The organism is Pseudomonas paraveronii (assembly GCF_963681955.1).
Taxonomy (GTDB): domain Bacteria; phylum Pseudomonadota; class Gammaproteobacteria; order Pseudomonadales; family Pseudomonadaceae; genus Aquipseudomonas; species Aquipseudomonas paraveronii.
This window is the reverse complement of record NZ_OY817130.1, coordinates 4,050,574-4,105,420: the sequence shown is the minus strand read 5'-3', so window position 1 is coordinate 4,105,420 and position 54,847 is coordinate 4,050,574. Positions and strand designations below refer to the sequence as shown.

Here is a 54,847-nt window from a genome sequence, read left to right as displayed (position 1 = left end):
CCGCTGATCATCGGCACGCTGATGAGTGCGCTGTTCAGCGGTTACATGGCGTACTACCTGGCCTGGCCATTGGCGTACTTACGTCGGGCGATGAGCGATGTGGCCCAGGGGCGCTTCGAAACCCGGGTCAAGCCCTCGATGGGCAAGCGCCGTGATGAAATCGTCGACCTGGCCGAAGACTGCGACCGCATGGCCAACCAGCTCAAGGTGCTGGTGCAAGCCCAGCAGCATCTGTTGCACGACATCTCCCATGAACTGCGCTCACCGCTGACACGCATGCAAGCGGCTATCGGCCTGTTGCGCCAGGATGCCGCGCGCCTGGAAATGCTCGAACGAATCGAGCATGAATCCGAACGCATGGACACCCTGATCGAAGCGCTGCTGACCCTGGCACGCCTGCAAGGCCGGCCCGAAAGCATCGAGCGTGAGCCCGTGGACATCACTGAGTTGCTGGCGATGATCGTCGAAGACGCGCAGTTCGAGGCCGGGATCAAAGGCTGTCGCGTGCACCTGCAGGCCTGCCCGCCGTTTATCGCGTGTGTCAGCGGCGAGTTGCTGTACCGCTGCTTCGAGAATGTGATCCGCAACGCCGTGCGCTACACCCGACCGGACACCACGGTGCGGGTTTCGGCGCATATCAGCCGCGACGCGAACCGCCTCACGGTGCGCATCACCGACCACGGGCCGGGCGTCGCCAATGACCGATTGCACAGCATCTTCCAGCCGTTCGAGCGGGGCGCGGGGGATGCCCGCGTCGGTTTCGGCCTGGGCTTGGCCATCGCCGCACGGGCGGTGCAGATGCACGGCGGCACCATCGCGGCCCGCAACGAAGCGGGCGGCGGGCTGACCGTGGAAATCAACCTGCACAGCGCACGATCTTTACACGACATTACATTGGCTTGACCGCCCTGTACGTCGCCGCTCATTAGACTGGTTGCCATTGATTGAGCGGAGGTGGCGATGTTTCAGGTGCATAAAAAGGGCTTTGTGCCCGGCAGGAAAATGGTCGACGGCCTGGTGCCTTACGACTTCTTTTGCGAAGACAGCCCGGCGATCAATCTCTTCGTGTTCACCGGCGCCGCCACGCCGGACGCCACGGTCGAGGAACAGACGCTGTGGGGCTTCACCCGACTGGAGCGGTTCGAGGCGATGACCAGCGCGCTGGTGGGCAACAAGCAGCACGCGGGTTGGTTTCAAAGCGTCAACGTGCTGACCGGGCCCAACCAGAACGGTACGCAAAGCGTGAAATTCCAGCGCGTGCTGAAAATCATCAAGCACGCCAGCGCCACGCGCAAAGCCGACTACGAGATCCTCACCGACGAAGGCGACACCTACTTCACCCGGCCAACCGTTGCGCCGGGCAGTGCGCAAACGGTCATCTATTCGGCTGAGTCATCCGCTCGGAGCGTGTGATTATTTCGGGCACCTGGCGGGCGCAAGGCTCGCCTGTGCAACCCCCATTGTGTGTTACCGCTGCCCATCCTTGGTGCGGTTTGAGCCATTGGGTAGCAAATTCCCCTGTCCTTCCCCCCGTCGTCTGCCGACACATTTTTGCCGATGTCATCTAAATCAATCACTTGGCACAACGCTTAAGGCGTTGGCACGCATCCTGCTTTTATGTATCCGTGGATAATTGGATACAAAAATTCAAAAGGTGCCGCCGATGCAATTTGCCCGCGCTTACGTTGATCGTCAGCCGCTGACCGCCGAGGAAGAGGCTTATAACTTCCTGCTGGAAGCCATTTGTCGTGGCCGCTACTGCAAGGGCGACCGGCTAATCGCCGAAGACATCGCCAGCGAGATCGGCATGAGCCGCATGCCGGTGCGCGAGGCATTTCGTCGCCTGGATGCCCAGGGCCTGGTGACCCTGCGCCCCAATCGCGGGGCCATCGTCAGTGGCCTGGATATCGATGAGCTGCATGAAGTGTTCGAGATGCGCAGCGCCCTTGAAGGTCTGGCGGTGCGTGTGGCGGTCGGCCGCATCGGTGAGCGCCAGCTTGCGGCGCTGGAGCGCTTGCTGGATGAGATGGATGACTACCGCGACGAGAGCGCCGCGTGGGTCGGCCGGCACCGCGCGTTTCATGAATACCTGTGCAGCCTCAGCGGCCGGCCGCGCTTGATGAAGCAGATTTCGGCGCTGTACTCGCTGGTCGAGGCGCCCATGCGCTTGTGGTTGCAGCACGGCGAAAAACCCCTCAGCGCACGCCAGGAACACGCGGTGATCCTCGACGCCATTCGTGCCGGTGATGCCGCGCGCGCCGAAGCCGTGGTGCGTGAACACATCGAGGGTACGGTGCCGGCGCTGATCCAATTCCTGCAAAACCAACAATAAAAAAGCTGTCGTGTTTTGACGTTGATTCCTGCCCCCGTTATTCAACGAACTGGAGTGTCTGGTCATGCATAAATGCCGCGCCTTGCTGGTGGCTGTCTCCCTCGGCCTCTGTACCCAATGGGCTTTTGCTGCGCCCCAGGTGCCGGAGCGCCTGCAGAAAGTCGATAAGCTCACGTATTGCTCGGGGATGGACTCGCCGCCCCTGGTGTCCTTCGACGAAGCCCAGAAACCGCGCGGGCTCACCGTCGACCTGGGCCTGGAAATCGCCAAGCGCCTGGGCGACAAACCGGTGCAATGGCGGGTGATCCCATTCTCCGGTTTAGTGCCGGCGTTGCTTGCCCAGCAATGCGACATGATCGTCGACCAGTTGTTCGACAAGCCCGAGCGGCGCCAAGTGATCGACATCGTCAACTACATGTACTCCAGCCAGTCGGTGGTCGTGCCCAAGGGCAACCCCAAGGGCATCAAGACCCTGGATGAGCTGTCCGGGCACAAAGTCGCGGTGCTCAACGGCTCCACCATCAAAACCCTGCTGGACGCGCAAAACGACAGCCTGACCAAGGCCGGCAAGCCCTTGATGAAACTGGTGGTCTACAACACCGACACCGACGCGTTCCAGGCCCTGCGCATCAGCCAGGTCGACGCCTACGGCACCACCGTGGAAACCGCCGGTTACTACGCGGCAATGGCCCCGGAACTGTTTCAGGAAGGTGTCCCAGCGTTCAGTCGCATCCTCACCGGCCTGGGCATACGCAAAGACGACCCGCAACTGACCGCCGCCGTGCAGCAGATCATCAGCGACATGCGCAGTGACGGCAGCTACGTGCGGTTGCTGGACAAATGGCATGTCAGCAGCGACACACTCGACTGAGGCAAACCGGCGATGAATTTCAATTGGGATGTGTTCTGGCAGTACCTGCTGCAGCCCAGTGGGGTGTACCTCACCGGGTTGTGGCTGACCTGCCTGATCAGCGTGCTGGCGATGCTGCTCGGCTGTGTGCTGGGGCTGGCGGCGGCGCTGCTGCGCTTGTCGAAGAACCCGCTGTTGCACCTGCCGGTGCGTTTTTATGTGTGGCTGATGCGCGGCACACCGTTGCTGGTGCAGATCGTATTTTTGTACACCGCGCTGGCGGCGGGCGGGATTTTCCGCTTCGAGGATATCGAGCTGTTCGGCCTGATCGTGCCCGGTAATATCCAGGCGGCAATCATTGCCCTGGGCCTCAATGAAGGCGCGTACATGGCCGAGATCATTCGCGCCGGCATCGGTGCGGTGGACAAGGGCCAATACGAAGCCGGGCGCTCCCTGGGCATGGGCTTTGCCAAATTGATGCGGCGCATCGTGTTGCCCCAGGCGTTCCGGGTGATCGTGCTGGCCCTGGGCAACGAGTTCAACGTGATGCTCAAGAACACCACCCTGGTCAGTGTGATTGGCGTACAGGAGCTGCTGCTCAGTACCCAGATGATCACCTCGGCAACCTTCCGCGTCTTTGAGCTGTACCTGGTAGTGGCCCTGTACTTCCTGACGCTGACCACCCTGTGGGGCTTTTTCCAGCGCTGGCTGGAGAAGCGCTTCAGCCAATCCGACCGGCCTGACACGCCGCCACCGGCCGCCAGCCGCATGTTCGGGCGCAGCACCCTGAGACTGCTGAGGGGACGTTAACCATGGCGCACCAAAGTGAAGAACTGATCATCGAAGCGCTGGACATCCACAAGTCGTTCGGCCACCTGCAGATTCTCAAGGGCATTTCCCTGCAAGTGCGACGCGGCGAAGTGGTAGTGCTGATCGGTGCCTCCGGTTCCGGCAAGACCACGTTCATCCGCTGCATCAACCTGTTGGAAGACATCCAGGGTGGGCGCATCCGCGTCAACGGCCGCGCCATGGGCTATCGCGAACGCTCCGACGGCAGCCTGGTGCGCGATTCGGAGCGCAACATCGCCCGGCAGCGCCGTGACATCGGCATGGTGTTCCAGCGCTTCAACCTGTTCCCCCATATGACCGCGCTGGAAAACATCATCGAAGCGCCGATCCACGTGCTCGGCACCCCGCGTGCCGAGGCGTTGGAGCAGGCGCGTGGTTTGCTCGCGCGGGTCGGCCTGGCGGACAAGGCCAGCCATTACCCGTCGATGCTCTCTGGCGGCCAGCAACAACGGGTGGCGATTGCCCGCGCGCTGGCGATGAAACCCCAGGCCATGCTGTTCGACGAACCCACCAGCGCCCTCGACCCGGAAACCGTCGGCGAAGTGCTGCAGGTGATGAAGGAACTGGCCGAGGAGGGCATGACCATGGTGGTAGTCACCCATGAAATGGGCTTTGCCCGTGAAGTGGCCGACCGCGTGGTGGTGCTCGACCAGGGCGAGCTCATCGAGCAAGGCCCACCGGAACAGATATTCAGCCACCCCAGCCACCCCCGTACCCGGGCCTTTCTCAGCCGCGTGTTATGACCCGGGAATGGAACCGGATCAAATCCGGCCAATAAATCGAAGAGCCTTTGCCATGTTGAAATTTTCTGCTCACGAGTACCCCTATCCGTCGCAACGCCAGAGTGTGTTTGCCCGGCGCGGCATGGTCGCGGCATCCCAGCCCCTGGCCGCCCAGGCGGGCATCGAAATCATGCAAAAGGGCGGCAACGCGATCGACGCGGCCATTGCCACGGCGGCGGCCTTGACGGTGGTGGAGCCCACCGGCTGTGGCCTGGGCGGCGATGCGTTTGCCTTGGTCTGGTGCAAGGGCCAGTTGCATGGCCTGAACGGTAACGGTCACGCGCCGGCCGCCTTGAGTATCGAGGCGGTCAAGGCAGCGGGGCATGACCGGATGCCGCTGTATGGCTGGACCCCGGTCACAGTGCCCGGCTGCCCCTCGGCCTGGGCGGAGCTGTCGCAACGCTTCGGCAAGCTGCCGTTTGCCGAACTGCTGCAACCGGCGATCAGCCTGGCGCGGGATGGTTTCCCGGTGTCGCCGGTGGTCGCCCATCAATGGCAGATTGCGCTGAACGAATTCACGCCCCATCGCGACGCCATACTGGACGCCTGGTTCGACACGTTCCTGATCGACGGGCGCGCCCCCCAGGCGGGGCAGGTTTTCCGCAACCTGGCCCAGGCCCGAACGCTGGAAGAGCTCGCCGCGACCCGCTGCGAAAGCCTGTATCGCGGGGCCCTGGCCGCACGCCTGGATACGTATTCCAAGGCCAGCGGCGGCTACCTGCGCGCCTGTGACCTCAAGGATTACCGCGCACAGTGGGTGGAGCCGATCCACATCAACTATCGCGGCGTCGATGTCTGGGAAATCCCGCCCAGCGGCCAGGGCCTGGTGGCACTGATGGCGCTGAAGATCCTCGAAGGTTTCAGCTTCGATCACCGCGACAGCCAGCAAACCTGGCATCGCCAATTGGAAGCGATGAAGCTCGCCTACAGCGATGGCTTGCATTACATCACCGATCCCCAGCACATGCGCATGGCAGTGGCCGACCTGCTGAGTGACGACTACAGCACCCGCCGCCGCAACCAGATCGGCGAGCAGGCACAGCCGCCCAAGCCCGGCGACCCTCACGCCAGCGGCACGGTGTACCTGGCCACGGCGGACGCCGAAGGCAATATGGTCTCGTTCATCCAGAGCAATTACCACGGCTTCGGTTCCGGCGTGGTGCTGCCCGACAGCGGCATCGCGCTGCAGAATCGCGGGCAGGAATTCAGCCTCGACCCGACCCACGCCAACTGCCTCGCACCGGGCAAGAAAACCTTCCACACCATCATCCCCGGCTTTCTTACACAAAATGGTGAGGCCCTCGGGCCGTTCGGCGTGATGGGCGGGTATATGCAGCCCCAGGGCCATGTGCAGATGGTGATGAACCTGGTGGACTTCGGCCTCAACCCTCAGGCCGCACTGGATGCGCCGCGCTGGCAATGGCTGGGCGACATGAAGGTCGGGATTGAACAGGGCGCTTCGCGCGATCTGGCCAATGGGTTGGCGCGGCGTGGCCACAAGGTGCAAATCGACAGCGACCTCACCGACTATGGGCGCGGGCAGATCATCCTGCGCGACCCGGTCAGCGGGGTGCTGTGCGCAGGGACCGAGCCGCGGGCGGACTCGCATATCGCAGTGTGGTAAAACGGGCGGCCTGCGCATCGGGAGGCTGTGGGTAGCCGTTGCGGAAAATAGTTTGACGAAGCCTGTCCCTTTTTTTCACCTCGCCTGTCATTCCAGGTAAGTGAACAAAATCGAGAGCTTCTTCCCATGTCCGCAGTCCCCTCCTTGCGCTTGCGCCCGTTGCTCAACCTGAGCCTGCTGCTGAGCCTCAGCGCCAGCCCGTTGTTCGTGCCCGTCAGCTATGCCGAAGACACCGTCAGCCGGCGCAGCTACCAGGTGCCAGCCGGTAGCCTGAGTGCGGCGCTGACGCGTTTCGCCGGGCTGTCGGGGGTCAACCTGTCGGTGGACCCGGCGCTGGTCAGTGGCCGCGGCAGCGCTGGCTTGTCCGGCGAGTACGCCGTGGAAGAAGGCTTTGCGCGCCTGCTGCAAGGCTCTGGCCTGCAACTGCAACCGATGGGGGAGCAGGCTTACATGCTGGTGCCGGTGCCCGATGGCAGCAGCCTGCAACTGGCGCCGACCTCCATCCTCGGCACCAGCAGTCTGGACGACGGCGATACCTACGCCGGTGGGCAAGTGGCGCGGCGTGGTTCGCAAGGCCTGCTGGGTTCGCGGGATTTCATGGACACGCCGTTCAGCATGACCACCTACACCCAGGAGGCGGTGAAGAACCAACAGGCGCGCACCCTCGGCGACCTGATCGCCAGCGACCCGTCGGTGCGCGCCACCAACCCGGCCGGTGGACGCTATGAGCAGTTCACCATTCGCGGGTTCAGCCTGTTCAACAGTGATGTGGCCTACAACGGCCTGTACGGCGTGTTGCCGACGTACACCATCGACATGGAAATGGCCGACCGCGTCGACGTCGTCAAAGGCCCCAGCCAATTGATCAACGGCATCTCGCCGCGCGGCAGTGTGGGCGGCGGGATCAACGTGGTGCCCAAGCGCGCCACCGACAAGGACATCACCGCGTTCACCGGCACCTGGGCTTCCGGCAGCCAGGCCGGCGGCGCGGTGGATGTGGGCCGGCGCTTTGGCGAGGACAACAAGTTCGGCCTGCGCTTCAACGGCGTGAAGCAGTCCGGCGATACCGAATGGGACCATCAGAGCGTCGATCGTGAGATGGCCGTACTGGGCCTGGATTTTCGCGGCGAGCGCCTGCGCCTTTCCACCGATATCGGCCACACCGAGCGCGACACCGATGCGCCCCAGGAACGTGTGCAGGTGGCCGCCGCTGCCCCGGTGCCCAGCGCCAACGATGTGCGCCGCAATTACGCGCAGTCGTGGAGCAAGGCCAGCACCAACGACACGTTTGGCACGGTCAATGCCGAGTTCGACCTCAGCGATAACGTGATGCTGTACGGCGGCGTAGGCGCGCGCAAAAGTAACCACGACTTCCTGCGCCACGCCGTTTCCGTCAGCAACAGCGCAGGGGATTTCAGCGTGCAGCCCCGTGACTTCACCCGCGATGAAAATGTGCGCACTGCCACGGCGGGCGTGCGCAACGGGTTCCAGACCGGGCCGGTGAGTCACGAGGTCAACCTGGCTGCCAGCTACTTCTACATGGACTTCACCAACGGCGGCGCACGGTATGCGTCGCCGTCGAGCAATCTCTACGATCCGGTGCAAACGCCGACGCCGTCCACCGCCACCCGCCAGGATGCGAAGGTGTACACCGAGAATAAATTCAGCGGCGTGGCGTTGTCCGACACCCTGGGCTTCTTCGACGACCGCCTGTTGCTGACTCTCGGCGCACGCTGGCAACGCGTGAAGGTGGATGACTGGACCAACGACGTCAAAGGCCGCACCGGCTACGACGAAGAAAAAATCTCGCCGTCCGGCGGCATCCTGTTCAAGGCTACCGACACGCTGTCGCTGTATGCCAACTACATGGAAGGCCTGAGCCAGGGCAAGGTCGCGCCGTCGACCTCGAAGAACGAAAATCAAATCTTCCCGCCGTTCATCAGCCGCCAGGTGGAAGTGGGCGCCAAATACGACGCCGGTGCTTTCGCGGTGACTGCGGCGGTGTTCCGCATCAAGCAACCGGCCTATGAAACCAACGCCACCTCGAAAGTGTTCGGCCCCAACGGCAAGCGCCAGAACGAAGGGGTGGAACTGAGCGTATTCGGCGAGCCGCTCAAGGGCGTGCGTTTGCTTGGCGGGATGATGTACATCGACAGCGAACTGACCCACACCACCAACGGCACCTACGACGGCAACCGCGCCCCGGCCACGCCCAAGTACAACGTCAACCTCGGCGCGGAATGGGACGTGCCGAGCCTCGAAGGCCTGACCTTGACCAGTCGCGGCATCCACTCCAGTTCGCAGTACCTGGACCAGTCGAACGTCAAGGAAATCGACGCCTGGAACCGCATCGACGTGGGCGCGCGGTATGCGTTCAAGGTCGATGACAAACACATCACCCTGCGCGCGAATGTGGAGAACGTCGCCGATAAACGCTATTGGAGTTCGGCGGGCGCGTCGGACGACAGTGAGCCGGGGTTGACCTTGTCGACGCCGCGTACTTACCTGTTGTCGGCGACCGTCGACTTCTGATCGGCAGATCGCCTTTGTTTGCTCTCACGCGGTTCGCAGGTGCCTGCGGCGGTGAAAATCACAAAGGCTATTTGAAAGTTTGAGCGTGATGCCCGCCGAGGGAAAACTTCGGCGCCTGGCGCTAATTAGCGAAGTGGCTAATTGCAATTAGCTAAATTCGGTCTTTTTGGCGCTGAGGCTTTAAATCAAGGTTTGTAAGGCTATTTCAAGATGACCGAAGCCTATTCTTTTCAGTTTGTTTCCCCGCTTCAGGAACTAGCGTTGGAACTTTCAGTCGATTAACCCAGTTAACTCCGACTGCGGCGTGGCGAACTAATGGCATTTTCTTTGTATATCCAGTAGTTCCAAATAGCCATACTTTCTCGCAACTAGACACCCCACTATGTCGTCCATGCCCATCGATGCCTGCCATACGCAGATACCGCACACCGACACCGTGTGCGCGTGGCTGATGCAGCACGCCGGGCTGAAAACCGTTGATCTGGAGCGCGCCCGGCGCTTGTCCACCGACGCCAGCGACCTGTTGGGGTTGCTCACGCGCCTGGGGCTGGTGTCCGAAATCGAACTGGCCCGCGCCTGGGCGGCGTTGCTCGGTGCGCCGCTGTTGCTGGCCGATGCCGCGCCGCCGCTGCTCGACCCGTTGCCCACGCTCACCGAGCGCTTTATGCGCCATTACCAAGTGGTGCCGATGGGGTGGACCCAAGGCGGGCTGCGCGTCCTCGCGGCCAACCCGGCGCAGCACTATCCCTTTCAGGCCCTGGCCTACGCCTGCGATGTGCCGATATGGCTGGCCATCGGCCCGCGCAACGAAGTCGATACGTTGATCGAGCGCTATTACGGCCAGGGCCGTTCCGCCATGGGCACCCTGATCGAGAACCTCGATGAGCAGGGCGGCGCACTGGAAGATATCGAACACCTCAAGGACATGGCCTCCGAAGCACCGGTGATTCGCCTGGTCAACCTGATCCTGCAGCGGGCGGTGGAGCAGCGTGCATCGGACATCCATATCGAACCCTTCGAAAACCAGCTCAAGGTGCGCTACCGCGTCGACGGCGTACTGCACGACGCCGAAGCGCCGCCGGCCAGTTCGTCGGCGGCGGTGATCTCGCGGGTGAAGATCATGGCGCGCCTGGACATCGCCGAACGGCGCCTGCCCCAAGACGGGCGGATCATGTTGCGCATCCAGGGCAAGGAGCTGGACTTGCGGGTGTCCACGGTGCCCACCAGTTTTGGCGAGTCGGTGGTGATGCGCCTGCTCGACCGGCAAACCGTGCAGTTCGACTTCCCCAGCCTGGGCTTCGACGGCCAGCGCCTGGCCGCCTTCCTCGACGTGCTCGAACGGCCCCACGGCATCCTGCTGGTCACCGGGCCCACCGGCTCCGGCAAGACCACCACGCTCTACACCGCGCTGGCGCGGCTCAACAGCGCCGAGCGCAAGATCATCACCGTCGAAGATCCGGTGGAATATCAGCTCGAAGGCATCAACCAGATCCAGGTCAAACCGGCCATCGGCCTGGACTTCGCCGGGGCGCTGCGCTCCATCGTGCGCCAGGACCCGGACGTGATCATGATCGGCGAAATCCGCGACCTGGAAACCTGCCGCATCGCCATCCAATCGTCGCTCACCGGCCATCTCGTGCTCTCCACCCTGCACACCAACAGCGCCGCCGCGAGCATCACGCGCCTGCTGGACATGGGCGTGGAGAGTTACCTGATCGCCTCGACCGTCACCGGCATCCTCGCGCAGCGCCTGGTGCGGCGCCTGGACCCGGCGACCCGCGTCGCCTTCGAAGCGCCGCCGGAGCTGATCGAGGAGCATGGCTTGGAGCGTTTTACCGATGAGCGCCCGATCCTGCTCTACCGGCCCGGCGCCGAAGGCGGTTACCACGGCCGCAGCGCCATCACCGAATTGCTGGTGATGAATGACGAACTGCGTGGCCTGTTGATGCGCCACGCCGACGCCGCGACGCTGGAGCAGGCCGCCCGTCGCGCGGGCCTGCGCACCTTGCATGAAGAAGGCCTGCGCCAGGCCGTGGCGGGCGTCACCTCGCTGGAAGAAGTGCTGCGCGTTACCCGTGGGGACGGCGCGTGAGTCTGTTCACCTTCCGCGCCCTGGACAGCCAGGGTGTGACCCAGCGCGGCACGCTGCAAGCCAGGGATCAAGCCGCCGCCGTCGCAATCTTGCACAAGCGCGGTTGGCTGCTGTTGCAAATCGACACGGCCGGTAGCCAGGGCCTGCGCCATGCCTTTGTGCGCGGGTCGTTGAAGGGCGCCGCGTTGGTGAGTTTCACCCAGCAGTTGGCGACGCTGTTGGGCGCCGGTCAGCCGTTGGAGCGCTCCCTGGGCCTGCTGCTCAAGCAACCCGGCCAGCCCCAGGTGCGTGCGCTGATCGAACGCATCCGCGACCAGGTCAAGGCCGGCAAACCGTTATCGGCCGCGCTGGAGGACGAGGGCGCGAGTTTCTCGCCGTTGTACCTGAGCATGGTGCGCGCCGGTGAAGCCGGTGGCGCGCTGGAAAGCACCCTGCGCCAACTCAGCGATTACCTCGAACGTAGCGAGCGGCTGCGCGGCGAGGTCATCAATGCGCTGATCTACCCGGCATTCCTGGTGGTCGGCGTGCTCGGTTCCCTGGCGTTGCTGCTGGCGTATGTGGTGCCGCAGTTCGTGCCGATCTTCCAGGACCTCGGCGTGCCGATTCCGCTGATCACCGAAGTGATTCTGGCCCTTGGCCAATTCCTCGGCGCCTACGGCCTGCTGCTGTTGGCCGGATCGAGCGTCGCGCTGGGGACCCTGGCGACACGCCTGCGCGATCCCCAGCGCCGCGAACGCTACGACCGCCGCCTGCTCGGCCTGCGCGTGCTCGGCCCGTTGTTGCAGCGGGTTGAAGCGGCGCGCCTGACCCGCACCCTGGGCACTTTGCTCAGCAATGGCGTGGCCTTGCTGCAAGCGTTGGTCATCGCGCGGCAGGTCTGCACCAACCGCGCATTGCAGGCCCAAGTGGCTGATGCGGCCGAGTCGGTGAAAGGCGGCGGCACCCTGGCCAGCGCGTTCGGCACGCAACCGCTGTTGCCCGACCTGGCCCTGCAAATGATTGACGTCGGCGAACAGGCCGGCGAACTCGACAGCATGCTGCTCAAGGTCGCCGACATCTTCGACGTCGAAGCCAAACGCGGTATCGACCGCCTGCTCGCGGCCCTGGTGCCGTCCCTGACCGTGGTCATGGCGGTGCTGGTGGCGGTGATCATGCTCGCGATCATGCTGCCGCTGATGAGCCTGACCAGCCATATATGAACCTTCAAGGAACCCGATCGATGAGAACTCAACGCCGTCAAAGCGGTTTCACCCTGCTGGAAATGCTCGCGGTGATCGTGCTGCTGGGCATTGTCGCGACCATCGTGGTGCGCCAGGTCGGCGGCAATGTGGACAAGGGCAAGTACGGCGCGGGCAAGGCGCAACTGGCCAGCCTGAGCATGAAGATCGACAGCTACGCCCTCGATGTCGGTTCACCGCCCAACAGCCTGCAGCAACTGGTGGACAAGCCCGGGAATGCGGCAAGCTGGGCCGGGCCGTATGCCAAGCCGTCGGAGCTGAAAGACCCGTTCGGCCATGCATTCGGCTATCGCTTCCCGGGCGAACACGGGGCCTTCGACCTGATCTTCTACGGCCAGGATGGCCAACCGGGCGGCGACGGCTACAGCGCCGACCTGGGCAACTGGGAATAACCCGCCCATGCCCCAACGCGGCTTTACCTTATTCGAGATGCTGGTGGTCATCCTGTTGATCAGCCTCGCTGTCGGGTTGTTGGGGCTCGGTGCGCGCCAGGCTGTGCAGGCGGCGAACGAGCGGCGCGTGGTCGGGCAGATGGTCGACGCCCTGCGCACCACGCGGGCCGGGGCGATTGTCAGCGGGCGTGCGGCCAGGACCGAATTCGATCTGCAGCGCCTGACCTTCCAGGCGCCGGGCCGCGCCCCTCACGCCTGGCCGCCGAGCCTGCAGGTCAGCTTGCACACTGCCGAACAGCTCGCTAGCGCCGTAGAGTTCTACCCCGATGGCAGTTCCACCGGCGGCAATCTGCTGCTGGCCAACGGCAGCCGGCGTTGGCGCATCGACATCGGCTGGCTGACCGGCAGCGTGCAGTCCAAGGCGCTGCGATGAAGCGTCAGGCCGGTTTTACCTTACTGGAAATGCTCGCCGCCCTGACGTTGATGGCGGTGTGCAGCACGGTGTTGCTGGTCGCCTTCGGCCAGAGCGCGCGCTCGTTGGCGCAAGTGGCCCGCAGCGATCGCCTGAGCCATGCCGCCCTCAGTGTGCTGGACCAGGAAACGACGGGGCACCTGGTCGACGGGGTCCGCCAGGGCGAGCTGGACGGCATCCATTGGCAACTGACGTGCGTGCGCCAGCAACCCCATCTGTATCGCCTCGACCTGATTGTCAGCGAGGGCTCGCACCAGGCCCGTTTCAGCACATTGAAGGTGCGCCAGTGAGGCGCCGCGAGCGGGGCTTCACCCTGCTGGAAATCCTCGTGGTGCTCAGCTTGCTCGCGGTGCTGCTGGTGCTGTTGAGCGGCGCGTTGCTCGGCGCCAATCGCGCGGTGTCCAAGGCCCAGCGCTATACCGTCAGCCTGGACGAAATGCGCGCCGCCCAGCAGTTCTTGCGCACCGCCATCAGTGAAGCATTGCCGCTGGATGTCACGGAAGACGACAGCCAGGCCGATGGGTTTTTCATGGGTACGTCCGAGCGACTGCAGTTTGTCGCGACGTTGCCCGGTGTGCTCGGCGGCGGGATTCAGCGTTTTACCCTACAACGGGGCGCAGAGGGTTTGCAGGTGGCGTTCTCGCGGTTGGAGGCGCAGACCACTGCCTCCCGCGATGAGCCGCAGGTGCTGCTGACGAACCTTGCGGCGCTGCAGTTCAGTTATCGCGGTGTATCGCCCCTGGGCCAACCCACCGGATGGATCGACCAGTGGCCGTGGCCCCGGCGCTTGCCGTCTGCGGTGCGGATTGCCGCGCGTGTCGACGGGCCGGTGCCCTGGGTCACCCAGGTGATTGCGTTGCGCTTGAACCTGTCCAGCGGAGCCACGGGCGAATGATGCGTCAACGCGGTGCGGCGCTGCTGCTGGTGCTCTGGGTGCTGGCCTTGCTCAGCGTGTTGCTGGGTGGCTTGGCCGGTTGGGTGCAGCTGGAAAGTCGTCAGGCACTGTGGCATCGCCAGCACACCCAGACGGTGCTGGCGGCTGAAGCCGGCGTCGCCCTGGCGATGGCCGATCCACGCTGGATCGCCGATGGCCGTGAAATGCCGCTGACTTTCGACGACGCGCAGTTGCACGTCAGCCTGCGCAGCGAGCGCGGCAAGCTGTACCTGATCAACGCCGAGGCGGATGACCTCACACGCCTGGCCCTGGCCTGCGGCGCCACCCCGGCGCAGGCCACGCAACTGGCCAAGGCGTTGAAGGCACGGCGCAACCAGGGCCTGGCGCCGTTTCGCGTGCTCGAAGAAGTGCGCCAATTGCCGGGCATGACCCAGGCGCTGTACAGCCAATTGTTGCCCGAGATCACTTTATGGAGCGACCTCGATCGACCCGCCCCGGCGTTCGCCAGCGCCCTGATGCGCCAGGCCCTGAACCTGCCGCAGCAGAACGCGCAGGGCGCCGATCCCGGCGAGGTGCTGGTGGTCGACAGCCGCGCACAGCGCCCCGGCGGTTATGAAGCGCGTTTGCAAGTCACGGTTTTATTGAGCCCAACGGAGGACGGCGCACAGCCCTACCGGGTGTTGCGTTGGCAAGAATGAATCGACTGGAACCCATCGCCCGGTATTGGCGTGGCAGCCTGGCGCAACAAGGTTGGCGCCTGTGGCTCGCGGAGCTGCGTGCGTGCGTGCCAGCGTGGCTGGCGCTGCACGAGCCGCCCGAGCTGCGCTATCACTGGCCGTTGCGCGAGCCGGTTGAGCTGGCGCCGGGCAACGTGCGCCAGGTGCTGGTGCTCGCGGCCGACGCCGTGCTGGTGCAAACCGTGCAGTTGCCCGCAGCCGCTGCCCGCAACCTCAGCGCTGTGGTCGGTTATGAACTGGATCGCTACACGCCGTTCGAGGCCGACCAGTTGTACTTCGTCGCACGCCAGGAGCGGCGCACGCCGACCCACCTGCAGGTGACGCTGGTGGCGATCCTGCGCGAACGCCTCGATCAGATCCTCAGCGACTGTGCCGCCCTCGGTCTGCATCCTCATCGCGTGGATGTGGGCAACCTGGGCATCGACCTGCTGCCCGCGCCTTTGCGCCCGCGTCCGCGCCCGGCAGGCAAGGGCTTGCAACGCAGCTTGCCGTGGCTGTGCGGCGCGTTGCTGATCGCGGCGATGCTGCTGTGGCTCAACGACCGCCAGCGCGTGCTCGACGCCATGCACGAAAGCGTCCAGCAGCAAAAAGCCCAGGTCGCCGAGGTGCATGCGCTGCGTCAGCAACTGCTCACCACCCGCGGCGCGGCGCAGTACCTGACCCGGCGCAAATTGGCCCAGCCACCGCTGGTGGCGCTGCTCGACGACCTCACCGCGTGCCTGCCCGCCGACACCTGGCTTGACCAGTTGGACATCAAGGGCAGCGAGATTGCTTTCTCCGGCCAAAGCGCCAAGGCCAGCGCCCTGATCACCCGGATCAAAGGCTGCCACCGCCTGGACAATGCGCAGTTTGAAGGGGTGATTCAACCCGATGTGCGCAGCGGCAAGGATCAGTTTGCCTTGCGTGCCCATCTTCGCCCGGAGGCCGCCGATGCGCCGACCCCTCACACCCCGTGAACGCCGTGGCACGGCCTTGCTGATCCTGGCCGTGGTGCTCGGCGCGGCGTACTGGCTGTTGATCGACAGCTGGTTTGCCGGGCCTTTGCGTGCCATGGGCGAACAGGCCGAGCAGTTGCGCGAACAGCAGCAACGCTATGCCGGCGTGTTGCGCCAGGGCGATGCACTGCGCGAGCAACTGGACCAGGCCCGCCAGGACCCGGCCAGCCAAACCAGCCTGCTGCCGGGGGATGACCCGGATGCGGTCGCCGCCGACCTGATGCAACGCCTCGCCGATTTGATCAACCGCCACGCCACCCTCGGTGGCGGCTGCAGCCTGAGCCAACGCAAACCGATCACCCCGGAGCAGGACGACGGCGAACCGTATCGACAGGTGCAGGTCAGCCTGACCCTCAATTGCGCCATCGAACCCTTGACCGCGATCCTGCATGAGCTGGAATACCCGCCGCCGTTTCTGTTCGTCGATGAGCTGCGCATCCGCCGTGGCAAACAGGCGCCGGCCAGTGGCGGGGCAGGGCAGTTGGTGGTGCAGTTGCTGGTGCGCGGTTACCTGCAACCGCAGGTGGCCCGATGATCGGTGTCTTGCGCCCCTTGGAATGGGGCTTGCTCGGGTTGGTCGGGGTATTGGGCCTGTTGATGGCGGTCATCCTGAGCAGCATCGGCGACGAACCGCAGTGGCTGCCCGAACCGGGCGTGCGCGAGCATTCCTCTGCGCGGGTGCAAGTCGCGCCCAGCGTGGCGTTGGACCGCCTCGCCGGCACGTGGCAAACCCCGCTGTTCAGCCCGGATCGCAGCCCCGATCGCGCGGTCGGCAACACCCAGGCCAGCAGCCTGGCCAACCTGACCCTCAGCGGCATCCTGATCACCGGCAACCTGCAAATGGTGATGCTCAAGCAAGCCGACGGCCGCCCGCTGACGGTGCGCCTGGGCCAGGTGCTGCCCAACGGCTGGCGCCTGGAACACCTCACGCCGCAATCCGCCCGTTTTACCCTGGACGGCCGCACGCAAACCTTGAGCCTGTACGCCAAGCGTTTGCCGCCGCCGTCGACCCGGCCACCGATTTTCCTGCCTCGCGAGCCCCTCCCTTGATCGATATGCGCACCTCGTTGTTTTGCCTGGCTACCGCCGTCTCCCTGGGAGGCTGTGGCTCGCTGCCCGAGCGTCTCGACGCAGACGACGCTTTACTCCACGAAGCCATGCAAGGCACCGGCGCGCAACGCCCGCCGAGTGAGGCGCCAGCGGTGGACAGCCCGCCGCCCGCAGCGAAGGCCCCGGCCCAACGCCAGTTGATACGTGGCAACCAGCAATTCGTGCGCCCACCCAGCGCCAGCCCGCGTGAGGAAGAGCAGGGCGGCGGCGATATTGTATTCAACTTCGCCGACCAGCCTATCGAAGCGGTGATCAACAGCGTGATGGGCGACCTGCTGCACGAGAACTACAGCATCGCCCAAGGGGTGAAAGGCAACGTCAGCTTTTCCACGTCTAAACCGGTGGACAAACAGCAGGCGCTGTCGATTCTCGAAACGCTGCTGTCCTGGACCGACAACGCGATGATCAAGCAGGGCAAGCGCTACGTGATCCTGCCGGCCAACCAGGCGGTGGCGGGCAAGCTGGTCCCGCAAATGAACGTGGCTCAACCGTCCAGCGGCCTGTCGGCGCGGCTGTTTCTGTTGCGTTATATCTCCGCCACCGAGATGCAGAAACTGCTCAAGCCGTTCGCCCGGGAAAACGCCTTTCTGCTGGTGGACCCGGCGCGCAACGTGTTGAGTTTGGCCGGCACTCCGGAGGAATTGGCCAACTACCAGGCCACCATCGACACCTTCGATGTGGACTGGCTCAAGGGCATGTCGGTGGGCGTCTTCGGCTTGCAACGCGCGTCGGTGGCCGAGCTGATGCCCGAGCTGCAAGCCATGTTCGGCCCGGACAGCGGCATGCCCCTGGCCGGCATGCTGCGCTTTCTGCCGATCGAGCGGACCAATTCGGTGGTGGCGATTTCTTCCCAGCCGCAGTACCTCAGCGAGGTGGGCGACTGGATTCGCACCATCGACGAAGGTGGCGGTAATGAGCCACAGATGTACGTGTACGACGTGCGCAACATGAAGGCCTCGGACCTGGCCAAATACCTGCGGCAGATCTACGGCAACGGCGCGATCAAGGACGATACGCCGGCCAAGGTCGCACCGGGGTTGCGCACCACTACGTTGTCATCGCTCAACAACAATACCGGTGGCCAGCCGAACACTGCGCCGCCGGCTGAAGAACCCGAGCAAAGCGCGGAAGCGCCCGAGCCCGCAGCGGATAAAAGCCTCGAAGCCGGCACCCGCATCACCGCGCAAAAAAGCAGTAACCAACTGCTGGTGCGCACCCGCCCCGCGCAATGGAAAGAGATCGAAGCCGCGATCAAACGCCTCGACAACCCGCCGCTGCAAGTGCAGATCGAGACGCGCATCCTCGAAGTCAAACTCACCGGTGAACTGGACCTTGGCGTGCAGTGGTACCTCGGCCGCCTGGCGGGCAATTCCTCCAGCACCACCGTCGCCAACGAGTCCGGCAGCCAGGGCGCGCTGGGCGGTGGCGGGGCAGGGCTGGGGGCGTCGGATTCGTTGTTCTATTCCTTCGTCAGCTCCAACTTGCAAGTGGCCTTGCACGCGCTGGAGACCAACGGCCGCACGCAGGTGCTGTCGGCACCGTCGCTGGTGGTGATGAACAACCAGCCGGCGCAGATCCAGGTCGGGGACAACATCCCCATCAGCCAGACCACGGTGAATACCGGCGACGCCGACACCACCCTGAGCAGCGTCGAATACGTGCAGACCGGGGTGATTCTGGATGTGGTGCCGCGCATCAACCCGGGCGGCCTGGTGTACATGGACATCCAGCAGCAGGTCAGCGATGCCGAGAGCCAGAGCGGCAGCAGTGACACGGCGGTAAATCCGCGTATCTCAACGCGCTCGGTCTCGACTCAAGTGGCGGTGCAAAGCGGGCAGACGGTGTTGCTCGGCGGGTTGATCAAGCAAGACAACTCCGAGAGCGTCAGTGCCGTGCCATACCTGGGCAAAATCCCCGGCCTGCGCTGGCTGTTCGGCAACACCAGCAAATCCAAGGACCGCACTGAGCTGATAGTGCTGATTACGCCGAGGGTGATCACCAGCAGCAGCCAGGCGCGGCAGGTGACGGATGATTATCGTCAGCAGATGCAGTTGCTGAAGCCGGCAAACTAAAGGACTGCGGTAAAAAACGTGTGCGGGCTTGCTCGCGATAGGGTGGCGTTCGGGTCTCGGTGATCGGATGTCGACTGTGCCAGCAACCGCGCGGGTTACCACCATTTCCAGCGGCCTTGTTTTTTCAGGGTGGCGATGATGGCTTCGCGCTTGTGGCGGATTTCTACCATCTTGTGGCGCAGTTCGCGGCAGCGTTTGCTGTTGAGGATTAGTAGGCCGGTCAGGGGGCTGAGGAGGGCCATGGAGTAGAGATAAATGTTGGGGCGGTAGGCGATTGCGGGAAGTGTTACCAGCAGGCAGATGAGGTATATCGCCACGTTTAGCCAGACCCAGTGGATGCGTCCGTATAACACTTCGTATTTGGCAAGGGCAAATACTGCACCAAGCCCCGTAGCGCCGAAGAAATATGTCTTGGTAGCAAAACCAATGGGGTACATCGAGAGATAGGTGAGCATTGACAGGATCGCCGTCAATCCTATTGAGGCGCATGCGACAAGAATGTCTGCTCCGATTACCGGCATGTACCGTTTGATGAATTCCCATGGTTCTTCAATAAAGATGCTTGAGTCATATTCGTTTTTTATTCCGCTCTGTTTGCTCACTGGCTGACTTCCTCATAGATGCCCACTGCCAGCGTCCTGACATTTCCGTTGGTTGCACTACTGGTGACGCTAAGCGATGCAGCCAATACGTCCTTTATGTGGGTAGCGGTTGCATGCTGCATTCTCGTAGCGCTAATACGCTTGGACGCTCTGCCGTTAGCTTTTTCCAGCTTGAGCAGTTTGGGCGTTAACCTCGGGTCTCTGATTCTCAGCAACTCATCATTCAGTTTTGCCCGCTCTTGTCGAGTCAGGCCTTTGAGCACTTGGCGAACAGATTTCCCAGTTACTCGTGTGGTTGTACTGATGGCTTTCACTGTGACCAACATCGAAGTGGCTACTCCCAATAAAGCAACTCCGTCCAGCACTAGCGTCGCGTCCTGATACCAGGACTCGCTATCCAAATAGTCATTGAACTCCGGGAAAGCGGCCTCTGATCCTGTTCGGAGGACACCAGCGATGCACTGAACTGTACCCGCCATCGCTGCGGCCTTACCAATAAACGAGATCACCGCACTCGTCCCCGCTGTAAACGGCATCAGCATGAACCCACTCGTTACTACCACCCAACTCAACAGCGCCCCCGCACACGTCACCGCCGTACTCATCGCCTCCGCCATCAACCTCGACTCTCGCGGCTCATGTTCCAACATCCGCTTGAATTCCACCGGCCCCACATACCGGGGCGCTTCACGCAGCACCACGGTAATCGGCCGCACACTGCAAATCGCCTGGAACTCACGCAGTGTCACCACGTTGAACGTTTCGTCGATGTACACCACCCCCGCGCCGATCAGCGCCGGGTCGGCGTCGAGGGCGAAGAACAACCGCCGCAGGTTGAGGCTGCCTTCGAGACGTTGGCGCGTGTTGAGATGGGCTGAGAGAAATCCATCCTTGAACAGGGAGATCGTCATTCCTTAACTCCTGGTTTGTGGGAGTCGAGAGAGTAAAGATGGCTTCGCGCGGATGAATGTCGGAAGTTTCGTTTTTTCAAGAAAGGCACTTCTCAATTCCGTCCTGACGTCTTGTGAGCGGGGTGTTGATTCAGGAACAGTGCGCCCCACGTCACTACCGACGCATAACAGGACAGGGCGCTCACATGGCCGTCGATATGTTTTTGAAACTGGGCGATATCAAGGGTGAATCACGGGACCAGGCCCATCGGGATGAGATTGATGTCACCGAGTGGGCGTGGGGGTTGTCGCAGACCGGGTCGATGCATTCCGGCACCGGTGGCGGTGCGGGCAAGGCCGACTTTGCCAACCTGAACCTGAAAAAGCCGCTGGATAAATCCAGCCCCAACCTGATGATGGCCTGCACGACCGGCAAGCATTATCCCGAAGCACGACTGGTGGTGCGCAAGGCGGGCGGTTCCAGCCCGGTGGAGTATCTGGTGATCACCCTGAAGGAAGTCATGGTGGTGTCCTACGGCACCGGTGCTGAAAGTCAGGATGAGGTGCTCTACGACAGCATCGCCTTGAACTTCGCCAGCGTCGACGTCAGCTACCAGCCGCAGAAGGCCGACGGCGCCAAGGACGGCGGGCCAGTGAAGTTCGGCTGGAATATCCGGCAGAACGTCAAAGCCTGAAGCCTCCCCTTGTGCCCGGATAGCGTGTCTTTGCGCATCCGGGCGCCAGAATTCCTGGTCGAACTCCACCGGCTGTTTTTCATTGACTGTGCCGATCAACTTACGAGACGAAATTTATGAGCGATATTTATTGGTTTTCTGTTCCCAATCTTGAGAAAAAGCGTTATCCCGAATGGCGTCGGTCCTTCGGAGTAAATGAAGAAAGACGCGTGTTCGTGCCTGCTGCTATGGCCGAAGATACCCCGACATACTTGGTTGTAGTATTGGCAATCACTGAAAATCAGCCTGTGGCGGAGTATCTCAATCACCCCTTCGTCCCCAGCGACTGGCTAAAAATAGAATTTCCAAAATATCGTGATTGGATCGAGATCATTGAAACTCGAGCTCAAGCTGGGGATGTTGTTTTACCTCGTGATCAGCAGATTACGTAAGCTATTTCTGAATAGTTGGATCTCAAGAGAAATACCATGAAGCGTTCAGACAGTCGGCCGTTCTGGATCATGACTGCGGTTATGACTTTTATTGTGGGGCTTTCCGGCTACCAAATAATTGATGGGTTAATTCGCGGTGTGATAGTGGCTTACAGTCGCGTGGGGCCTTCTACCACTTACACGCTTGTGGCACAGCCAAAGCAGTATTGGGTGACCCTTATTTGGCTGGTAATTGTTGAAATTTTTTTTATTGCACTGACCCTGGGTACTGCTTGGCTTGCCAGGGAAATAGCTAAAACCGAAAAATCCACCTAAAGCCTTTTGATGCCAGTCTTCGTCGTCATCGACGGTGGTGATTACCTTGAAAGCACCTTGCGCCGGGCCTCACCGATATTGTGTCCGGCCCGGACGAAATCCCCCCGCGAATCAAGGCCGCCATACCGGCGACAGCTGTTCATCAAGGCTCCAATGAGATTGGCCGGGCCTCAGGCAAACACCGCCGACCCAGCGTTCATGGCTGGCGTGGTCCAGCCAATAAGCATCGCCGCTCAGTACGGTGTGCCCCAACGCCGTCAACGCCAGTACCCGCCGAGGCCATTCAAGATGAGTCTCGGTTTCCGTCAACAAAGGCCGCTCGCCGTCGATCAACGGCCGCAGCAGTGCATGGAACATCATGTCCCCGAGGAACGGCAGTGGTTCGCGCTTGCCCATCAACTCGGCAAACACGCGCCCGAACGCGACCGGCCCGGCTTCGGCGATGTAGGCCAGAGACAGGCGTTCGGTCAGTGACAAGCCATCCCTCGCCCCTGGCAATTCCTGCAACTGGCGTCGCAAGGCGGGTGCCAGCAAGGGCAGGGCGGGATGCGTACCCTGGGCCAGTGCCGCCAGCTCAAGCGGAGAACTGGCGCAGTAGGCTGACCATGCTTCACGGGCCAACTGCACCGCGTCGTCATCGATCAAGCGCCGCTGCGGCCATAACCACGCCAGTACATCGGGGGCTAATTGGCCAATGCCGATAAAGCGTTCTACCCCCGGGATGCGGTCCACCTCGATCAGTTCCAGCTTGCGCGGTGCCTGGTCAAGACCGGCCAGGGCGCGGATCAGGAACAGTTGGTCATACGCATCCGCCTCGCACCACAGCACGCTGTGTTCGGCGCTGGCCAAGGTTTCCAGTTGGTTGTATTCATCGGCGACACGGCGCGCGACATCCGCTTCGCCCAGGCCAAAAGCCTGGCTGATGAATGCGCTGCGCATGGCGCGGAATTCGTCGCGTGGCAGGTCGCGAACCGGGCCCATGCACAGCGGGTCGCTGAGCATCTGGAAGCGCCCCTTGAACCCCGCCAATTGCAGGCTATGGGCAATGTCGTTGCCACAGCGCCAATGGGTGGTGCGGGCTTCGTCGCTGGCGGCGAAGTCGGGATGGCGGGCGGCGAAGTCGATGGCGTCGACATGGGCCTTGAGCTGGGGCCAACTGCTGAAACCCAGCTGTTTGGCGATCTGCCATTGAGCCTGGGACAAGGTGGCGTCGGGGTTTTCGCTTTTCAGGCGTGCCAACAGTTCCTTGGCGCGCTTGCGCTGCTGCTCAAGGTTGAGACGGCCATCAGCGGTCGAGGATACGCGGCGTTGCGACATACGAGCTCCTAGCACAAACCTTTTCCGCTTTAAGGTTGGGAGTCGTAGAAACGAGGGAGTGCTTCACTGTCTTGGGCGCAGCCCTTTCCGCGGAAGGTGGCGTAGAGAGCGCCAGGCGGCAAATATAGGCAGGGCAGGGGCTGATTGCAAGGCGCTCGCCACAGGGCCGGTCGCCATCGTATGAACTTTTGCTATGAAACGCCCGCTCGCCTGCTTCACCATTGCGCCTGACCGAACCATGAGGAGCATCGCGTCCATGAGCGCACTGATCGAAACCCGCGCCCTTGCGCGCCGGGATGAGCGTCGCCAGGTGGCCTTGCTCCAGCCCACCGACTTCAGCTTGCACCGCGGCGACCGCGTGTCGATCACCGGCGCGTCCGGTTCCGGCAAAAGCGTGTTCCTGCGGGCACTGGCGTTGCTGGACGCGCCCACATCGGGGCAGGTCCTGTGGAATAGCCGGCCGATCGCTGACACAGACATTCCCGAGTACCGCAGCCGCATCTGCTACCTGTCCCAACGCCCGGCGCTGATCGACGGCACGGTGCAAGACAACCTGCGTTTTCCCTTCAGCCTCAAGACCCTGCGTAAACGCCATTTCGAGCTGGCGACCATCACCGCGCTGCTGCAGCACGCCGGCAAGTCGCCCGACTTCCTGGCAAAAAACGCCGGTGACCTGTCGGGCGGCGAGTCTCAGGTAGTGGCGTTGATCCGCACGCTGCAGCTCAACCCCGACGTGCTGTTGCTGGACGAACCCACCGCCGCCCTCGACCCCGCGTCCTCGCACGATGTCGAAGCGCTGATCGACGCCTGGTTCGCCGACGACCCCACCCGCGCGTATGTCTGGGTGTCCCACGACCTGGAACAGGCCCAACGCATGAGTGACATCCACTTGCACATGCACGCCGGTGTGCTGAGCGGAGACACCCAGCCATGAACTACCAAAACCTGACCGCGCTGGACATGGCCATCGCCGCCTCGCTGATCCTGATCAACGGCGCGCTGTCGCTGGCGTTGCGCCTGGGCCTGGAGCGCCAGTTGCTGTGGGCCGCCGTGCGTACCGTGGTGCAACTGCTGGCGATCGGTTACCTGCTGGGCTGGGTGTTCGCGTTCGCCTATTGGTACGTGGTGCTGCCGCTGATGTGCGCGATGACCCTGATTGCCGGCCTGTCGGCGGCGGGGCGTGGGCGGCGGACGTACCGTGGGCAACGGATCGACAGCATCGTGTCGGTGTGGGCCAGTTCGTGGCTGGTCACGGCGGTGGGCTTGTTTGCGGTAATTCGCATCCACCCGTGGTACGAGCCGCAGTACGCGATCCCGATCCTCGGCATGATCCTCGGCAACACCTTGACCGGCGTGTCCCTGGGCATAGAGCGCATGACCCAGGAACTGACCTCGGGTCGCAACACCATCGAGATGATCCTGGCCCTCGGCGGCTCACGCTGGGAAGCGGCGCAGGAAGCGATCCGCCAGGCGGTGCGCGCCGGGATGATCCCGACGCTGAACCAGATGACCGTGGTCGGTATCGTCAGCCTGCCCGGCATGATGACCGGTCAGGTGCTGGCGGGGGAGAGCCCGGTGGACGCGGTGCGGTACCAGATCGTGATCATGTTTTTGATCGCCGCCTCGTCGGCGTTGGGCACGGTCGGCGCGGTGCTGCTCACCTACCGGCGCCTGTTTTCCAGGAGTCATCGGTTTTTGCGTGATCGGCTGCAAGAGCGCTGACGGCCAGGCGACGAACCGCCGATGATTGTTTCACCGGCTGAAATGCTCGATTGTAAATCCTGGTGATTCCATCGATTGAGGCAGCGGCGGAACATGCCTGGCGTCAAGACCCCCACTTTTTTGGAGCCTTTCATGTCCCAATCTGCGATCAAACTCTATGGTTTTCCCCTGTCCGGCCATTCCCATCGGGTCGAGCTGATGTTGTCGCTGTTGGGCCTGCCCAGTGAATTCATCCTGGTCGACCTCAAGCAAGGCGCACACAAGGCCGCTGAATTCGTCGACACGATCAACCCGTTCGGCCAGGTGCCGGCGATCGATGACAACGGCACCGTACTCGCCGATTCCAACGCGATTCTGGTGTACCTGGCGAGCAAGTACGGCAACGGCCAATGGCTGCCGAGCGACCCGCTGGGCCAGGCGCGTGTGCAGCGCTGGCTCTCGGCCGCGGCCGGTCAGCTCCACGCCGGACCGGCGACCGCGCGGCTGGCGGTGGTGTTTGGCGCGGATGTCGATGCCGTCGCCGCCATCAGCCGCTCCCACGCCTTGCTGCAATTGCTTGAACAGCAACTGGGCCGAAGCCGCTTCCTGGCCAGTGAGCAGCCGAGCATTGCCGACATCGCTTTCTACACCTACGTGGCCCACGCGCCGGAAGGCAATGTGTCGCTGGCCGACTACCCTCAAGTGCGCGCGTGGCTGGCCAGTATCGAAGCGTTGCCGGGGTTTGTCGGCATGCCACGCACGGCGGTGGGCCTGCAAGCACAGTAACCTTCAAGAGGGACGCCGATGGACCGATTTCATGAAATGCAGGTGTTCCTCGCGGTGGCCGAGGAGGAGGGCTTCGCCGCCGCCGCGCGCCGCCTGAAAACTTCGCCGCCCAGCGTGACCCGGGCGATTGCTGCGATGGAACAGCGCATCGGCACCCAACTGCTGGCGCGCACCACTCGCAGCCTGCACCTGACCGAAGCCGGCCAGCGCTACCTGGAAGATTGTCGACGCATCCTCGCCGAGCTGAATGAAGCCGAGGAAGCGGCGGCGGGCAGTTATTCCATCCCCTGCGGGCAACTGAGCGTGACCGCCCCGGTGCTGTTTGGCGAACTGTATGTGGCGCCGTTGCTGGGGGCGTATCTCGATCGTTTTCCCCTGGTGAACATCAACGCCTTGCTGGTCGACCGCGTGGTGAACATGACCGACGAAGGCGTCGACGTGGCCGTGCGCATCGGTCATCTGCAGGAGCCTTGGCAACAGGCGATCCAGGTCGGTGAAGTGCGGCGGGTGGTGTGCGCATCGCCTGGCTATCTCGATCAGCACGGGCGGCCGCAACGTCCCGAGCAGTTGCGTGAAGCCAAGATCGCCACGTCGTCGGCCAGCCAGTTGATCAGCGAGTGGCAATTCGTCGACGGCGACCGGCTGCTGACGGTGCCCATCGCGCCGCGCCTGGTGGTCACGGCAAACAACGCCGCGATCAACCTGGCGCGCATCGGCTGGGGCATGACGAGGGTGCTGTCCTATCAGGTGGCGGCGGCGGTGGCGGCCGGTGAGCTGGAGATTGTCCTCGACGCGTTCGAACCCGCGCCGCTGCCGATCCAGGTGGTGTTCCAGAAGGGCGTTCGCGTACCGGCGAAGGTGCAGACCTTCGTCGACTTCCTCACCCAGCGTTTCGCCCAGGACCGTGGCCTGAACCCGGCGCCGCAGCGGCCTAGCTGATGGAGCGCTATCGCGACATGCAGCTGTTTGCGGCGCTGGCCGGGCAACCGAGCCTGGCTGCGGCGGCGCGCAGTGCCCAGGTGTCGGGCGCGACGCTGGTGCGCGCGCTGGCGCGGTTGGAAGCACGCCTGCACGTGGCGTTGCTGCAGCGCAGTACGCGGGGAGTGCGCCTCACCGACGCAGGCAGCGCCTACCTGGCCGACTGCGTGCGCCTGCTGGCCGCCGTGGACGCCGCCGAAGCCTCGGCCAAAGGCGCGCATGTGCAGGCCCAGGGCAATCTGCGGGTGTTCTTGCCGTTGCTGTTCAGCCGGTACGTGATGGCGCCGATCCTGGCCGGTTATATGGACCGCCACCCCGATGTGTACCTGACGGCCCGCTACCACGACTATTACCCCAACCTGCACGAAGAGGGGTTGGACGTGGCGATCCTGGTCGGCGCGTTGCCGAACTCGTCGCTGATCGCACGGCCGGTCGGCCAGGTGCGGCAGATCCTTTGCGCCAGTCCCGATTACCTCGCGGCCCACGGCAAACCCGCGCACCCGGACGATCTCAAACAACATCGCCTGATCGCCAGCGCCGATCAGGTCCACTGGGATTTCCCCCACGCCCACCTCAAGGCCCGTACACGCCTGCGCTGCGCCACGGTGCAAGGTGCGATCAATGCGGCCGTGCATGGCGCAGGGATCATCCGTTGCCTGAGCTACCCGGTTCACGAGCACCTGATCAGCGGTCAGTTGCGCCGCGTCCTGCCCGCCCACGAGTTGGCGCCGTTGCCGGTCAACGTGGTCTACCGCGAAGGCCGCCATGCACCGATGCGCGTGCGCAGTTTTGTCGATCACTGCGTGGCGGCGCTGCGCGAGCATCCGGCGTTTCAGTTGGCGTAATGCTCGATTGCCGAACGTGGGTATTCTCTCGCTGCCTGGCGGGGCGCAGCATCTGGCTATCTGACACGAGGTGATTGCCATGCAACCGACCGAACACTCCCCCTGGCATGCCGGTGAACGGCAGATGCAAGCAAGCGCCGGTGCTGCCGAGCGCATGGACATGATTGGCGCCAAGGTGATCCGCGATCATCTGCCCGAGCAGCACCGAGGGTTTTATCCGCTGTTGCCGTACCTGATGCTCGGCGTGGTGGACGCGCACGGCATGCCCTGGGCGACGATGATCGAAGGCGCGCCGGGGTTTGCCCATTCGCCCGACCCGCACACCTTGCAGATCGACAGCCTGCCCGGTATCAGCGACCCGGCGCGGTCCGGCTTGCGTCCGGGGGCCGCCGTCGGCTTGCTCGGCATCGACCTTGATACGCGCCGCCGCAATCGCCTGAATGGGCGGGTCGGCGCGCTGGATCACGGGGGCTTTGCGGTCGATGTGGTGCAGTCCTTCGGCAACTGCCCCAAATACATCCAACTGCGACCTGTCGATGGGGTCGCCCGCAAACCCGGGCAGGTGGCCGAGCGCAGCAACCGCCTGGATGACGCCGCACACGCGATGATCCGCAACGCCGACACCTTCTTTGTCGCCAGCTACGTGGACATCGACGGCGAGCGCTCGGTGGACGTCTCCCATCGCGGCGGCAACCGCGGCTTCGTGCGCGTGGAAGGCAACGTGCTGACCATCCCCGACTTTGCCGGCAACCTGTTCTTCAACACCCTGGGCAACCTGCACGCCAACCCGGTGGCGGGGTTGTTGTTCATCGACTTTGCATCGGGGGACGTGATGCACCTGGCCGGGCGCACTTCACTGATCCTCAGCGGAGCCGAGGTGGCGCGGTTCGAGGGCGCGCAGCGGTTGTGGACGGTCACGGTGGAGCAAGTGGTGCGCCGCCCGGCGGCGTTGGCATTGAGGTGGCGGTTTGCGGAGTTTTCGCCGTACAGCCTGGCGATGGGGCGTTGGTAGGGCACTGGCTGTGCGGCCACCAATACCCTGCCCGAGCGCGCGTTGCCCGACGGTTAGGACTACCTCAAGCCGATCCACGTCATGGTCGACGACCCGCTGAATGCCGCGCAAAGTCGTAACCAGTTCCGCGAAACCGGGGTGTTTCGCAGTGTCGAAACCGGCCAGGGCAAGGCAGGGGATTATTCGGTGTTGATCCGCTTCAATAGCCAGCGCGATTTGCCACCTTTCCCGGTAATTCTGCTGAGTACGGCGACGCTGTTTTTGCTGCCCTTGTCCCAGAGTATCGACACCACCACCGAGTTTTCCCTGCAACATAATGGAAAGCGCCGATGAGCGTCTCTATTCCGCCGCCCGAATCCCGGTTCGATCAGCAAAAAACGCGCAGACCTTTCCTCTAAGAACATATGGCGAATAGTTGAAGTTAGACCGTATGTCGGATTCTCTTATAAGTTTCTTTGAATGTGTTCTGCGTCCTACATGCTCTTCCTGGATTTAAATAAAAGTTATGTGTGCAGGTTGAGGCTTCGTAAGGTATTAATTCTGCGAGGGTTAAGTGTTCCTATTCAGCGTGGGTAGCGATTTTTTATCTTACATAGAGTTATTTGTTTTCTGATTTTTGTGAAAGGATTTTCCTAAAGTTATTGGTAAATTTTCCTACATTATGAGGTATGCAAAAATTGCATTTTTTTCCAGAAAAGCTAGATTGCTATCGTCACTTGTTTATAAGTGGGCAAAGATAGTGTCTGTGTGGACTCAGGAGAATTGAGATGAAAAGTGAAGAGTTTGGAGAGCTGTTTTTTAGTTTTGATAATGAGTACGGGTTCAATCCGTATGCAGGTAACGCCGGCGCATCAGGAAGCCAAGGTGGGTGCGGCGGAAGCGGTGGATGTGGTGGCGGCGGTGGATGCAACGGCGGTAGTGGTGGGTGTGGTCACAATTCAATAACCGAGCAACAACCGACGAGTGAGTAAATTTAACCGTCACCCACTTAACGAGGTTTTCCGGCGGAGGCTAGAAAACCTCTACAGGGGAATGCATGATGAATATAACCATACCTAACTATGAGATTTTGAATTTTGAAACGGAAAGCTTAATTATCTCTGATATGGGTGTTTCAAAGGTGCACTCGCAACCGCTGCTGAAAGCACTTCGGCAGCTTAAACTGTCGAGTGTTATGACCAAGGGCGATGTGGACGAGGTGCTTTCTGAAAATGGCCTGGAGGCAAACAGTGCGTTTGAATTTTTGAAGGGGATTATTCCTTTTGGCGCTGTTGAGGAATTATATTTTGAAAAGACAGTGGTTGTGCACTCTTTGGGAAGGAAAGGCTTTTTTGAGGATGTTTTTAGGCAGGAGTTTTCTGGGGTTTTAGAGTTCAAAGAGTTTTCAGACGACGTCGTTGAGTCCGTTAGAGGGGGCAGATGTTTTGTGGTGTTGATGTGTTATGGTTATGAGTATGATTCTATAAAGAAGCTGCATTTTGATTTGGCGAAAGCTTCGCCACAAAGTGCTATTAGCGTTTGCTGGCCGATGGGTGGTTTTTTTTGTATAGGACAGCCATATATTGCAGAAATAGGAAATCCTTGCCATTTTTGCACCGTTGACAGGCTGGTCAATAATGAGTCTGTTACGCATTCTAAAAATAGCTGGGCAAGCGTTCTGGCATTTTGTAAAGGAAAGCATGTCAGTGTGCCTTTCAAGGCATTAAGTCTTTATCAAGAATTGATTGTGATCGGTGCTATAGTCAGGAAAGTTAAGTTTTTTACTGATGTTGGCATGGTGCGCAAGTATCAGGATAATATTCTGTATGCGACATACCTCCAGTTAAGTGATGGTAGGATTTTCGAGGAGTCGAACTCGCACTGGTATATGTGTGATTGTTTGGGGGCGGAAATATGAAAAAAGTCCCGCATGATTATTATCTCAGGTTTATAGACGCGTCAGTCTATGAAGAGGTACTTGAATTTCATAGTAAGGGTAATTTTACTCTCCATAAGGCATTTCAACATCACACCAGCTTGCATTTTCTGGATGAGGGGCATCTTGCACAATTAACAGGGAACGAATTGGTTCTCTATCCTGACATGGATTTGACGGTTGAACTAAAGCTCTCCGATGAACACAGGAAAGGGCTGCTATGCCGAAATGAGTCTTGTGAGCGATTTGTGCCAGGAGAGTTAGAGTTTGCAGACGTCGAAAAGTTGGTTGGTCCATTGCTATCAATGAATACGGAATCTTACAAGAGGGGCTATCCAAGTGGTGGGGCGCTTTACCCAGCCGAAATTTTTCTTTGTTCTCTTTCTAATGAATGTAGTACTTGGCCGGGTGCGGGAAAGATTCTGCATTTACTCCCAAAATCCAGAAGGTTTGAGGTGATGCAGGTTGAGACGGATATTGAAAAACTCAAAGCCGCCATACTAACGCCGCCCAATGATATTGGCAGCCCCAGTTTGGCACTGATTTACGTCGCCTATATGCCGAAAAACTTGTTCAAGTATCGGTATCGCGGCTACCGAATGGCGCTGATGGAAATTGGCTCGATCTACATGCTGGTGGAACTCCAAGCTAAATCACTGGGGCTTGCATGCCGACTCTGGTCTGCGTATACAGATTCTATGCTTTGTAAGGTACTGGGGTTAAATCCAGCCCTGTTCTTTCCTATGTGTGTTCATTTTATAGGCAAGCAGCATGAAAGTTATTAATTTAATGCAGAAGCCAGACCTGCCTGGTTCATTGCTGTTTCAGCCTGCAGGATTGCTCGCGTTACCAAACTCTGTAGAAGTATCTGATGCGCTATCGGTGAATGGGTCCGGCGTGGGTGGAGGTTCGAATTCAATCAAAACTGCCTTAGGTGAATATTTTGAACGTCGTCATTTTTATAGAGAAGTTCTTTCGAGTAAGTATGGTTTTCTCAGTGACTCATTGACGGACACAGAAGTTGATAGCTTTGCCCGTGCCTTTATTCAGACGGCATCTAAAAAAGTTTCTATTCGAGAGGTTGAGGAACATAAGTTTACTTTAAGTAAGGTTGTGAGAGCTCTAGATTTCTCTACGTGCTTGATTCCCACAGTCTGTATTTCTCTTTCTTCATATGGTCTTGATGATGATAATTTTATTTACCCACTAAGAGATACCTGTGGGTGCAGTTTCCATTGGCGCCCAAATTTTGCTTTTTTAGGCGCCGTGAAGGAGTATCTTGAGCGGCAATTCCTTGTGAGGTTTTGGTCGACGAAAAAATGTCGCTCCATAGTGTCCACTGATCGAGCGTTAGAGCTATTGTCGCGCAAAAAAATCAGGCATTTATATCATGCTCTTATTTCTGCGGGTGAGATCTCGGCATTTGATATTTCTGATGCTAGATTTCCGGGTGTTTGCATATTGGTTGTGTATGGCCAAAGCAAGGCAAATCATCATGTGAATTATTGCGCAGGAATGTCCTATTCGGCGACGGTTAGTGATGCACTTGAAAAATCAATACTGGAGCTTTGGCAAACTTATCGATTTATGGATTTGTTTAAGTCTGTCGATTCTGATGAGAAACGAGTTGAGGACTATTATTTGCGATATTTTTTAGAATGTAATTTATATAAAGCGTATCAGGAAATCATTGATGTTCAGGTTGTTGTTGACGGAGAAAGTTTGGTGTCATCTGTGGAATTTACGTTGTCCGGTTTTTTGTCTGCTTTAAATGATCAGGGTATTTTAGGTTATTTTTATGTAAGGCATTCGATGGTTAATGGTGTTGGCTGTATTTTTAGTAAATATGTTTCGCCTGATCTTTTTCTTCATATGAATAATTCACAGAATATAAATTTGAGCAATAAGTACTCCAAAAGATTTGCGGGCGCGATACTGCAGTCGCGCGTGGAGAAAATGGTACCGTTTCCCTGAGGTGAGTGATGAAATACTACCCTTTGTATAAGTCGTTTTTGTTGGCGGGACTATTTATTAAAGAACAGTTAAAGGAGCCCGTCGCGCTGTTTTGGATTGTTATATCTCCTGCGGTAACTTTCTATTTGATAAGCTATGCCAGGGTAGGTGGTGGCGAAGTGCCTAAAGGTTATCTAGATAGTACCTCGTGGTTTTATGCGTTCGTATCGTCGAGTGTTGCTCTGTTTAGCTTGGCTTTTTATATAGTGGGAAGAAGAGAGAGTGGTTTTCTAAGGTCTTTCGTATATACCTGGCGTACAAAGGCCGTCTTTCTTGTTGGGCAATTTTTTGCCTATTCTGTTATGTCGATTGTCTATTGCTCAGCTTTTTATGTGTTTACGAAAAATTACTTTGGTGTGATGGAAGTGGCTGAGTTTCTTACTGTTCTTGTAAGGTTCTACATATGCTTTCTTCTGTTTTCCATTCCGTCGCTTCTGTTGACGTTGATTCCTATAGGCTTTCAAAATGCCAACACGCTGTTCTCTATATTGTCGTTCCTGATGTTGGCACTGGGAATTGTCGGTATGAACTCGTCTCACCCGCTATTTGAAGTGATTAGGTTTTTCAATCCGATGTGGTGGGCTAACCGGATTATGTTGATCGGTGTCGCTGAATGTTCACTCCTTGTTATAATGATTTTTTGTTTTTTTATTCTTTCATTTTTGACAACTTTACGCTTTTTGCTCATTAACCCAGTTTGGAGTCGTTATTGATGAAGCGGCTTGTCGTAAAATCACTTGGTATCAAGTACGCGCGTCATGTCGTGTTTGAAAACGCGTCATTGACGATCCAGGCTGGATCGATCTCAGGCCTGTTAGGACCTAATGGTTCTGGTAAGACGACTTTTTTTGATGCGGTTTGTCGTCTGAAAAAAATAAACTCCGGTGAAATATCTAATTCGTTCTCAAGGCTGCTTTATCTATCGCAAATCATTGCTACGCCGCCGGTGCTGCGTATGTTTGATGTTTTTAAGATGATGATGCTATTTTGCTCCGATACAAAGGTCACACAAAAGCACGCGCTGGAAAAAATTGAGAAATGGAGCCCGGGGATAGCTGAGCGCTATTGTCAAATATGGAAGAAAAAATCATCCCTTTGCAGTTACGGAGAAAAACGATGGTTTTTTACATTATCCCTACTCTCCGTTAACGCAGATCTGGTGATACTCGATGAGCCCACCGCAGGTGTCGACCCTGAGTTTCGTTATCACATCTGGAAATGCCTGGAGGGGGCTGCCGCAGAAGGTGTCGCTGTTTTAGTTTCATCGCATAACGTCGATGAGATCGTTGCTCACTGCGATGACTTTTACATGCTGAGTCAGCAGCGTTTCAACCGCTTCACTGATGCGCAGGGTTTCATGAACGCTTATGGTGCATCCAGTTTGGATGAGGCATTTATTCATGCGGCGAGCCTGCCAAAAGGTTAAAGACAGGCGCTCGTTAAGCTCGGTTATTTCCTCATCGGGATAAACGCCACACTCCCCCCCGCACGCTGGTGAAACAGCCGCTCGCCATTGTCCGGCTGAGTGGTGATCACCTGATGATCCGTGCCCAGGTACGCGAGGGGCGCGGGATCGTCCTTGGAATACTGCACGATGATAATCGTGTGTTGTGGGTCGAAACGGCGGCCGCTGGTGTGTTCCAGCCAGGCCATGAACGCAGCGCTGTCGCCCTGGCGGGGGAAGTCCTGGGTTTCGGCGACGTAGTAGAACGGCTGGCCGCCGTTTTGCAGGTACATCGGCAGTTTATTGTCGACTTCCACCAGCACCATTTGCCATTGGTTCCACGGCGCGGTCTTCTCGGCTTGAGCTTGCACGTCCTCGACGAAACGCGTCACGCCGCCGTTGCCGTTGGTCCACGGGTACGCCACGCCGAGCACCAGCAGCATCAGTGCGGCGGCAATGCCAAAGCCTTTCTGCCAGCGCGGCCAACTGGCGGTTTTTTTTGCCAGCCGTTCGCTGAGCCACCACGCGCCCAACAACTGGGCGAACGGCACCAGTGGCAGCACGTAGTAACTGCGGCGGCTGCCGCTGGCGGTGAAGAACACGAATAGCAGCCCCAGGCCCCATACCAGCCAGCGCACGTTGGGCGGGGTCTGACGCCAATGTCGCACGACCAGCCACAGGCCGAGCAACCAGCACGGTGCCCAGGGCAGGGTGTAGGCGGGCAGGTAAATCAGATAGGTATAGATCGGCCCCATATGGTCGAAGGGGTCGAAGAAACGCACGACGTTTTCGCGGAATACCAGGGCCAGGCCGCTCTCGCCATAGGTCGGCGCGCCGTAGAGGTGCGATAGCACAAAGGGGATGGCATAGAACCCTGCGGCAATCAACAGCGCCAGCACCAGGCGCAGGTTGAGGTGACGTTTGTAGCGATGCTCGCTGAGCAGGTGCGGCAGCAGCACCAGGCCCGGCAGCACAAAACCGATCAAGCCCTTGAGCAGCGAGGTCGCGGCCAACAGCAGGAAAAACACCGTGTAGCGCCACAGTCGTGTGTCATCCGGCCCGCGCCAGTACCACCACACCGCCGCCAGCACGCCACACACGGTGAGCACATCCGCCGTGGCCACGCGCGCCCAGAACAGGAAATAGAACGTGGTGGCGAGCATCCAGCCGGCAATCAGCCCGGTGCCTTTGCGAAACAGGCGCTCGCCGATCAGGTACACCAGCCAGATGCTCAACCATGCGGAAATCACCGACGACAGACGCAGCGACCACGGCCCCAGCCCGCCCATCAGATTGGCGAAGCCGGTGATCAGCCAATAGGAGGGCAGGGGCTTGTCGTAATACGGCGTGCCTTTGAGGTAGGGGTCGAAGTAGTCACCGCTTTGCAGCATCTGCACGGCGATGTTCGCCCAGCGGGTTTCCGGGCCCCAGAGGTCGCGACTGCCCAGGCCGAGCAGCAGGAGCAGGGCGGAAACGCCCAGCAATAGCAGCAAGGCGCCACGTTCGGTTTTCCAGACAGTCATGGACGGTTCCTAAGGGGATGTTGGATAGAGGGTGAGCACCAGGTCGCCCTTGCGATAGCGCTTGCCGCCGGGTGGCAGTTGCCCTTCTTCAAGGTGTTCGCTGGTGCTCCTGACGCGCATCAGCACCCCGACCGAGCCCTGTTGGCGGGCCTCGGCCAGCCACGACTGGACATCGTCCAGCCCGACTTTGCGGTGTGCCGCGTCTGGGTATTGCAGGCCGTATTGCAGCTCGCCTTCGGTGTTATAAAACGCGACATCCGGCCGGCTCAGGCGCCAAGCCAGTGCCGAGGCCGAGCCTAATTCGTTGCTCAGCAGGGCGTGGGTTTGCTGCAGTTCTTCCAGATGCTCCAGCACAAACTGGTCAGGCATTTCGTTATTCGATATCCGCGCCGGCATGCCTGCTGGCAGGAGCAGCACCAGCAAGCCGATGCCCAGGGCTGGCGTCGCCCAGAGTGTCAGCGGGCGAAAGGCTTGCAGCAGGTTGGTCAGGACCCAGCCCAGCAGCACAATGAAGGTCAACGACAGGCTGAACATCTCCGCGTGGCTGTTGCCGTATAGCGGATCATCGATTTGCAGATAGATCAGCGTCACCATCGCGGCCATGCCGACCACAAAGTTGAGCAGGCCGTTGATGCAGATGGCGCGTGTTTTGCCCTGGCTTATCAAGTCGATCAAGGCATGCCCCATCAACAACGCCAGCGGTAACAGGCACGGCATGATGTAGGTCGGTAGCTTGCCGTTGCTCAGGCTGAAAAAGCCCAGCGGCAGTAGCATCCACAGGGCGAGAAAGGCTATCGCCGGTTGGCGCTTTTCTTTCCAGGTTTTGTGCAGCGTGGTCGGTAGCAGCGCCGCCCAGGGCAGGCACGCGACGACCATGATCGGCAGGAAGAACCACCATGGACGTGCATGTTGCGCGGTGCCGGAGGCAAAACGGTGGATGTGTTCATGCCAGAAAAAGAAACGCCAGTAGTCGGGCTCCTGCACATGGATCGCCCACACCCACGGCAGACACATCAGGACTGCCACGACGATCGCCAGCGGGCCATACCGCAGCAACTCGCCCAGGCGGCGTTGCCAGAGCATATAGGGCACGGCGATCAGCACCGGCAGCAGCAACGCGAGGAAGCCCTTGGTCATGAAGCCCATCGCGCAGGCCAGCCCCAGCACTGCCCAGGCGCCGAGTCGGGCGCGCGGGGTGCGGCTATCGAGGGCAAACCACAGCGCCACCAGGCTGAGGTTGACCCAGAAGGTGAATTGCGGGTCGAGATTGGAGTAGCCGGCTTGCCCCGCCACCAGGCCGAAGCTCAAGTAGAGCAAGGCGCAGGCGAAGCTTTTGCGCGGGTCGTTCCACAGGCGGCGGGCGATCAGGTAGGCCAGCAGCACGCTCAGGGCGCTGGTCAACGCCGAGGCGATGCGCACGCCGAACAGGTTCTGGCCGAACACCGCCTGGCCGAGGGCAATCAGCCAATAGCCGGCGGCGGGCTTTTCGAAATAACGCACGCCCATGAAATGCGGTGCGGCCCAATTGCCGCTCATGAGCATTTCCTGGCTGACCTGGGCGTAGCGGGTCTCGTCGGGTATCCATAGACCGTGCAGGCCCAAAGGCAGGAGATAAAACGCGACAATGGCCAGCAGCAATAAAGGTAGGGGTTTGAATCGGGTCATGCGAACGTCGCTCCTTGACGTTTAAGTGTAGGAAAAGGATGTAAGAAAATAGTGCGATAAAAGCTCGCAGTGTTCACTAATTGGCTGAAAGTATTCATGACGTCCTTAACTAACAGGCGCAGTTAAACATGCCAGAAGTTGGCTGTCGTTTGGCTGAACATCTGCGTCTTGTATAGGTGAAAAGTGTCTACAGTTGCTTGAGCGCCGCCGGCCAATCTCCACTGTTTATGATGCCCACGGCCTTGAGCTTGCCGCTGCCCAGCACCTCGACGAACAACGCGCTGCCGTATTCGGTGGCTTTTGCGTGGGGGTAGCCTAGGGCCCGTTCGATGTCACTGATGCAGGCGCTGTGAGTGAGCAGCACCAGGTTGTGTCCAGGCGCCTTTTGGCTGAGGATTTCTTCACCCATGGCATCACCGCAAATTGCCAGTTGGCTTGGCAATAGTTCGGTCTTGCCGAACATGAACAGCGAGGTCTGGGCGGTGCGTGTGGTCGGGCTACTGAGTACATCGCTGTTCTCCATGCCCAGGGTTTTAAAGGCTTTGCCTATGTCGACGGCCTGTTGAGTACCGTTGATCGTCAGGCCGTCAGTGGGGCCGAAGCAAGGATTGGAGGAACGGTCGCAGCGCTCTTCATGGCGGACCAGCACCACCAGATTGCCGTCGCGCCAACTGGCCAGCAGGCCCGACGTCAGCAGGCGATTGCCCGAGCCCAGGTCCGGTGGCGACACCGGCCAGGCCAGCAAACCTGTCAGCAACGTGCCGAACAGGGCGAGCGCAGCCATGCCCAGCCAGAGTTTCTTCAGGCGTTTTGCTTGAGCTTGATACGAACGCGGTTTGGTCAAGGTCAGGTTAACCACACTATTCACCGTGGGATGTCAGGCAGCTTTTTATTAGTCAGGCACAACCGTTTGACTGTGCCCGTAGTGGAGCAAGAGCCTGTCATACGGTTGCTGTCTTTTTGCTGAAAACTGGAGCGTTAAAAGTTATGTGTGCCGACAACTAATAAGTTGAGCGTTATTGGCGCTTGTTCGGCACTTTATTCGGTGATCGGTAGGTAACCGGTGAAATGCTTGTGAAAAATTTGCGTGGCAAGGGCAGTCAGCCGTTATCCTCGGTTGCAGTCCATTGGCGAGCGAGCATTCCCATGTTGCAGGTGCAAGGTGTCCATAAATGCTACGTCACTGCGCAGGGCCCGCTGACGGTATTGGCCGGGGTCGATCTGCACTTGGCGCAGGGTGGCAGCCTGGCGCTGATGGGCGAGTCCGGTAGCGGAAAAAGCACGCTGCTGCACCTGGTGGCCGGTTTGGATCGCGTCGACGGCGGCAGTATCCGCGTGGGTGAGCAGCGCCTGGATCAGTTGAGTGAGAGGCAACTGGCCGATTGGCGGCGCACTGAGATTGGCCTGGTGTTCCAGCAATTCAACCTGATCGGCAGCTTGCGCGTCGATGACAACCTGGCGTTCCAGGCGCGCCTGGCAGGGCGGTTTGATCCGCACTGGCAAGCGCAGTTGATCGAGCGCCTGGGCCTGGGGGATCTGCTCAAGCGCTACCCGGAACAACTCTCCGGTGGCCAGCAGCAACGGGTGGCGGTGGGGCGGGCGCTGGCGTCTCGACCCGGCTTGCTGCTGGCGGACGAACCGACGGGCAATCTTGATGAAACCACCAGCGATGAGGTGCTGCAACTGCTGCTGGACCTGTTGCGCGACACGCCCACCAGCCTGTTGATGGTCACCCACAGCCCGCGCATTGCCGCACGGCTCGACCGGCAGGTGGTGTTGCACCGCGGCCACGTCCTGCCTGCGGACGTCGGCTGAGATGGCGGTGTTCTATTGGACGTTACGCGCGTTGCTCAGCCACTGGCGGCGGCATCCCGTGCAGTTTTTCAGTGTGCTGACCGGTCTGTGGCTCGCCACCGCGCTGCTGACCGGGGTGCAAGCGCTCAACAGCCAGGCGCGGGACAGCTACGCGCGAGCCAGTCAATTGATCGGCGGCGAACCCCAGGCCAGCCTCAGCACGCCGGACGCTGCCAGTTTCCCCCAGGCGCTGTTTGCCGAGTTGCGCCGCGCCGGCTGGCCGGTGTCGCCGGTGGTGCAGGGACGGGTGTTGCTCAAGGGGCATGAGGATCAGCGCCTGCAATTGATGGGCATCGATCCGCTGTCGCTGCCCGGCAGCGGGGCGGTGGCGGGGCAGCGCTTGAGTCAGGCGCAGATGGTCGCGTTCTTCGACCCGCCGGGGCGTACCTGGATCGCCCCGCACACTTTGCAGGCGCTGGGGTTGCAGGCCGGTGAACGGCCGCTGACGGCGAGCGGGCAAGCCCTGCCGCCGTTGCAGGTGCAACAGGACATGGCCCCTGGCATGTTGCTGACCGATATCGGTTTTGCCCAACCGTTGCTGGACATGCCTGGGCGCCTGTCCCGGCTGCTGCTCGACAAGTCGTTCGCCGCCGCCCATCCCACGCCGCCGGCCGGACTGCAACTCAAACAGGCTGAGGACAATAACCTCGCGCGCCTCACCGAGAGCTTTCACCTGAACCTGGATGCGTTGGGCTTTTTATCTTTTGTGGTCGGGCTGTTTATTGTCCATGCCGCCATCGGCCTGGCCCTGGAGCAACGGCGTGGGCTGCTGCGCACCTTGCGCGCTTGCGGGGTGAGTGCGCGGATGTTGATCCTCGGCCTGGGGATGGAGTTGGGTGCCTTGGCCTTGCTTGGCGGTGTGCTCGGTGTCGCCAGTGGCTATGTGCTCGCCAGTCTGTTGTTGCCGGACGTGGCGGCCAGCCTGCGCGGCCTGTACGGTGCCGAAGTGCCGGGGCAACTGAGCCTCAGCCCCTGGTGGTGGCTCGCCGGGTTGGGCCTGAGCCTGCTCGGTGCGTTGCTCGCCGGCGCCGGCAGTGTGTGGCGGGCGGCGCGCTTGCCGTTGTTGGCGCTGGCCAATCCCCAGGCCTGGCATGAGGCCCATGGGCGCTGGTTGCGGCGTCAAGGCTGGGTGGCGAGTGCGGCGTTGCTGATCGCGCTGTTGGCGCTGTGGTGGGGCGACAGTCTCGCCGCCGGATTTGTGCTGATGGCGGCCTTGCTGCTCGGTGCCGCGTTGGGGCTGCCGGTGCTGCTCAATGCACTGTTGAAAGCGCTGTTGGGGCGCAGTCGCTCGGTGCTCGGGCAATGGTTTCTTGCCGACTGCCGCCAGCAGTTGCCGGCCTTGAGCCTGGCGCTGATGGCGTTGCTGTTGGCGCTGGCGGCCAACATCGGCGCGGGCTCCATGACTTCGGGCTTTCGCCTGACCTTCAACCACTGGCTGGAACAACGCCTCACCGCCGAGCTGTACCTCAACCCACGCAACCCGGCCCAGGCCGAACAGTTGAATACCTGGCTCACGCAACAACCGCTGGTGCAGGCGGTGCTGCCCACCTGGCAGGTCGCCGTGCAATTGCAGGGCTGGCCGGCGGATGTGTTCGGCGTGGTCGACGCCCCGACCTATCGCCAGCACTGGCCGTTGCTGGAAGCGGCGCGTGCGCCGTGGGACCAATTACTGCGCAATGACACGCTGATGCTCAGCGAGCAACTGGCGCGGCGCTTGAACGTGCAAGTCGGCGACGCCGTTGAGATCCCCACGCCCCAGGGTGTGTGGTCGCCCCAGGTGGTGGGGATCTACGCCGACTATGGCAACCCCAAGGGCCACGTGCTGGTCAATGCGCAGCACCTGTTGGCGCATTGGCCGACGCTGTCGCCGGCGCGCTTCAACCTGCGCGTACTCCCGCAAAACGTGGCGCCGCTGGTGCGTGAAGTGCAGCGCGAGTTTGCCCTGGACGACAGCCGTATCGTTGACCAGCAGCAACTCAAAGGCTGGTCGAGCCAGGTCTTCGAACGCACCTTCGCCGCCACCGCCGCGCTGAATAGCCTGACCCTCGGCGTGGCAGGCGTGGCGCTGTTCATCAGCCTGCTGACCCAGAGCCAAAGCCGCCTCGGCCAACTTGCACCGCTGTGGGCATTGGGCGTAACGCGCCGGCAATTGATGCTGCTCAGCCTGGGGCAGACCTGGTTATTAGCGGTGCTCACGCTGCTGCTGGCTCTGCCCTTGGGGTTGCTGTTGGCGTGGTGCCTGGATGCGGTGATCAATGTGCAGGCATTTGGCTGGCGCCTGCCATTGCACGTTTTCCCCTGGCAGTTGGCGCAACTGCTGGGGCTGGCGCTGCTTGCCACGTTGCTGGCGTCGGCGTGGCCACTGTGGCAGTTGTACCGCAGTCGCCCGGCGGATTTGTTGAGGACGTTCGTCCATGAAGATTAAGGCGCTGCTGTGCGTCGTTCTGTTGCTGGTGAGCGGCTGTGACAAAGCCCCCGCGCCCGAGGAAAGTTTCGCCGGCCTGGGCAGTGAGGCGGCAGATTTTACCCAGGTGCTGCCAGGCAAGGTCTTCGATTTTCCCGAGGACCACGGCCCCCACGCCGGTTTTCGCATCGAGTGGTGGTACGTCACCGCCAACCTGAAAGACGCCCAGGGCCATGTATTCGGCGTGCAATGGACCTTGTTTCGCAATGCTCTCAAGGCCGGGCCGACGCAATCGGGCTGGCAGGATTCAACGATCTGGCTCGGCCACGCCGCCGTCACCTCGGCCACCCGGCACTACGCCGCCGAGCGCTACGCCCGTGGCGGCGTCGGCCAGGCCGGGGCCCAGGCCGCGCCGTTCAGTGCCTGGATCGACGACTGGAACTTCGCCACCCGCCCAGGCGCAACCGGCCCCTTGGCGGACATGCAGCTCAAGGCCAGTGGCCCGCAATTCGCCTACGACTTGCACCTGACGTCCAGTCGCCCGTTGGTGCTGCAAGGCGACAACGGCTACAGCCGCAAGTCCGACCAAGGCCAGGCATCGTACTACTACAGTCAGCCGTTTTTCACCGCCAACGGCAGCGTCAGTCTCGACGGCAAGGTGTACCAGGTCACGGGCCCGGCCTGGCTCGATCGCGAGTGGAGCAGCCAACCCCTGGCCGCCAGCCAGACCGGCTGGGACTGGTTTTCCCTGCACCTGGACCGTGGCGAGCAGTTGATGCTGTTTCGCGTAAGACAAAAGGACGGCACGGGTTATCTCACCGGCACCTGGATCGACCGCGAGGGCCATACCCAAACCTTGCACAACGCCGATATCCAACTTACGCCACTGGCCACCACTGACATCGATGGGCGGCGTATTCCCACACGCTGGTCGCTGAAAATTCCCGGCAAACAGCTCGATATCACCACAGAAGCCGTCAACCCGAAGGCCTGGATGAACCTCAATATTCCGTACTGGGAAGGACCGGTGCAGTTTGAGGGTGGGGTTGGGTATCTGGAGATGACCGGGTATTAGCATTTTTCTGTAGGTGCTGATCCTCTTCTGCGTAGGCAACTTCCCAAATGTGATTTAGCCCCCTCGGGCTTGTGTCCTGGCCGTATTCGCTTGCTTATATTCCGACGCCATCTTCATTGCATTCGGGATGTAAGGCATGGCGCGGGGATACATCAACGACAAGCCAATCAGCTACAGCAGTTTGAAAACCTGGCTGATGGGCCACAGCATGAGCCGCCAGCACTCTGATCATTTTGACGTATTGAATCATCACCTGCGCGGCGGGTGGGTGATGCCGGGGCGGATGGTGATTGTTCCAGACACAGAGAGCGTCAGTTGCTCCTGGAACGAATCCTGGTGGGTGCGTTATGCCGAGGAAATTGATCGCAACCTGGAGCTCGATGCTGCGGCTGCACAGACGATGATCGATAACTACGACCTGCTGCAGAGCCTTCTGACGTATGGCTCGATAGGTATCGGCAGTACAACATCGGCGTGGTCGCGGCACCTGGATGAAGTCGTGAATACGTTGGAGGAAATCGAGCGCCTGCATCAACGCCTGAAAGCGGGCGGGTTGGATCGCCAGGCGTTTATCCGCCAGCGCCAGGTGCTGCTGGCGCTGCTGGGCACGCAACTGCGCGGTGCCGCACGATTTGGCACGGGGTTGCGCGGCAATCAATCGCTGAAGAAGGTGCTGGGGATTTCGACCAAAAGCTATCTGAATAAAGGTGAGATCGCCGGGTATGCACAGCGGGTGAAGGCGATTTCGCAGACGTCGAAGTGGTTGGGCAAGGGCACTTATATTGGGTTGGCGCTGGATGTGGGTGCAGCGGGTTTGGAGATCAAGGAGGCGTGTATGGTGGGGCGGGAGGCGCAGTGTCGGCGGGCGAAGTATGTGGAGATGGGGAGGTTGGCGGGTGGGGTAGAGGGGGGGGCTTGGGGAGCGGCGGTAGGAGCTAAAGCCGCGCGTCGCATATGTACGGTTTTTTTGGGTGTTTACGCGAAAGGACGCGCTGAGTTGGCCTGTGGAATTATTGGCGGCGCCGGGGGAGGGTATATAGGAGGAAATGCAGGCGGGGATAGCGGTGCGTTTCTAGGCGGCAAGATCATAGAGATCGATGGTGATTTGATCTTTCAACCTGAGGGGGCCTGACTATGGATTTTTTTCTCGCCTATACCATTGTGCTGTTTGTTGGGATGTCTATCCTCTTGGGACTGATGCTATTTGCCGAATATAAAAAACTCGACGAGTTGGAAAGTTACTTCAGTGAGAACGAAAAGGTTCGTTACCATAAGCGATTTTGGAAAAGAAATCAGCGGATTGACAGATTTCATCGGATGGGCCTGATGATTGATTTTCTATCAAACCCAAAACCCTTTTTGAAAGCAGGTCTTGTGACCGAGGCCGAGCTGGCGTCTGTTCCTATAGCACTCAAGCGTTGGGCGTTGTGGCCATATCGCATTTCTTATATCTGGCTTGTTGCATTAGGCGTTTGGTCAGTTTGGTATAAGTGGTGATGGATATTTCCTACGATACGATGTCATTTTTTCTTGTCTACACGGTTTTGCTCTTTATCGTGGCGCTGGTCAACTTGGGATTGCTGTTTTTTGCTGAATATAGAAAACTCGACGAGTTGGAAAGCTACTTTAGTGAGAACGAAAAGGTTCGTTACCATAAGCGATTTTGGAAAAGAAACCAGCGAATTGACAGAATGTATCGCCTGCTTCTGATGTTTGAGTTGTTGTCAGATTCAAAACGTTATGTAAAAGCCGGTCTTGTAACTTAGGCTGAACTTGCGTCTGTTCCTTTAGCGCTCAAGCGTTGGGCGCTGTGGCCCTATTATCTTGGCTTTATTTGGGGTATCGCATTGGTTGTTTGGTCCATTTGGCGCAGGTGGTGCAACATTCCAATTTGAACGTGGGAGCTTAACGATGTCGTTTTTTCTTGCTTACACCATTGTGATGTTCATTGGGACGTTCGCCGTCTTGGGCCTGATGCTTTTTGCCAAACGTACAAAACTCGACGAGCTGGAAAGTTACTTCAGTGAAAACGCAGAGGTTCGTAAACGTAAGCAACTCTGGGGGCCAAACTCACGGTTCGGCGGATTTCATCGCATGGGCCTGATGATTGATATCCTGCTAATGTCAAAACGCTACGTGAAAGAAGGTCTTGTGACTGAGGAAGAGTTGACCTGCGCTCCGTTATCACTTAAGCGTTTGGCCGTGTGGCCATATCGCCTTGCGATGATTTTGGCTATTAGCTGGGGCTATTGGTGCAGTTGGCTCTAGTGGTAGCTCGTTTTCCTACACCTGAGCAGTTGATGCTGTTTCGCGTAAGGAAAAGGGACAGTACGGGTTATCTCTCCGGCACCGGGAGCGACCGCGAGGGTCAACCCAAACCCTGCACAACGCCGCTGTCCATAACTGAAGCTGTCAACCCGAAGGCCTGGATATTCCGTACTGGGAAGGGCCGGTGCAGTTTTAAGGTGGGGTTTCTAGGCGGCAAGATCATAGAGAACGATGGTGATTTTATCTTTCAACCCGAGGGGGCCTGACTATGGATCTTTTTCTCGTCTTTAGTATTTTACTGTGTGTAGGCTCTCTGGTTGGCGTAGGGCTGATGTTATACGCCGAGTGCAAAAAGCTCGAAGTGTTGGAAAGCTACTTCAGTGAAAACAAGCTGGTTTGCGATAACAAACGCTTTTGGGGAAGAAATATGCGGATCGACAGGTTTCAGCGCATGCTCTTGATCAATCAATTGTTAGGAATGCCAAAACTGCATGTAAAGCGGGGCGATGTGACTGAGGCAGAGCTGGCTTCAATCCCGATATCCCTCAAGCGTTGGGCACTTTGGCCGTATCGTCTTGCTTTTATTTGGCTGGCTGCATCAGTCGTTTGGGGCATTTGGTACCGATGGTAGCTCACCTGTCTTCACCGCCACCTGGATGAACCTGAGTATTCCGTACTGGAAGGGCCGGCGAGGTTTAAGGGGCTCTGGAGATGACCAGGTATTAGCACTTTTCTGTAGGCGCCGATCTTCTTCTGTGTGGGCAACTTCCTAAATGTGATTGAGCCCCCTAAGGGATTGTGTTCGGACGGTATTCGCTTGCCTATATTTCGACGCCAACTTCATTGGTGATTTGATATTCCAGCCAGAGGGGGCTTAACCATGGATTTTTTTCTCGCATATTCCATTGTGTTGTTTGTTGGGATGTCTGTCGTCTTGGGACTGCTGCTATTTGCCGAATATACAAAACTCGACGAATTGGAAAGTTACTTCAGTGAAAACGAAGAAGTTCGCAACAACAAGCGCTTTTGGCGACGAAATCAGTGGATCGACAGACAATATCGCATGATGCTGATTTTTGAATACCTTGCAGACTCTAAACGCCATGTGAAAGCCGGTCTTGTGACCGAAGCCGAACTGGCGTCTATTCCTTTAGCGCTCAAACGTTGGGTGTTGTGGCCCTATTACCTTGCGTTCATTTGGGCTATCGCAACGGTCGTTTGGTCGGTTTGGCGCAGGTGGTGCAACATTCCAATTTGAACGTGGTGAGCGACCGTTGGAAAAGGCGCCGATAGCGGCGTCAGGTACGTATTGAGACGATGAGCGAAAGCAAACCGTCCGAAGACGCATTGTTAAGGATTCAAATGCTGTCAAAACCGAGGTCGCCCAGTAGTCTCGGGATCAGTCAGTTCCTACCGCGACCGATTTATAGACATCCCTGGATCTCTATAAATCGGTACTTAGTGGCACGCAGGGTCTACAACCAAGGATGCCGAGTGGGTTTGATGTTGTTCAGATAGTAGTTTCCGATGGCGTGAAACTTCCAGCGTACCGGATCGTGAAGGGTATGGGTGCGGGCATTGCGCCAGTGGCGGTCGAGGTTGTATTCCTCCAGCGTGGCGCGGGTGCCCACCAGTTCGAATAGCTTGTTGCTGGCCAGCAACGCCACTTCAGTGGTCAGCACCTTGGCCTCGGCTACGGCAATTGATGCTTCGGCCACAGTCTCTTCGTTGGGGTTGTCAACAGCCAGCTGGATTTTGTCGGCGGCCAGGTCGAGCACCGCTTCGGCTGCGCGCAGGCGAATCTGCAATTCGCCAATCTGCTGGATGGTGTAGGGGTCCTGATGCGCGTGCTCCTGGCCTGAGTCGATCCAGGCTCGGGCGTAGGTGCGCACTAGGCGAATGGTGTCGGCGATGATGCCGCGCGCGATACCCGCGTCGATGGCAGCCTGCAGGAACTGTGACGTCGGACCGGCGGCAGTGGGGTTGGTGAAGGCGTTGAAGATTGGCACCACATGCTCGGCCGCGACCTTGACGTTTTCCAGCAGTACCGTGCCGCTGGCAGTGGTGCGCTGGCCAAAACTGCTCCAGTCATTGACCACCTTGAGGCCGACTGCGTCGCGCTTGATCAGTGCAAGATGCGGTAGCTTCTCGGCATTCACCACCACGGTCGGCACCCAGTGGGCGAGTAGGGCTCCGCTGGAATAAAACTTCTCGCCGTTGACGCGAAAGTCCTCGCCGTCTGGAGTGATCAGGGTTTCGAAATCCGCCACGGTACGGCTGTTGCGCTCGGAGAAGGCATTACCGAAGCGCACACCGTTGAGGATTAGCTCGAAGAACTCCTTCTTCTGCGCTTCGCTGCCGTCCAGGCGCAGGTGATCGATCACCACCAGATGGTTTTGCGGCAACTGCGCCAGCGACGGGTCGACTGCGGCAATGATCTTCAGCACCTCGGCCAGCGTACGGTAACTCACCTCGGCACCGCCGTATGCCTTGGGCACCGTAATGCCCCAAAGGCCGCTTTGCGAAAAAGCAGTCAGCTCGGCAATCGGCAGACGCCGGTCGCGGTCGCGCTGGGCTGCCTCTACGGCAAAACTGATGGCTAGTTCCTTGGCCACGGCAATGGCTTGCGCATCACTGCTGATGCGCTGAGCGGGTGTGCTCGGTATTTCTTGTACATACGAATCGAGGTTTGGGTTGACGGTTTGGAGGTCGCTCATGTTTAGGTCCTTGAATAATCACAAAGGTGTTGCGCCGCTTGCTTGGGCCGGCTACGCGATGGGGTTGGCAGTCAGAAGCGGTAACCCAGGTTGAGGCTGTACACGGTGGGGTCAACATCGACACTGCCAACCTTGACGCCATTGATCTTCACGTCGCTGTCGATCTTGGCGTAGCGCACATCGCCGCCCACGCTCCAATTCGCGTCCAGGGCCACGTCCAGGCCGGCCTGAAAGGCCACGCCCCAGGAGTCGGAAAGTTCGAGCTTGGCTCCGTTATCCAGCTTCTCGTCGTAGAAGTACGTGTAGTTCAGGCCAATGCCGACGAAGGGCCGAATCTGCGCATCGGGTGCGAAGTGGTACTGCAGTGTGACGATCGGAGGCAGTTGCTTGGTGCTGCCAACCTTGCTGCTGTTGAGTTTGATGTCATGCTTGAATGGCAGGCCGCCGAGTACGTCGACGGCCCAGTTCGGGGTGAAAAAATAGGCTACGTTGAATGTCAGGCCTGCATCACTGTCGATATCGATGGTGCCGGGCCGAATGTCGCCCGAGTTCGACGTCGGCACGATATTGCTAATACCCCCACGCACCAGCCAAGGACTTTCCCCAGCCTGAACAAGTGTAGTGCCTGCCAGTAACGCACTGCCGAAGGCGGCGTGGCTTAACCAATGTAATGACATGTGTAGCTTCCTTGTCCGAAGTATTAATAGACGTTGTGGTGACGCGGTTCGAAAGTTTTGCCACCACGTCCGTACTCTCGGTCGGCAGGGCTGCCATGGTCTTATTGCAGGCTTTGTGCCATGTAGCTATCTAATTGTTTTATATGTATTTTATTTTGTTTTAAGGCGAATGCCGCTGTACCGAAAGGCATAATGGTGATGAATTGCTGTTGTCTGATGGACAGTGCATGCCGGTTGGCGGCCATTGGCGTGTATTCAGGCTTGCCCACTGCGGTTTTTGCGAGGCCGGTAGTCAGAAGCCCCGTACTTACTTAATCGAGAGTGCGCCCCCTTCCGGACGCTCTATCGTCGGCGCAGCAGGACCAAAACGCACCACTGCTAACTCACGTCCCGGTTGTTCCTGGCTAATTATCCTTGTTTCAATCCGCCTCCAATCTGCCTACACGAGTGTCAGGCAGTAAGCGGTAGCAGCAGTAGAACGCTGATGTTATAGCGACGCTGCGGATTCCACGACATTTGGACAGCCGTGCGCAGGAAGTACCATTGCGCCTGTTGGAAAGTTATCGCGGCTATGTAATGACCGATAATTACGCAGGCTATAACGCCTTGGCGTTGCAACCGGGCGTGTAACGGATGGCGTGCATGGTGCATGTGCGACGCAAGTTCGTTGAAGCGCAAAAAGTGCTGCCCAAGGGCAAGACCGGGCATTATCTGTCGAGCAATTGGGGCCGGTTGGAGCGCTATATCAAATCTGGTTATCCATCGATAACAACACCGCCGAAAGAGCGATCAAGCCGTTTGTCATTGGGCGTAAGGCCTATACCTCCAATGGCGCCACCGCTCAAATTTACAGCCTGGTCGAGACCGCCAAGGTCAACGGCCGAGAGCCCTACACGTGGCTGCGCCACGTACTGGAGCGGTTACTCCATGCCTCGTCGGTTGAAGACTATGAAGCCTTGCTGCCATGGAACTGCTCGCCGGAAATGCCAAGGTAGATCGCTGCCCTATCTTTGGGTAGGTGGGGTTTATGGATCGCTTACAAATCATAGAGATCGATGGTGATTTGATATTCCAACCAAAGGGGGCTTAATCATGGGTTTTTTCTCGCCTATACCATTGTCTAGTTTGTTGGAATGTCTGTCGTTCTGGGACTGATGCTATTTGCCGAATATACAAAACTCGACGAGTTGGAAAGTTACTTCAGTGAACACGCAGAGGTTCGTAAACGCCTGCAACTTTGGGGACCAAACCCGCAGTTCGGCAGTTTTCATCGCATGGGACGTATGGCCATATCACCTTGCGACAATATGGCCGCGCGCTCGTTTTTTGTCGGAGGGTGAGCTTCGCGGGCGACGGGTGATGTACGAGTTCCTGGCGCGGTACGCGAACCCGTGATAGCACGGCCTCAGGCGCAAACATTCAAATCAGCGGGTCCCAGCGTTGCGACCAGTCACCTTCCGCCTTGACCACACCGCGCAGCAACTCCAGCGCCTGCTGCAGCACCGCCGAATCCCGCGCCCGCGAGTACACCAGGAACGTCGGGAAGCTGAACTCCGGCGCTTTGGGCACGCGTTGCATCACGCCGCTGTCGAGGTAGCTTTGCACCACTCGGGTACGGAAATACCCGGCACCGCCGTGCTCCAGAATGTACTGCAGCGCCAACGGCCCGAGGTTGAAACTCAGCGCGGCGCGGGCCTTGTCGGGCAGGGCGGCGTCATGCTGCTGGCGAAACCCCTGGCCCCAATCGATGTATACGTATGGGGTCGGCTTGCTCGCCAGTTGTACCAGGATCAGTTTTTCTTCCAGCACCTGCTCCACTTGCAGCTCCGGCCAGTACTGCGGCTGGAACACCAGCGCAGCGTCGATCACACCCAGTTCCAATTGGCGCAGCAGGTATTCGCCTTCACGGATTTCCGTGCGCAGCGCATGCCCCGGGATATGTTCGCGCAAGGCCTTCGCCCAGCCGAGCATCAACGGGTTGCACAGGCTGACCTCGCCGCCGATATGCAGCACATTGCGATAGCCCTCGGGCAATGGCAGGTCGCGGCGCGCGGCTTCCCAGGTTTGCAACAACTGGTTGGCGTACACCACAAAGGCCTCGCCGTCGGCGGTCAAGCGCGCACCGGCGCGGTTGCGTACAAACAGCGTGCTGCCCAGCTGGCTTTCGAGGTTCTTCACGCGGGCGGTGATGGCGGTCTGGGTGACGTGCAGTTTCTCGGCCGCTGCGGCCAGGCTGCCGCAGCGGGTGATTTCGAGGAAAGTGCGTGCCAGTTCGATGTCCATGAAGCCCCCGGGGATGAATGGGGGGCTATTGTAGTGGAATGCGATCAAGAACTGTGGGAGGGGGCAAGCCCCCTCCCACAGTTGGATCTACGGTGTTCCAGTGATCGGGGCTGACAGAGGGTCGGTCGGGAACGCCTTGGCATATGCCTGGCAAACCCGCAATACCGTCTCATCGGCAAACCGCGCCGCCACCACGTGCAACCCCACCGGCAAGCCATTCGCCGCCAGCCCGCACGGTACCGACGCGGCCGGCTGCTGGGTCAGGTTGAAGGGGTAGGTAAACGGCGTCCACTCCATCCATTCCTGCATCCCGGAACCTGGCGGTACGTTGTGCCCGACCTCGAACGCGGTGATCGGCATCATCGGCGACACCAGCACATCGTAGTGCTCATGGAACGCCGCCATCCGCGCCACCAGCGCTGCCCGTGCTTCGAGGGCCGCGCTGAAATCGTCCAGGCTCAAGCGCTCGCCGCGCTGTGCGATGCTTAGCAGGCCGGGGTCGAGCAGGTGTTTTTGCGCGTCGCTCATCGGGCCGGTCAGGCGGGCGGCGCCGGCTGCCCACAAGGTGCTGAACACCTCCAGCGGGTCGCTGAAGCCTGGGTCGATCTGTTCGACATGGGCGCCCAACTGCACCAGGCCCGCCACCGCCTCGGCGACTACCTTGGCCACTTGCGGGTCGACGTCGACGTAGCCGAAGGTGGGGCTGTAGGCAATGCGCAGGCCCTTCAAGTCCGCGGCCTCCGACAACCAGGGCGTGGTCCGCGGCGCGCCGATCAAGCCGTCCCGCGCATCCGCTTGTGCGACGGTTTGCAGCATCAACACGCTGTCTTCCACGGTGCGGGTCATCGGCCCCAGGTGCGACAGGATCGTCATCGAGCTGGCCGGCCACTGCGGCACATAGCCGAAGGTCGGCTTGATGCCGAAGGTGCCGGTAAACGCACAGGGAATGCGGATCGAACCGCCGGCATCGCTGCCCTGGTGCAACACCCCCAGATTCAACGCCGCCGCCGCACCCGCGCCGCCGGATGAGCCGCCCGTGGTCATGCGCGTGTCCCACGGGTTGCGGGTGATGCCGTACAGCGGGTTGTCGGTGACGCCTTTCCAGCCGAATTCCGGGGTGGTGGTCTTGCCCAGCAGCACCGCGCCGGCCTTGCGCATCAGGGCCGGGAAGGGCGCATCCACCGCCCATGGCCCGTCGGCCGAAGAGGTGCGCGAGCCCTTGCGCGTGGGCATGCCGAGGGTCAGGGTCAGGTCTTTGATCGACGCTGGCACGCCATCCAGCGGGCCGCAGGGTTCGCCCTTCAACCAGCGCGCTTCTGAGGCCCGTGCGGCATTGAGTGCGCCCTCGGGGTCGACATGGCAGTAGGCGTTGACCCGCGGGTTGTAGCGCTCGATGCGCAGCAACGCGTCTTCGGTGACCTCCACCGGCGACAAGGTCTGGTCACGAAAATGCTGCAGCAATTGCACTGCCGTCAGTTGGCCGATCTCACTCATGGTCGATCTCCTGTGCCGCATTGACCATCGCGCGCAGCAACACTGCGCAACCTGCCGCCAGGTCATCCGGTGCGGCGTTTTCGATTTCGTTGTGGCTGATGCCGCCTTCGCACGGCACAAAGATCATTCCGGCCGGGCCCAGTTCGGCGACGAAAATCGCGTCGTGCCCGGCGCCGCTGACGATGTCCATATGGCTCAGGCCCAGGGCGCCGGCGGCGTCGCGCACGGCGTTGACGCAGGCCGGGTGGAAGTCCAGCGGCGGGAAGTCGGCGGTGGCGGTCAACTCGAACGTCAGGCCGTGGCGTGCAGCGCTGGCTTCGATCACGCCGCGCACTTCATCGACCATGGCCTGCAGCTTGTCGGCATGCAGATGACGCAGGTCGATGGTCATCTGGACCTGGCCCGGAATCACATTGCGCGAGCCGGGGTGCAGGCTCAGGCAACCGACCGTGCCGCAGGCGTGGGGTTGCTGCTGATGCGCGATGCGGTTGACCGCACTGACCACCTCGGCCGCGCCCACCAGGGCATCCTTGCGCAGGTGCATCGGCGTCGGGCCGGCGTGGGCTTCGACGCCGGTGAGGGTCAGGTCGAACCACTTCTGACCCAGGCAGCCCATCACCACGCCGATGGTGGTGGCCTGGTCTTCCAGCACCGGGCCTTGTTCGATATGCGCTTCGAAATACGCACCGACCGGATGGCCGAGCACCGCACGCGAACCGGCGTAGCCGATGCGCTGCAATTCGGTCCCCACCGACAGGCCCTGGTCGTCCTGTTTGTCCAGGGTGTCCTGCAACTCGAACTTCCCGGCAAACACCCCGGAGCCCATCATGCACGGCGGAAAGCGCGAGCCTTCTTCGTTGGTCCACACCACCACTTCGATCGGCGCGTCGGTCTCGATTTTCAAGTCATTGAGGGTGCGGATCACTTCCAGGCCGGCCATCACCCCAAAGCAACCGTCGAACTTGCCGCCGGTGGGCTGGGTGTCGATGTGGCTGCCGGTCATCACCGGCGGCAGGGCGGGATTGCGCCCTGGGCGCCGGGCAAAAATATTGCCGATGGCATCGACACTGACGCTGCACCCGGCCGCCTCGCACCATTGCACGAACAGGTCGCGGGCCTGGCGGTCGAGGTCGGTGAGAGCGAGGCGGCACACGCCGCCTTTGACGGTGGCGCCGAGGCGGGCCAGGTCCATCAGCGATTGCCACAGGCGGTCGCGGTTGATCAGCGGGGCGTTGCTCTGGAGCGGTTGTGCAAAGCTATTCATCTTCGAACTCCGGTCAGGCGCTCAGGGCCAGGTAGCGGTTCTTGATCGTCGGGTCGGCGCGGAAGGCGGCGGCGCTGCCCTCGTACACCACGCGGCCCTGTTCGAGCACGTAATGGCGGTCGGCGAGCTTGTCGCAGACCATCAGGTTCTGTTCCACCAGCAGCACCGGCAGGCCGTCGTCCTTGACCTTGCGCAGGATCTTCACCAACTCGTCGACGATCACCGGGGCCAGGCCTTCGGTGGGTTCGTCGAGGATCAGCAGCTTGGGATCGTTGAGCAGGGCGCGGGCGATGGCGAGCATCTGTTGCTCGCCGCCGGAGAGCGCGTGGCCGGCGTTTTTGCGCCGCTCCTTGAGGCGCGGGAACATGCCGTAGACGTCTTCGAGCTGCCAGCGGCTGGTCTTGCGCGCGGCGATGCGCAGGTTTTCCTCGACAGTGAGCAGGCGGAAAATCCCACGGTTCTCCGGCACCAGCGCCAGGCCCTGGCGTGCGATTTCAAAGATCTTCTGGCCCACCAGCGGCTGGCCGTTGAAATGGATCTGGCCCTGGCGCGGGCAGATGATGCCGAGGATGCTGCGCAACGTGGTGGTCTTGCCGGCGCCGTTGCGGCCGAGCAGGGTCACCAGTTCGCCGGGGTTGACGGTCAACGACACGCCTTCGAGCACGTGGCTCTTGTCGTAGTAGGAATGGATATTTTCGACGATCAGCATCAGGCAGCCTCCCCAAGATAAGCCGTGCGCACGCGTTCATCGGCGCGCACGAATTCCGGCGTGCCTTCCACCAGGATCTGGCCGTGGCTCATCACGGTGATGCGTTGGCTGATGGACATGACGATGCTCATGTTGTGTTCGATCAACAGCACCGTGTGGTCGCGGCCCAGGTCGCTGATCAGTTGGGTCATGATCGGGATGTCATCGATGCCCATGCCCGAGGTGGGCTCGTCGAGCATCAGCAGTTTGGGTTTGGAACAGATCGACATGCCCACCTCCAGCACCCGTTGCTGGCCGTGGGACAACTCGCCGGCCAGGGTCGCGGCGCGGGCCGTGAGTTGCAGGCGTTCGAGCACCTGGTCGGCGATCTCCAGGTGTTCGCGTTTGCTCTCGACCCGGCGCCAGAAATTCAAGGCGCGTACACCGTCGCGCCCTTGGGCGGCCAGGCGCAGGTTTTCGCGCACGCTGAGGTTCTGGAACAGGCTGGTGAGCTGGAACGAACGCGCCATACCGAGGCCGACGCGGGCGTGGGCCGGTTTGCGCATCAGGTTCTTGCCGTCGAAATGGATCGCCCCGCCAGTGGCCTGGCGCTCGCCGGTCAGGCAGTGGAACAGGCTGGTCTTGCCCGCGCCGTTGGGGCCGATGATGGTGTGGATGGTGCCGGCTTCGACCTTGAGGTTGACGCCGTTGACCGCATGGAACGCACCGTAGGCCAGTTCCAGGTCTTTGGTTTCCAGCAGGATGCTCATAGCCCTTGCTCCTTGGCGACGACGGCAGCTTTGCGGCGGCCGCGCACGTTCTCGAACAGCGACGCCAGGCCGCCCCACAATCCGCCACGCATGAAGATCACCACCAGGATCAGGATCACCCCCAGCAGCATCAGCCAGCGCGGCCACAGGTCGGAGAGGAAATCCCCCAGCAGCACGATGGAACCGGCGCCCAGCAACGAACCGAACAGTGAACCGGTGCCGCCGACGATGGTCATGATCAGGATGTTC

The 54,847-nt window shown here is 60.2% G+C and carries 58 protein-coding genes and 2 pseudogenes (2 of these 60 running past the window's edge); 46 read left to right on the top strand and 14 right to left on the bottom strand.

Annotated elements, in window-relative coordinates:
* The 19 genes from U5A08_RS18780 to gspD form a co-directional block, all read left to right on the top strand.
* Window positions 1-903, top strand: partial view of a HAMP domain-containing sensor histidine kinase gene (locus U5A08_RS18780; RefSeq protein WP_321847963.1) — the 3' portion only. The gene continues 381 nt to the left of window position 1, outside the view; 903 of the gene's 1,284 nt are visible here — the last part of the coding sequence; its start codon lies beyond the left edge, outside the window; its stop codon occupies window positions 901-903.
* A 57-nt stretch (window positions 904-960) separates the two neighbouring features.
* Window positions 961-1,413, top strand: coding sequence for a hypothetical protein (locus U5A08_RS18775; protein WP_321847960.1), 453 nt, complete (start codon window positions 961-963; stop codon window positions 1,411-1,413).
* Window positions 1,414-1,663: 250 nt separating this feature from the next.
* Complete coding sequence (locus U5A08_RS18770; protein ID WP_321847959.1) at window positions 1,664-2,332, top strand: GntR family transcriptional regulator; 669 nt, start codon at window positions 1,664-1,666, stop codon at window positions 2,330-2,332.
* 64 nt (window positions 2,333-2,396) lie between these two features.
* Window positions 2,397-3,203, top strand: a complete 807-nt coding sequence (locus U5A08_RS18765; protein ID WP_321847958.1) for an ABC transporter substrate-binding protein — start codon at window positions 2,397-2,399, stop codon at window positions 3,201-3,203.
* A gap of 12 nt (window positions 3,204-3,215) precedes the next feature.
* Window positions 3,216-3,992, top strand: coding sequence for an amino acid ABC transporter permease (locus U5A08_RS18760; RefSeq protein ID WP_321847957.1), 777 nt, complete (start codon window positions 3,216-3,218; stop codon window positions 3,990-3,992).
* A gap of 2 nt (window positions 3,993-3,994) precedes the next feature.
* Window positions 3,995-4,774, top strand: a complete 780-nt coding sequence (locus U5A08_RS18755) for an amino acid ABC transporter ATP-binding protein (protein WP_321847956.1) — start codon at window positions 3,995-3,997, stop codon at window positions 4,772-4,774.
* A gap of 52 nt (window positions 4,775-4,826) precedes the next feature.
* On the top strand, window positions 4,827-6,437 hold the full coding sequence (locus U5A08_RS18750; protein WP_321847955.1) for a gamma-glutamyltransferase family protein: 1,611 nt from the start codon (window positions 4,827-4,829) through the stop codon (window positions 6,435-6,437).
* 126 nt (window positions 6,438-6,563) lie between these two features.
* Window positions 6,564-8,969 (top strand): TonB-dependent siderophore receptor, encoded by a 2,406-nt coding sequence (locus U5A08_RS18745; protein WP_321847954.1) that lies wholly within the window; start codon window positions 6,564-6,566, stop codon window positions 8,967-8,969.
* 382 nt (window positions 8,970-9,351) lie between these two features.
* Window positions 9,352-11,061, top strand: coding sequence for a type II secretion system ATPase GspE (gspE, locus tag U5A08_RS18740; RefSeq protein WP_253397159.1), 1,710 nt, complete (start codon window positions 9,352-9,354; stop codon window positions 11,059-11,061).
* Entirely contained in the window at window positions 11,058-12,260 is a 1,203-nt protein-coding gene (gene gspF, locus U5A08_RS18735; RefSeq protein WP_321847952.1) for a type II secretion system inner membrane protein GspF, read from the top strand. Before gspE ends, gspF begins: the two co-directional genes overlap by 4 nt.
* A 20-nt stretch (window positions 12,261-12,280) precedes the next feature.
* Window positions 12,281-12,691: a type II secretion system major pseudopilin GspG gene (gene gspG, locus U5A08_RS18730; RefSeq protein ID WP_253397156.1), complete on the top strand. Its 411-nt coding sequence runs from the start codon at window positions 12,281-12,283 to the stop codon at window positions 12,689-12,691.
* Window positions 12,692-12,698: 7 nt separating this feature from the next.
* Window positions 12,699-13,124 carry a GspH/FimT family pseudopilin gene (locus U5A08_RS18725; RefSeq protein ID WP_321847949.1) on the top strand — a complete coding sequence of 142 codons (426 nt, stop codon included), beginning with the start codon at window positions 12,699-12,701 and terminating at the stop codon, window positions 13,122-13,124.
* Window positions 13,121-13,453 (top strand): type II secretion system protein, encoded by a 333-nt coding sequence (locus tag U5A08_RS18720; protein ID WP_253397154.1) that lies wholly within the window; start codon window positions 13,121-13,123, stop codon window positions 13,451-13,453. The genes U5A08_RS18725 and U5A08_RS18720 overlap by 4 nt, the downstream gene beginning before the upstream one ends.
* Complete coding sequence (locus U5A08_RS18715; RefSeq protein ID WP_321847946.1) at window positions 13,450-14,058, top strand: prepilin-type N-terminal cleavage/methylation domain-containing protein; 609 nt, start codon at window positions 13,450-13,452, stop codon at window positions 14,056-14,058. Before U5A08_RS18720 ends, U5A08_RS18715 begins: the two co-directional genes overlap by 4 nt.
* Window positions 14,055-14,756, top strand: a complete 702-nt coding sequence (locus U5A08_RS18710; protein WP_321847944.1) for a type II secretion system minor pseudopilin GspK — start codon at window positions 14,055-14,057, stop codon at window positions 14,754-14,756. The genes U5A08_RS18715 and U5A08_RS18710 overlap by 4 nt, the downstream gene beginning before the upstream one ends.
* A complete protein-coding gene (locus U5A08_RS18705; RefSeq protein ID WP_321847943.1) occupies window positions 14,753-15,751 on the top strand; it encodes a type II secretion system protein GspL in 999 nt (332 codons plus the stop codon). The genes U5A08_RS18710 and U5A08_RS18705 overlap by 4 nt, the downstream gene beginning before the upstream one ends.
* The gene (gspM, locus tag U5A08_RS18700; protein WP_253397148.1) at window positions 15,726-16,325 is read left to right on the top strand and encodes a type II secretion system protein GspM; all 600 of its coding nucleotides are present in this window, start codon (window positions 15,726-15,728) and stop codon (window positions 16,323-16,325) included. Before U5A08_RS18705 ends, gspM begins: the two co-directional genes overlap by 26 nt.
* A complete protein-coding gene (locus U5A08_RS18695) occupies window positions 16,322-16,840 on the top strand; it encodes a type II secretion system protein, XpsN-like (RefSeq protein ID WP_321847942.1) in 519 nt (172 codons plus the stop codon). Before gspM ends, U5A08_RS18695 begins: the two co-directional genes overlap by 4 nt.
* A 5-nt stretch (window positions 16,841-16,845) precedes the next feature.
* Window positions 16,846-18,972 (top strand): type II secretion system secretin GspD, encoded by a 2,127-nt coding sequence (gspD, locus tag U5A08_RS18690; protein WP_321852253.1) that lies wholly within the window; start codon window positions 16,846-16,848, stop codon window positions 18,970-18,972.
* 95 nt (window positions 18,973-19,067) lie between these two features.
* On the opposite strand, the gene U5A08_RS18685 is transcribed toward gspD, so the two are convergent.
* On the bottom strand, window positions 19,068-19,574 hold the full coding sequence (locus U5A08_RS18685; protein WP_321847941.1) for a hypothetical protein: 507 nt from the start codon (window positions 19,572-19,574) through the stop codon (window positions 19,068-19,070).
* Window positions 19,571-20,485 carry an Ssp4 family T6SS effector gene (locus tag U5A08_RS18680; RefSeq protein ID WP_321847938.1) on the bottom strand — a complete coding sequence of 305 codons (915 nt, stop codon included), beginning with the start codon at window positions 20,483-20,485 and terminating at the stop codon, window positions 19,571-19,573. The genes U5A08_RS18685 and U5A08_RS18680 overlap by 4 nt, the downstream gene beginning before the upstream one ends.
* Window positions 20,486-20,670: 185 nt before the next feature.
* Between U5A08_RS18680 and U5A08_RS18675 the strand changes: the two genes are divergently transcribed.
* The 3 genes from U5A08_RS18675 to U5A08_RS18665 all read left to right on the top strand — a co-directional run bounded on the left by U5A08_RS18675 (window position 20,671) and on the right by U5A08_RS18665 (window position 21,905).
* The gene (locus tag U5A08_RS18675) at window positions 20,671-21,159 is read left to right on the top strand and encodes an Hcp family type VI secretion system effector (RefSeq protein ID WP_253397140.1); all 489 of its coding nucleotides are present in this window, start codon (window positions 20,671-20,673) and stop codon (window positions 21,157-21,159) included.
* A gap of 116 nt (window positions 21,160-21,275) precedes the next feature.
* Window positions 21,276-21,590, top strand: coding sequence for a hypothetical protein (locus tag U5A08_RS18670; RefSeq protein WP_253397138.1), 315 nt, complete (start codon window positions 21,276-21,278; stop codon window positions 21,588-21,590).
* Window positions 21,591-21,626: 36 nt separating this feature from the next.
* Window positions 21,627-21,905, top strand: coding sequence for a hypothetical protein (locus U5A08_RS18665; protein WP_321847934.1), 279 nt, complete (start codon window positions 21,627-21,629; stop codon window positions 21,903-21,905).
* A gap of 111 nt (window positions 21,906-22,016) precedes the next feature.
* On the opposite strand, the gene U5A08_RS18660 is transcribed toward U5A08_RS18665, so the two are convergent.
* A complete protein-coding gene (locus U5A08_RS18660; protein ID WP_321847933.1) occupies window positions 22,017-23,222 on the bottom strand; it encodes a DUF1835 domain-containing protein in 1,206 nt (401 codons plus the stop codon).
* Window positions 23,223-23,478: 256 nt separating this feature from the next.
* Here U5A08_RS18660 and U5A08_RS18655 point away from each other — a divergent pair, with 256 nt between their 5' ends.
* From U5A08_RS18655 to U5A08_RS18595, 13 genes are all read left to right on the top strand, one after another.
* On the top strand, window positions 23,479-24,156 hold the full coding sequence (locus U5A08_RS18655; protein ID WP_321847932.1) for an ABC transporter ATP-binding protein: 678 nt from the start codon (window positions 23,479-23,481) through the stop codon (window positions 24,154-24,156).
* Window positions 24,153-24,944 (top strand): ABC transporter permease, encoded by a 792-nt coding sequence (locus U5A08_RS18650; protein ID WP_321847931.1) that lies wholly within the window; start codon window positions 24,153-24,155, stop codon window positions 24,942-24,944. The genes U5A08_RS18655 and U5A08_RS18650 overlap by 4 nt, the downstream gene beginning before the upstream one ends.
* 132 nt (window positions 24,945-25,076) lie before the next feature.
* The gene (locus U5A08_RS18645; protein ID WP_321847929.1) at window positions 25,077-25,709 is read left to right on the top strand and encodes a glutathione S-transferase family protein; all 633 of its coding nucleotides are present in this window, start codon (window positions 25,077-25,079) and stop codon (window positions 25,707-25,709) included.
* A gap of 18 nt (window positions 25,710-25,727) precedes the next feature.
* Window positions 25,728-26,648: a LysR family transcriptional regulator gene (locus tag U5A08_RS18640; RefSeq protein WP_321847927.1), complete on the top strand. Its 921-nt coding sequence runs from the start codon at window positions 25,728-25,730 to the stop codon at window positions 26,646-26,648.
* Window positions 26,648-27,532, top strand: coding sequence for a LysR family transcriptional regulator (locus tag U5A08_RS18635; protein ID WP_321847926.1), 885 nt, complete (start codon window positions 26,648-26,650; stop codon window positions 27,530-27,532). Before U5A08_RS18640 ends, U5A08_RS18635 begins: the two co-directional genes overlap by 1 nt.
* Window positions 27,533-27,611: 79 nt before the next feature.
* Window positions 27,612-28,544 (top strand): pyridoxamine 5'-phosphate oxidase family protein, encoded by a 933-nt coding sequence (locus tag U5A08_RS18630; RefSeq protein WP_253397122.1) that lies wholly within the window; start codon window positions 27,612-27,614, stop codon window positions 28,542-28,544.
* A gap of 81 nt (window positions 28,545-28,625) precedes the next feature.
* Window positions 28,626-28,877: a hypothetical protein gene (locus U5A08_RS18625; protein WP_321847923.1), complete on the top strand. Its 252-nt coding sequence runs from the start codon at window positions 28,626-28,628 to the stop codon at window positions 28,875-28,877.
* Window positions 28,878-29,354: 477 nt separating this feature from the next.
* On the top strand, window positions 29,355-29,489 hold the full coding sequence (locus tag U5A08_RS18620; RefSeq protein WP_301295024.1) for a hypothetical protein: 135 nt from the start codon (window positions 29,355-29,357) through the stop codon (window positions 29,487-29,489).
* 91 nt (window positions 29,490-29,580) lie between these two features.
* A complete protein-coding gene (locus U5A08_RS18615) occupies window positions 29,581-30,441 on the top strand; it encodes an McbB family protein (protein WP_253397118.1) in 861 nt (286 codons plus the stop codon).
* Window positions 30,438-31,244 (top strand): SagB/ThcOx family dehydrogenase, encoded by an 807-nt coding sequence (locus U5A08_RS18610; protein ID WP_321847922.1) that lies wholly within the window; start codon window positions 30,438-30,440, stop codon window positions 31,242-31,244. The genes U5A08_RS18615 and U5A08_RS18610 overlap by 4 nt, the downstream gene beginning before the upstream one ends.
* Window positions 31,231-32,433, top strand: coding sequence for a YcaO-like family protein (locus U5A08_RS18605; RefSeq protein WP_321847920.1), 1,203 nt, complete (start codon window positions 31,231-31,233; stop codon window positions 32,431-32,433). Before U5A08_RS18610 ends, U5A08_RS18605 begins: the two co-directional genes overlap by 14 nt.
* An 8-nt stretch (window positions 32,434-32,441) precedes the next feature.
* Window positions 32,442-33,185 (top strand): ABC transporter permease, encoded by a 744-nt coding sequence (locus U5A08_RS18600; RefSeq protein WP_321847919.1) that lies wholly within the window; start codon window positions 32,442-32,444, stop codon window positions 33,183-33,185.
* Window positions 33,185-33,898 carry an AAA family ATPase gene (locus tag U5A08_RS18595; protein WP_253397112.1) on the top strand — a complete coding sequence of 238 codons (714 nt, stop codon included), beginning with the start codon at window positions 33,185-33,187 and terminating at the stop codon, window positions 33,896-33,898. The genes U5A08_RS18600 and U5A08_RS18595 overlap by 1 nt, the downstream gene beginning before the upstream one ends.
* Before the next feature lie 23 nt (window positions 33,899-33,921).
* Here U5A08_RS18595 and U5A08_RS18590 read toward each other — a convergent pair whose 3' ends face one another.
* From U5A08_RS18590 to pmrG, 3 genes are all read right to left on the bottom strand, one after another.
* Complete coding sequence (locus U5A08_RS18590) at window positions 33,922-35,439, bottom strand: ArnT family glycosyltransferase (protein WP_253397110.1); 1,518 nt, start codon at window positions 35,437-35,439, stop codon at window positions 33,922-33,924.
* A 9-nt stretch (window positions 35,440-35,448) separates the two neighbouring features.
* Window positions 35,449-37,104, bottom strand: coding sequence for a lipid IV(A) 4-amino-4-deoxy-L-arabinosyltransferase (gene arnT, locus U5A08_RS18585; protein WP_321847917.1), 1,656 nt, complete (start codon window positions 37,102-37,104; stop codon window positions 35,449-35,451).
* A 187-nt stretch (window positions 37,105-37,291) separates the two neighbouring features.
* A complete protein-coding gene (pmrG, locus tag U5A08_RS18580; protein ID WP_253397107.1) occupies window positions 37,292-37,972 on the bottom strand; it encodes a lipopolysaccharide core heptose(II)-phosphate phosphatase PmrG in 681 nt (226 codons plus the stop codon).
* Between the two features lie 278 nt (window positions 37,973-38,250).
* Here pmrG and U5A08_RS18575 point away from each other — a divergent pair, with 278 nt between their 5' ends.
* The 9 genes and pseudogenes from U5A08_RS18575 to U5A08_RS18530 all read left to right on the top strand — a co-directional run bounded on the left by U5A08_RS18575 (window position 38,251) and on the right by U5A08_RS18530 (window position 45,963).
* Window positions 38,251-38,919: an ABC transporter ATP-binding protein gene (locus U5A08_RS18575; RefSeq protein WP_321847916.1), complete on the top strand. Its 669-nt coding sequence runs from the start codon at window positions 38,251-38,253 to the stop codon at window positions 38,917-38,919.
* 1 nt (window position 38,920) lies between these two features.
* Window positions 38,921-41,383 carry an FtsX-like permease family protein gene (locus tag U5A08_RS18570; protein WP_321847914.1) on the top strand — a complete coding sequence of 821 codons (2,463 nt, stop codon included), beginning with the start codon at window positions 38,921-38,923 and terminating at the stop codon, window positions 41,381-41,383.
* A complete protein-coding gene (locus tag U5A08_RS18565; protein WP_321847913.1) occupies window positions 41,373-42,437 on the top strand; it encodes a lipocalin-like domain-containing protein in 1,065 nt (354 codons plus the stop codon). Before U5A08_RS18570 ends, U5A08_RS18565 begins: the two co-directional genes overlap by 11 nt.
* A 136-nt stretch (window positions 42,438-42,573) precedes the next feature.
* Window positions 42,574-43,569 (top strand): hypothetical protein, encoded by a 996-nt coding sequence (locus tag U5A08_RS18560; protein ID WP_321847912.1) that lies wholly within the window; start codon window positions 42,574-42,576, stop codon window positions 43,567-43,569.
* A 2-nt stretch (window positions 43,570-43,571) separates the two neighbouring features.
* Window positions 43,572-43,934, top strand: a complete 363-nt coding sequence (locus tag U5A08_RS18555; protein WP_321847911.1) for a hypothetical protein — start codon at window positions 43,572-43,574, stop codon at window positions 43,932-43,934.
* A 20-nt stretch (window positions 43,935-43,954) separates the two neighbouring features.
* Window positions 43,955-44,332 (top strand): annotated as a pseudogene (locus U5A08_RS18550) (hypothetical protein).
* Between the two features lie 16 nt (window positions 44,333-44,348).
* The gene (locus tag U5A08_RS18545; protein ID WP_321847909.1) at window positions 44,349-44,705 is read left to right on the top strand and encodes a hypothetical protein; all 357 of its coding nucleotides are present in this window, start codon (window positions 44,349-44,351) and stop codon (window positions 44,703-44,705) included.
* Window positions 44,706-44,973: 268 nt separating this feature from the next.
* Window positions 44,974-45,336, top strand: a complete 363-nt coding sequence (locus U5A08_RS18535) for a hypothetical protein (protein ID WP_253397100.1) — start codon at window positions 44,974-44,976, stop codon at window positions 45,334-45,336.
* Window positions 45,337-45,585: 249 nt separating this feature from the next.
* The gene (locus U5A08_RS18530; protein ID WP_253397099.1) at window positions 45,586-45,963 is read left to right on the top strand and encodes a hypothetical protein; all 378 of its coding nucleotides are present in this window, start codon (window positions 45,586-45,588) and stop codon (window positions 45,961-45,963) included.
* A gap of 217 nt (window positions 45,964-46,180) precedes the next feature.
* Here the strand turns inward: U5A08_RS18530 and U5A08_RS18525 are convergent, their stop codons facing one another.
* Window positions 46,181-47,422, bottom strand: coding sequence for an SfnB family sulfur acquisition oxidoreductase (locus tag U5A08_RS18525; protein ID WP_253397098.1), 1,242 nt, complete (start codon window positions 47,420-47,422; stop codon window positions 46,181-46,183).
* Window positions 47,423-47,493: 71 nt separating this feature from the next.
* Window positions 47,494-48,099 carry an OmpW/AlkL family protein gene (locus U5A08_RS18520; protein WP_253397096.1) on the bottom strand — a complete coding sequence of 202 codons (606 nt, stop codon included), beginning with the start codon at window positions 48,097-48,099 and terminating at the stop codon, window positions 47,494-47,496.
* Window positions 48,100-48,621: 522 nt separating this feature from the next.
* Between U5A08_RS18520 and U5A08_RS18515 the strand changes: the two are divergent.
* Both U5A08_RS18515 and U5A08_RS18510 read left to right on the top strand, forming a co-directional pair.
* Window positions 48,622-49,094 (top strand): annotated as a pseudogene (locus U5A08_RS18515) (IS66 family transposase); the annotation flags it as partial.
* Window positions 49,095-49,232: 138 nt separating this feature from the next.
* The gene (locus tag U5A08_RS18510; protein WP_253397091.1) at window positions 49,233-49,439 is read left to right on the top strand and encodes a hypothetical protein; all 207 of its coding nucleotides are present in this window, start codon (window positions 49,233-49,235) and stop codon (window positions 49,437-49,439) included.
* 79 nt (window positions 49,440-49,518) lie between these two features.
* Here U5A08_RS18510 and U5A08_RS18505 read toward each other — a convergent pair whose 3' ends face one another.
* The 6 genes from U5A08_RS18505 to U5A08_RS18480 all read right to left on the bottom strand — a co-directional run.
* Entirely contained in the window at window positions 49,519-50,382 is an 864-nt protein-coding gene (locus U5A08_RS18505; protein WP_321847907.1) for a LysR family transcriptional regulator, read from the bottom strand.
* A gap of 87 nt (window positions 50,383-50,469) precedes the next feature.
* Window positions 50,470-51,876, bottom strand: coding sequence for an amidase (locus U5A08_RS18500; RefSeq protein ID WP_321847905.1), 1,407 nt, complete (start codon window positions 51,874-51,876; stop codon window positions 50,470-50,472).
* Window positions 51,869-53,140, bottom strand: a complete 1,272-nt coding sequence (locus U5A08_RS18495) for a Zn-dependent hydrolase (protein WP_321847904.1) — start codon at window positions 53,138-53,140, stop codon at window positions 51,869-51,871. Before U5A08_RS18495 ends, U5A08_RS18500 begins: the two co-directional genes overlap by 8 nt.
* Before the next feature lie 13 nt (window positions 53,141-53,153).
* Entirely contained in the window at window positions 53,154-53,849 is a 696-nt protein-coding gene (locus tag U5A08_RS18490; protein ID WP_253397083.1) for an ABC transporter ATP-binding protein, read from the bottom strand.
* On the bottom strand, window positions 53,849-54,598 hold the full coding sequence (locus U5A08_RS18485; RefSeq protein WP_321847903.1) for an ABC transporter ATP-binding protein: 750 nt from the start codon (window positions 54,596-54,598) through the stop codon (window positions 53,849-53,851). The genes U5A08_RS18490 and U5A08_RS18485 overlap by 1 nt, the downstream gene beginning before the upstream one ends.
* Window positions 54,595-54,847, bottom strand: the end of a protein-coding gene (locus U5A08_RS18480) for a branched-chain amino acid ABC transporter permease (protein WP_253397079.1). The gene runs 758 nt beyond the window's last position; the window shows 253 of its 1,011 coding nt (coding positions 759-1,011); its start codon lies off the right edge, out of view; it ends in the stop codon at window positions 54,595-54,597. The genes U5A08_RS18485 and U5A08_RS18480 overlap by 4 nt, the downstream gene beginning before the upstream one ends.

Excerpts from the sequence above, each read along its gene's own strand:
- U5A08_RS18775 (WP_321847960.1), top strand. The coding sequence starts at position 961 with ATGTTTCAGGTGCATAAAAAGGGCTTTGTGCCCGGCAGGAAAATGGTC.
- U5A08_RS18770 (WP_321847959.1), top strand. The coding sequence starts at position 1,664 with ATGCAATTTGCCCGCGCTTACGTTGATCGTCAGCCGCTGACCGCCGAG.
- U5A08_RS18765 (WP_321847958.1), top strand. The coding sequence starts at position 2,397 with ATGCATAAATGCCGCGCCTTGCTGGTGGCTGTCTCCCTCGGCCTCTGT.
- U5A08_RS18760 (WP_321847957.1), top strand. The coding sequence starts at position 3,216 with ATGAATTTCAATTGGGATGTGTTCTGGCAGTACCTGCTGCAGCCCAGT.
- U5A08_RS18755 (WP_321847956.1), top strand. The coding sequence starts at position 3,995 with ATGGCGCACCAAAGTGAAGAACTGATCATCGAAGCGCTGGACATCCAC.
- U5A08_RS18750 (WP_321847955.1), top strand. The coding sequence starts at position 4,827 with ATGTTGAAATTTTCTGCTCACGAGTACCCCTATCCGTCGCAACGCCAG.
- U5A08_RS18745 (WP_321847954.1), top strand. The coding sequence starts at position 6,564 with ATGTCCGCAGTCCCCTCCTTGCGCTTGCGCCCGTTGCTCAACCTGAGC.
- gspE (WP_253397159.1), top strand. The coding sequence starts at position 9,352 with ATGTCGTCCATGCCCATCGATGCCTGCCATACGCAGATACCGCACACC.
- gspG (WP_253397156.1), top strand. The coding sequence starts at position 12,281 with ATGAGAACTCAACGCCGTCAAAGCGGTTTCACCCTGCTGGAAATGCTC.
- U5A08_RS18725 (WP_321847949.1), top strand. The coding sequence starts at position 12,699 with ATGCCCCAACGCGGCTTTACCTTATTCGAGATGCTGGTGGTCATCCTG.
- U5A08_RS18720 (WP_253397154.1), top strand. The coding sequence starts at position 13,121 with ATGAAGCGTCAGGCCGGTTTTACCTTACTGGAAATGCTCGCCGCCCTG.
- U5A08_RS18710 (WP_321847944.1), top strand. The coding sequence starts at position 14,055 with ATGATGCGTCAACGCGGTGCGGCGCTGCTGCTGGTGCTCTGGGTGCTG.
- U5A08_RS18705 (WP_321847943.1), top strand. The coding sequence starts at position 14,753 with ATGAATCGACTGGAACCCATCGCCCGGTATTGGCGTGGCAGCCTGGCG.
- gspM (WP_253397148.1), top strand. The coding sequence starts at position 15,726 with ATGCGCCGACCCCTCACACCCCGTGAACGCCGTGGCACGGCCTTGCTG.
- U5A08_RS18695 (WP_321847942.1), top strand. The coding sequence starts at position 16,322 with ATGATCGGTGTCTTGCGCCCCTTGGAATGGGGCTTGCTCGGGTTGGTC.
- gspD (WP_321852253.1), top strand. The coding sequence starts at position 16,846 with ATGCGCACCTCGTTGTTTTGCCTGGCTACCGCCGTCTCCCTGGGAGGC.
- U5A08_RS18680 (WP_321847938.1), bottom strand. The coding sequence starts at position 20,485 with ATGACGATCTCCCTGTTCAAGGATGGATTTCTCTCAGCCCATCTCAAC.
- U5A08_RS18675 (WP_253397140.1), top strand. The coding sequence starts at position 20,671 with ATGGCCGTCGATATGTTTTTGAAACTGGGCGATATCAAGGGTGAATCA.
- U5A08_RS18670 (WP_253397138.1), top strand. The coding sequence starts at position 21,276 with ATGAGCGATATTTATTGGTTTTCTGTTCCCAATCTTGAGAAAAAGCGT.
- U5A08_RS18665 (WP_321847934.1), top strand. The coding sequence starts at position 21,627 with ATGAAGCGTTCAGACAGTCGGCCGTTCTGGATCATGACTGCGGTTATG.
- U5A08_RS18660 (WP_321847933.1), bottom strand. The coding sequence starts at position 23,222 with ATGTCGCAACGCCGCGTATCCTCGACCGCTGATGGCCGTCTCAACCTT.
- U5A08_RS18655 (WP_321847932.1), top strand. The coding sequence starts at position 23,479 with ATGAGCGCACTGATCGAAACCCGCGCCCTTGCGCGCCGGGATGAGCGT.
- U5A08_RS18650 (WP_321847931.1), top strand. The coding sequence starts at position 24,153 with ATGAACTACCAAAACCTGACCGCGCTGGACATGGCCATCGCCGCCTCG.
- U5A08_RS18645 (WP_321847929.1), top strand. The coding sequence starts at position 25,077 with ATGTCCCAATCTGCGATCAAACTCTATGGTTTTCCCCTGTCCGGCCAT.
- U5A08_RS18640 (WP_321847927.1), top strand. The coding sequence starts at position 25,728 with ATGGACCGATTTCATGAAATGCAGGTGTTCCTCGCGGTGGCCGAGGAG.
- U5A08_RS18635 (WP_321847926.1), top strand. The coding sequence starts at position 26,648 with ATGGAGCGCTATCGCGACATGCAGCTGTTTGCGGCGCTGGCCGGGCAA.
- U5A08_RS18630 (WP_253397122.1), top strand. The coding sequence starts at position 27,612 with ATGCAACCGACCGAACACTCCCCCTGGCATGCCGGTGAACGGCAGATG.
- U5A08_RS18625 (WP_321847923.1), top strand. The coding sequence starts at position 28,626 with ATGGTCGACGACCCGCTGAATGCCGCGCAAAGTCGTAACCAGTTCCGC.
- U5A08_RS18620 (WP_301295024.1), top strand. The coding sequence starts at position 29,355 with ATGAGTACGGGTTCAATCCGTATGCAGGTAACGCCGGCGCATCAGGAA.
- U5A08_RS18615 (WP_253397118.1), top strand. The coding sequence starts at position 29,581 with ATGATGAATATAACCATACCTAACTATGAGATTTTGAATTTTGAAACG.
- U5A08_RS18610 (WP_321847922.1), top strand. The coding sequence starts at position 30,438 with ATGAAAAAAGTCCCGCATGATTATTATCTCAGGTTTATAGACGCGTCA.
- U5A08_RS18605 (WP_321847920.1), top strand. The coding sequence starts at position 31,231 with ATGAAAGTTATTAATTTAATGCAGAAGCCAGACCTGCCTGGTTCATTG.
- U5A08_RS18600 (WP_321847919.1), top strand. The coding sequence starts at position 32,442 with ATGAAATACTACCCTTTGTATAAGTCGTTTTTGTTGGCGGGACTATTT.
- U5A08_RS18595 (WP_253397112.1), top strand. The coding sequence starts at position 33,185 with ATGAAGCGGCTTGTCGTAAAATCACTTGGTATCAAGTACGCGCGTCAT.
- U5A08_RS18590 (WP_253397110.1), bottom strand. The coding sequence starts at position 35,439 with ATGACTGTCTGGAAAACCGAACGTGGCGCCTTGCTGCTATTGCTGGGC.
- arnT (WP_321847917.1), bottom strand. The coding sequence starts at position 37,104 with ATGACCCGATTCAAACCCCTACCTTTATTGCTGCTGGCCATTGTCGCG.
- U5A08_RS18575 (WP_321847916.1), top strand. The coding sequence starts at position 38,251 with ATGTTGCAGGTGCAAGGTGTCCATAAATGCTACGTCACTGCGCAGGGC.
- U5A08_RS18570 (WP_321847914.1), top strand. The coding sequence starts at position 38,921 with ATGGCGGTGTTCTATTGGACGTTACGCGCGTTGCTCAGCCACTGGCGG.
- U5A08_RS18565 (WP_321847913.1), top strand. The coding sequence starts at position 41,373 with ATGAAGATTAAGGCGCTGCTGTGCGTCGTTCTGTTGCTGGTGAGCGGC.
- U5A08_RS18560 (WP_321847912.1), top strand. The coding sequence starts at position 42,574 with ATGGCGCGGGGATACATCAACGACAAGCCAATCAGCTACAGCAGTTTG.
- U5A08_RS18555 (WP_321847911.1), top strand. The coding sequence starts at position 43,572 with ATGGATTTTTTTCTCGCCTATACCATTGTGCTGTTTGTTGGGATGTCT.
- U5A08_RS18545 (WP_321847909.1), top strand. The coding sequence starts at position 44,349 with ATGTCGTTTTTTCTTGCTTACACCATTGTGATGTTCATTGGGACGTTC.
- U5A08_RS18535 (WP_253397100.1), top strand. The coding sequence starts at position 44,974 with ATGGATCTTTTTCTCGTCTTTAGTATTTTACTGTGTGTAGGCTCTCTG.
- U5A08_RS18530 (WP_253397099.1), top strand. The coding sequence starts at position 45,586 with ATGGATTTTTTTCTCGCATATTCCATTGTGTTGTTTGTTGGGATGTCT.
- U5A08_RS18525 (WP_253397098.1), bottom strand. The coding sequence starts at position 47,422 with ATGAGCGACCTCCAAACCGTCAACCCAAACCTCGATTCGTATGTACAA.
- U5A08_RS18520 (WP_253397096.1), bottom strand. The coding sequence starts at position 48,099 with ATGTCATTACATTGGTTAAGCCACGCCGCCTTCGGCAGTGCGTTACTG.
- U5A08_RS18510 (WP_253397091.1), top strand. The coding sequence starts at position 49,233 with ATGTCTGTCGTTCTGGGACTGATGCTATTTGCCGAATATACAAAACTC.
- U5A08_RS18505 (WP_321847907.1), bottom strand. The coding sequence starts at position 50,382 with ATGGACATCGAACTGGCACGCACTTTCCTCGAAATCACCCGCTGCGGC.
- U5A08_RS18500 (WP_321847905.1), bottom strand. The coding sequence starts at position 51,876 with ATGAGTGAGATCGGCCAACTGACGGCAGTGCAATTGCTGCAGCATTTT.
- U5A08_RS18495 (WP_321847904.1), bottom strand. The coding sequence starts at position 53,140 with ATGAATAGCTTTGCACAACCGCTCCAGAGCAACGCCCCGCTGATCAAC.
- U5A08_RS18490 (WP_253397083.1), bottom strand. The coding sequence starts at position 53,849 with ATGCTGATCGTCGAAAATATCCATTCCTACTACGACAAGAGCCACGTG.
- U5A08_RS18485 (WP_321847903.1), bottom strand. The coding sequence starts at position 54,598 with ATGAGCATCCTGCTGGAAACCAAAGACCTGGAACTGGCCTACGGTGCG.